Below are 56514 nucleotides of genomic sequence, written 5' to 3' on the forward strand. Positions count from 1 at the left end.
GGCGGCCCCCGCTGCCGCCGCCCCCAAGGCCGTCGCGGCGCCCACCACCCCGGCTCCCGCGCTGGCCCACCTGCGGGGCACCACCCAGAAAGCCAGCCGGATCCGTCAGATCACCGCGAACAAGACCCGCGAATCCCTGCAGGTGACAGCCCAACTCACCCAGACCCACGAGGTCGACATGACCAGGCTGGTCGGGTTGCGGGCCAGGGCCAAGGCGGCGTTCGCCGAGCGCGAGGGGGTGAACCTGACCTTCCTGCCGTTCATCGCCCGCGCGGTGATCGACGCGCTGAAGATCCACCCCAACGTCAACGCGAGCTACAACGAGGACACCAAGGAGATCACCTACTACGACGCCGAGCACCTCGGCTTCGCGGTCGACACCGAACAGGGCCTGCTCTCCCCCGTCGTGCACAACGCGGGCGACCTGTCCGTGGCCGGGCTGGCCAGGGCGATCGCCGACATCGCCGCGCGCGCCCGGTCGGGCAACCTGAAACCCGACGAGTTGTCCGGCGGCACCTTCACGATCACCAACATCGGCAGCCAGGGTGCGCTGTTCGACACCCCGATCCTGGTTCCGCCGCAGGCCGCCATGCTGGGCACCGGCGCGATCGTCAAGCGGCCGCGGGTCGTGGTCGACGACAGCGGCAACGAATCGATCGGCGTCCGGTCGATCTGCTATCTGCCGCTGACCTACGACCACCGGCTGATCGACGGCGCGGACGCCGGCCGCTTCCTGACCACCATCAAGCACCGGCTGGAAGAGGCAGCCTTCGAGGCCGACCTCGGCCTGTAAAGAAGGACATGCGAACGTGGCTCGCGCTGGTCAGAACTCCATCGTCGCGATTGCGGGTTCGTCCGGACTGATCGGTTCCGCCCTGGCCGCGGCCCTGCGCGCCGCCGATCACCGGGTGTTGCGCATCGTGCGCCGGGCCCCGGCGAACGCCGATGAGCTGCACTGGAATCCCGAGACCGGCGATCTCGATCCCGACACGCTCGTCGACGTCGACGCCGTAGTCAACCTGTGCGGCGTCAACATCGGCAAGCGGCGGTGGTCGGGCGCCTTCAAGCAGAGCCTGCGGGACAGCCGCATCGCCCCCACCGAGGTCCTGGCGCATGCCGTCGCCGATGCCGGTGTGGCGACCCTGGTCAACGCCAGCGCGGTGGGCTTCTACGGCAACACCAAGGACCGCGTGGTCGATGAAAACGACCGCGCGGGAAAGGGTTTCCTGGCCCGGCTGTGCGAAGACTGGGAGGCCGCCACGCTGCCCGCCCAGTACGCGGGCGCGCGGGTGGTACTGGCCCGCACCGGGCTGGTGTTCTCCCCCGCCGGCGGCGCGCTGGGCGGGTTGCGGCCGTTGTTCCGCGCCGGGCTCGGCGCCCGGCTGGGCGGCGGGCGGCAATACATGTCGTGGATCACGCTGGAAGACGAAGTGCGCGCGCTGCTGTTCGCGATTTTCGACCCCGAGCTGTCCGGCCCGGTGAACATGACCGGGCCCGCGCCGGTCACCAACGCCGAATTCACCACGGCTTTCGGGCGGGCGGTCAACCGACCGACGCCATTGATGGTGCCGGGTTTCGCCATCCGTGCCGCGCTGGGCGAGTTCGCCGACGAGGGCCTGCTGATGGGGCAACGCGCCATCCCGTCCGCGCTCGAGCGCGCCGGTTTCGTCTTCCACCACAACACCATTGGCGAGGCGCTCGCCTATGCCACGGCCCGACGCGACCACGACTAGCGCCGCCGCGTCGCCCGGGCTGTGCCCGGCCGGCCCGGGCCGAGTACCGTCGCGGACGTGATCGATTCCATCCGGTCCAGCCAGGCCTTGATCGATGTGCGCCGTCTCGGCATCGTCGACTACCGCGTGGCCTGGCAGCAGCAACGCGATCTCGCCGACGCCCGGGCGGCCGGTGGCAGCGACACGCTGCTGCTGCTGGAGCACCCCGCGGTCTACACGGCGGGCCGGCGCACCGAGCCGCACGAACGACCGGTAAGCGACGCGCGCGTCGCAGATGTCATAGACACCGACCGCGGCGGCAAGATCACCTGGCACGGTCCCGGCCAGTTGGTCGGGTATCCGATCATCGGCCTGGCCGAACCGCTCGACGTGGTCAACTACGTGCGACGCCTGGAAGAGGCGCTGATCAAGGTCTGCGCCGACCTGGGCGTGGACGCGGTCCGGGTGCCGGGCCGCTCCGGGGTGTGGGTGCCTGGCGGCGAGGGCCGACCCGACCGCAAGGTCGCCGCGATCGGCGTCCGGGTGTCGCGGGCGACCACCCTGCACGGATTCGCCCTCAACTGCGACTGCGACCTGGACGCCTTCAACGCGATCGTGCCGTGCGGCATCAGCGACGCCGGGGTGACGTCGCTGTCGGCCGAACTGCGCCGCGCGGTGTCGGTCGAGGACGTCCAGACTTCGGTCGGCGACGCCGTCTGCGATGCCCTCGACGGCGTCCTGCCGGTCCGTGAACACCCCGCCGCCCGAGTAGCATCAGCGATGTGACTGTCGCACCCGAAGGACGCAAGCTGTTGCGCCTGGAAGTGCGCAACGCCGAGACCCCGATCGAGCGCAAACCGCCGTGGATCAGGGTGCGGGCCCGGATGGGCCCGGAGTACACCCAGCTCAAGAGCTTGGTCCGGCGCGAGGGGCTGCACACGGTCTGCGAGGAGGCCGGCTGCCCCAACATCTTCGAATGCTGGGAGGACCGCGAGGCCACCTTCCTGATCGGCGGCGACCAGTGCACCCGCCGCTGCGACTTCTGCCAGATCGACACCGGGAAGCCCGCCGAACTGGATCGCGACGAGCCCCGGCGAGTCGCCGACAGCGTGCGCACGATGGGACTGCGCTACGCCACGGTCACCGGCGTGGCCCGCGACGATCTGCCCGACGGCGGTGCCTGGCTGTACGCCGAGACGGTGCGGGCCATCAAGGAACTCAACCCGTCGACCGGCGTCGAGCTGTTGATCCCCGACTTCAACGGCGAGCCCACCCGGCTGGCCGAGGTGTTCGAGTCGCGCCCGGAAGTGCTGGCGCACAACGTCGAAACCGTGCCGCGCATCTTCAAGCGGATCCGGCCCGCCTTCACCTACCGGCGGAGCCTGGACGTGCTGACCGCGGCGCGCGACTTCGGGCTGGTCACCAAGAGCAACCTCATCCTCGGCATGGGCGAGACGCCCGACGAGGTGCGGACCGCCCTGGCCGACCTGCACGACGCCGGCTGCGACATCATCACCATCACCCAGTACCTGCGCCCGTCGGCGCGTCACCACCCCGTCGAGCGCTGGGTGAAGCCGGAGGAATTCGTCGAGTTCGCGCAGCACGCCGAACAGCTGGGTTTCGCCGGGGTGCTGGCCGGACCGCTGGTGCGCTCGTCCTATCGCGCAGGACGGCTCTACGAGCAGGCCGCCCGCAGCCGCGCCTGACGACGCCGCGGCACGGTGGCGGCGCCTGCCCGTCGCGGCCCTACGTATTCTTTGACTATGGCTAAACCCCGCACCGCCGCTGAGAACAAGGCCGCCCGAGCGCAGGCGCAGGCCGCCCGCAAGGCCGCCGCGCGGGAGCGGCGCACCCAGTTGTGGCAGGCGTTCAACATTCAACGCCAGGAGGACAAGCGCCTCCTGCCGTACATGATCGGCTCCTTCCTGCTGATCGTGGGCATCTCGGTGGGGGTCGGCATCTGGGCCGGCGGGCTGACGATGATCACCCTGATCCCGCTTGGGGTGGTGCTGGGCGGGCTGGTCGCCTTCATCGTGTTCGGCCGCCGCGCCCAGAAGTCGGTGTACCGCAAGGCCGAAGGCCAAACCGGTGCCGCCGCATGGGCTTTGGACAACCTGCGGGGCAAGTGGCGGGTGACCCCGGGGGTGGCCGCGACCGGCCATTTCGACGCCGTGCACCGGGTGATCGGCCGGCCCGGCGTGATCCTGGTCGGCGAGGGGGCGGCGACCCGGGTCCGACCGCTGCTGGCACAGGAGAAGAAGCGCACCGCGCGGCTGATCGGGGACGTGCCGATCTACGACATCATCGTCGGCAACGGCGAGGACGAGGTGTCTTTGGCCAAGCTGGAGCGCCATCTGACCAAGCTGCCGGCCAACATCACCGTCAAGCAGATGGACACCCTGGAGTCGCGGCTGGCCGCGCTGGGGTCTCGGGCCGGAGCCGCCATCATGCCCAAGGGGCCGCTGCCCAACTCCGGCAAGATGCGCGGTGTGCAGCGCACCGTACGCCGCAAGTAGCGCAGGGCTTCAGCGGCCTGGCCGCCATGAATTCAGCGGCGCACGACGGCCGTCGCGGTCAGCCGGTCCTGGATCCCGCGGCCGTCGAAGTCGGTGAACAACGCCGGCACCACCGTCCCGACCAGCACGCCGCGCACCACCGCCCGGCCCAGCCCGACCGACCCGCGACCGTCCACCGTCACCACCTGGAGGCGCAGCGCCAGCTGGCCGGGCGTGAACCCGAACAACCGCAAAAACACCACACCCAGCACGAACCAGATCACCAGGACCGCGGTGGCCAGCGCCGGCTGGGACAACCAGCCGAATCGCATGGCCAGCGCGGCCAGGCCGTACGAGATCAGCCAGTCGATCATCAGCGCGCCCAACCGGCGCCCCATCGGCGCCAGCGATCCCGGCCCGCTCTGCGGAAATCCGAGCTTCTCCCCGGGGTATGCGGATCGTGATTCCGCCATCATCGGCGCGGACCGCGGTCCGAATAACCGGCCAGAACGGCCTGGCAAGGAGGGCGGACGGTGCGCCCGGCCACCAGAAAAGATACGATCTTGCGATCCATGGCCCCACAATAGAACCCGCCGCCGACGCGGCCACTTTTAGCGTGTGGCATGGTCACGTAACGTGCGCGCAACATCGGGTTGACTGACGGGCAACATCTGGTCCATAGCGTCAGGCCGCGGATCTCACCAAGTAAAGGAGCATTCTGTGACGGAAACGACGCCCGACGACGTCTTCAAACTCGCTAAGGACGAAAACGTCGAATTTGTCGACGTCCGGTTCTGTGACCTGCCCGGCATCATGCAGCACTTCACAATTCCGATTTCGTTCTTCGACGAGAGCGTTTTTGAGGACGGCTTAGCCTTCGACGGCTCGTCGATTCGCGGATTCCAGTCCATTCACGAATCCGACATGCTGCTCCTCCCCGATCCCGCGACCGCGCAGATCGACCTGTTCCGCGCAGCCAAGACGCTGAACCTCAACTTCTTCGTGCACGACCCATTCACCCTCGAGCCGTACTCGCGCGACCCGCGCAACATCGCCCGCAAGGCCGAGAACTACCTGATCAGCACCGGCGTGGCCGACACCGCCTACTTCGGCGCCGAGGCGGAGTTCTACATCTTCGACTCGGTGAGCTTCGACTCGCGCACCAACGGCTCGTTCTACGAGATCGACGCGATCGCGGGCTGGTGGAACACCGGTTCGCCGAACGAGCTCGACGGCAGCCCGAACCGCGGCTACAAGGTGCGGCCCAAGGGCGGCTACTTCCCCGTCGCCCCCGTCGACCACTACGTCGACCTGCGCGACAAGATGCTGCACAACCTGATCACGGCCGGCTTCAGCCTGGAGAAGGGCCACCACGAGGTGGGCACCGGCGGCCAGGCCGAGATCAACTACAAGTTCAACACGCTGCTGCACGCGGCCGATGACATGATGCTCTACAAGTACATCGTCAAGAACACGGCCTGGCAGAACGGCAAGACCGTCACGTTCATGCCCAAGCCGCTGTTCGGCGACAACGGCTCCGGCATGCACTGCCACCAGTCGCTGTGGAAGGACGGCAGCCCGCTGATGTACGACGAGACCGGGTATGCCGGCCTGTCGGACACCGCCCGTCACTACATCGGCGGCCTGCTGCACCATGCGCCGTCGCTGCTGGCGTTCACCAACCCCACCGTGAACTCCTACAAGCGCCTGGTGCCCGGCTACGAGGCGCCGATCAACCTGGTCTACAGCCAGCGCAACCGGTCGGCGTGTGTCCGCATCCCGATCACCGGCACCAACCCGAAGGCCAAGCGGCTCGAGTTCCGTTGCCCCGACTCGTCGGGCAACCCGTACCTGGCGTTCTCGGCCATGCTGATGGCCGGCCTGGACGGCATCAAGAACAAGATCGAGCCGCAGGCGCCGGTCGACAAGGACCTCTACGAGCTCCCGCCGGAGGAGGCCGCCAACATCCCGCAGGCGCCCACGCAGCTGTCGGCGGTGATCGACCGGCTCGAAGAAGACCACGAATACCTCACCGAAGGCGGCGTTTTCACGCCCGACCTCATCGAGACGTGGATCAACTTCAAGCGCGAAAACGAGATCCTGCCGGTCCAGATCCGACCGCACCCTTACGAATTCGCGCTGTACTACGACGTCTAGGTCGGTTGACGAAAACACCCGCGTGGCACATCGCCACGCGGGTGTTTTCATCTTGGGCGTCGGCCATGCTGAAACGGGCCTAGACGAACTTCTCGTCATGCTCGATGTCAACCACTCCTGAACGAGACTCAACTCGACGCATCGGTGAAATGGCACGGCCACGACGGTTTTCGGTGTTCTGAACCCGAGCCGCGGCCAGCGTCGAGCTCGCCGAGACATGTGTCCAAGCTCGACGACGATAAGAACGCCGAATTCTTCTACTGGCTAAGGCGTTACAGGCTGGCCCGGCGCGCCTGGCACGTTAGGTGCCGCCGGCGCGTTAGGTGCCGCCGGCGCGGTGGGTGCGGCCGGCGCGTTGGGTGCGGCCGGCGCGGCCGGAACGCCATTTTGCGTATCCGAAACGCCGGGGGCGTCCGGAACGCCAGGAGCGCCCGGAACGGGCGGCGGTGCGGGTACCGGTGGCGGAGACGGCGGATCTGCAATCGCCGTTCCAATACCAAGTCCGACGGCGGCTAAGCCCAATCCGCCGACGAGGGTTGCTTTTGCCGTGAATTGTTTGAGGTTCATAACCACATCTCCTCGTCCCGTTGACGTCGCATGTTTTGCTTGGCCAACTCGGGATCCAGTCAAAAGTACCACTGCCCGCCGTGTCTGTAACCACACTGACCAGTGCCTATTGAAAATCTCAGCAAGCGACCCCTGCGGACACGTCAGCGGCTACGCCAATCGCCCACGAAAACCGCGGCCTCACATGTGAGATTGAAATCTGTTCAACGAAAAACACTGGCATCCCTCGACCGCACGTAACGCCCTCCCGAAATATGAGCACCCTCAACAAAATCGAGAACAAACGATGGCAAGCTGCCGGGCGTGACTACCAGCGCATCACCAACAGCGTCAACGCGGGCCTCCGGTCGACCTGACTCTGCGGTCTGAATGTGGTTGACTGCGTGCCGAACTCGACGCTGCGTCGGTTGCTACCGCGCGCAGCGTCCACCGCCCAGTCGGGTCAGAATGAAAGCCAAACCATTCGGCTGAACCGGGTAGTTCGCGCCGCACTACCACGTCCGAGTCGGGTTGACGAAACCACCCGCGTGGAGATTGCCGCGCGGGTGGTTTCGCATTTTGCTGCCTCGGCTGTTATCCGCGGCGCGCACAGTCCTTGTCGGCGGGCGCTGACGGCCACGCGCAGGCGTCGATGTCCGTCGTGCTGCCGAAGCCCCCTCCGGTGAAGACCCCGAAGGCGTTGCCATTTCTGGCGGTATACGTCGCCCCGCCGCCGCCCGGTCCGTTACCTGCGCTGTCGACGATCAGCGTCCAGTTCATGCTCAACAGCGCGGCCTTGTACGCGGTCATCACGTCGGCCGGCGGCCCGTTGACGAAGAAGTGCGAACGGATGCCGCCGTCATGAATGGGATCGGGGCCGTCGGTTCTGTTCGTGGTCGCCGGCGTCGGGATCAGCGACCGCAGATACGCGACGGCGGCGGCGGTCGTGGCCTGCGACACGATGGTCGTGACGGTGTTGGTGTGGTTCCCACCCGTGGTCGTCGAGAAGCCCACATACGGTGAACCACCGCACGCCGCCGTCACCACTGCGACGGCCGCTGCCGCGATGCAAACAGTGGGGCGCATCTGGACTCCGTTCGGGGCAGGGATTCCCGAAACATAGGTGATGGGGCGCCGCGCGAGCGTGCCTTCGCCGCCGTTTAGGTGCCCGGAGGCGTCGAATTAGGTGTCCTCTAGCCGTCGAGCGCGAGGTCTTTGCGGAAGCGCTGCATGCCGTCGATCTTGTCGTCCAGGCTGGCATCGGGCCCGGCGTAGAACATCCATGGCATGGTGATGATGCCGGTGATCCCGGCGTCCTCGACGCGCTGATAGTCGGCGGTGGTGAACGCGTCGGTCAGCGGCGTCAGAATGGTGAAATCGTCCATGTTCAAACCGTTTTCGGCGCGCATCTCCCGCAGCCGGCCGACCGCCTCGATGGCCCGCTCGGACTTGATCAGGTCGCCGATCCAACCGTCGTTGCGGGCGGCGCGGCGCAGCGCGATGTCGCTGAGCCCCCCGACATACACCGGTATCGGTGGCGGAGTGGGCTGCATCTCCAGCCGCGGGGCTTGGTAGAACTGGCCGTCGAACTCGGTCCAGCCCGGCGACCACAGCGCCCGCATCAAGTCGATGATTTCGTCGGTGCGCTTGCCGCGGGCCTCGAACTGCTCACCCATCAAAGCGAATTCCTCGCGGCACCACCCCACACCGATGCCCAGCTCCACCCGGCCGGACGCCAGAACCGCCGCGGTGCCAATGGCTTTGGCCGCCGAGTACGGGTTGCGCATCGCGGGGATGTAGACGGTGTTGACGAACCGCAGCCGCGTGGTGACCTGAGCCAGCGCACCGACGAGCACCCAGGGATCGGGCCAGTCGGTGAAGGGCTGCCAGCGTCGTTCCCCGTCTTTGGTGTACGGGTACGGGGTGTCCAGGGTCTCCAGGTTGACGACGTGGTCGGGGATGCCGATCCCGTCGTAGCCGAGCTCGTCTGCCGCCTTGGCGAGCTCGATGATCTCGCGGGTGTTCAGGAAGGCGCTGCTGATGTAGAACTTCACTGCGCCTCCTGCGCCCAGGCCGGCTCGATGAAGACCCCGTCGGCCTCGACGGTGACGCCGGCGGCATCCGAAATAATGCCGCGCGCAAAGACTTTGCGGCCCTCCTTGCCGTCGACCCACGCCTCGCAGCGAAGCGGGCCCAGCGGGGTGCCGCGCAGGTACTTGACGGTGATGGTGCCGGTGAAGCGCGCCTTGGACAGCCCCTCGCTGGCCGCCTCGCCGAGCATGTGGTCGAGCACCAGGGCGCTGACGCCGCCGTGCACCAGCTTGGGCGGACCCTCGTAGGCCGAGCCGAGGGTGAACTCGCTCCAGCAGCGCCCGTCGCCATCGTGGTGCACGACGATCGGCGGGGCGATGGGGTTGCACACGCCGATCGCGGCGTTGCCCAGCGGCAGCGGGCGGCCGTTGACCCGGTAGCTCACCCCGAGCGGGCGGGTGCGTTGCCGCAGCGACGCGGTGACGGCCTCGATCGCCCGCTTGGCCTCGGCGACGACGTCGTCGTCGGCCTCGGTCCGGATGGTGGCGTCGACGAGCTCGCGGACCGCGTCGGCCAGCGGAGCGTACAGCGCGGTCACGCGATCGGCCTCCGCCGCGCTGAGCACCTCGAATATGGCGTCCAACGCGCCAGCCTCCTGACTCAACTTCCAAACACCTTGCGCACCACCGCTTTTGCCCGTCGCGTCACCCGCAGATAGTTGTCCAGGAACTCCCCGCCCTCATCGGTCGGCCAGCCCGCGGCCACGGCGACCGCGTTGAGCTGGCGTCCGGGCCCGGGCAACTGGTCGGTGGGCTTACCGCGGACCAGCACCAGCGCATTGCGCGCCCGGGTGGCGGTCAGCCAGGCCTGTCGCAACAGCTCCACCTCGTCGGCGGGCACCAGGTCGGCCGCGGCGATCGCGTCCAGGCACTGCAGCGTCGAGGTGTTGTGCAGCGCGGGAATCTCGTGCGCGTGCCGCAGTTGCAGCATTTGCACGGTCCATTCGACGTCGGCCAGCCCCCCGCGGCCCAGCTTGGTGTGCGTGTTGGGGTCAGCGCCGCGCGGCAACCGCTCCGAATCGACACGGGCCTTGATCCGCCGGATCTCCTGCATCGCCTCGGCGGACACCCCGTGGGCCGGATACCGCGTCTTGTCGGCCATCAGCAGGAACCGCTGCCCCAGCTCCGCGTCGCCGGCGACCGAGTGCGCGCGCAGCAGCGCCTGGATCTCCCACGGCTGCGCCCACTGCTCGTAGTAGGCGGCGTAGGACGCGAGGGTGCGCACCAGTGGACCACTGCGGCCCTCGGGCCGCAGGTTGGCGTCGACCTCCAGCGGCGGATCGACGCTGGGCGTCCCCAGCAGCGCCCGAATCTGTTCGGCGACACCTGTCGCCCAGCGCACCGCCGCGGTATCCTCGACGCCGGGCGCGGGTTCGCAGACGAACATCACGTCGGCGTCGGACCCGTAACCCAACTCGGCGCCGCCCAGCCGGCCCATCCCGATGACCGCGATCGCGGCCGGCGCCTTACCGTCTGCGGGCAGGTTGACCCGGATCATCGCGTCCAGCGCGGCCTGCAACACCGCCACCCACACCGAGGTCAGCGCCCCGCACACGTCGGTGACCTCGAGCATGCCGAGCAGGTCGGCGGACGCGATGCGGGCCAGCTCGCGCCGTCGCAGCGTGCGCGCCCCGGCGATCGCGCGCACCGGGTCGGAGTAGCGGCTGGCCGCGGCGACCAGCGCGCGGGCCACCGAGGCGGGGTCGGTGTCGAGCAGTCTGGGGCCCGACGGCCCGTCGCTGTAGTCCTGAATCACCCTCGGCGCGCGCATCAGCAGGTCCGGCACGTACGCCGAGGTGCCCAGCACGTGCATCAGCCGGCGGGCCACGGCGGGCTTGTCGCGCAGCGTGGCCAGGTACCAGCTTTCGCCGGACAGCGCCTCGGAGAGCCGCCGGTAGGCCAGCAGCCCGCCGTCGGGGTCCGGCGTGTAGGACATCCAGTTCAGCAGCCTGGGCAGCAGCACCGACTGCACCCGGCCGCGCCGCCCGCTCAGGTTGACCAGGGCCGACATGTGCTTCAGCGCGGTCTGCGGACCCTCGTAGCCCAGCGCCGCCAGCTGGCGCTCGGCGGCTTCGGAGGTCATGCCGCGGGCGATCTCCAGCCCGGGCGGGCCGATCGATTCCAGCAGCGGCTGATAGAAGAGCTTGGCGTGCAGCTGGGACACCCGCAGGTTCTGGTGCCGCAACTCCTCGCGCAACACCCCGGCCGCGTCGTGGCGCCCGTCCGGCCGGATGTGGGCGGCCCGCGCCAGCCAGCGCACCGCCTCCTCGTCGTCGGCCTCGGGCAGCAGGTGGGTGCGCTTGAGCCGCTGCAGCTGCAGCCGGTGCTCGAGCAGCCGGAGGAATTCGTAGGAGGCGGTCAGGTTGGCCGCGTCCTCGCGGCCAATGTAGCCGCCCTGGCCCAGCGCGGCCAGCGCGTCGACCGTCGACGCCACGTGCAGCGAGTCATCGCCTCGGCCGTGCACCAGCTGCAGGAGCTGCACGGCGAATTCCACGTCACGCAATCCGCCGCTGCCGAGCTTGATCTCGCGGCCGCGGACCTCGGCGGGCACCAGCTGCTCGACCCGGCGGCGCATGGCCTGCACCTCGACCACGAAATCCTCACGCTCGCAGGCGACCCAGACCATCGGCATCAGCGCGTCCAGGTAGCGCTGCCCGAGCTCCGCGTCGCCCACCGCCGCACGGGCTTTCAGCAGCGCCTGGAACTCCCAAGTCTTCGCCCAGCGCTGGTAGTAGGCGACGTGCGACTCGACGGTGCGGACCAGTTCCCCGCTGCGCCCCTCCGGCCGCAGCCCGGCATCGACCTGGAAGAAGGCCTCGGAGGCCAGCCGCATCATCTCGCCGGCCACCCGGGTGGTGATCGGGTCGGCCTGCTCGCCGACGAAGATGACGTCGACGTCGCTGACGTAGTTCAGTTCGCGGGCACCGCATTTGCCCATCGCGATGACCGCCAGCCGCGGCGGCGTCCGGTCGCCGCACACGCTGTTCTCGGCTACCCGCAGCGCGGCGGCCAGCGCGGCGTCCGCCAGGTTCGACAGGTGGGCCGCCACCATGGTGAACGGCAGCACCGGTTCGTCCTCGACCGTCGCGGCCAGATCCAGCGCGGCCAGCACCAGCAGCTGGTCGCGGTACAGCGTGCGAAGGCGCACCATCGCCGAACCCGGCGCCTTCAGCGCTTCGTCGACGCATTCGGTGAACATGTCGCACAGCCGGTCGTGGGTGGGCAGCGTGACGTTGCCGCGCAAGAGTTTCCAGGACTCGGGCTGCGCGATCAGGTGATCACCCAGGGCCAGCGACGAGCCGAGCACGCCGAACAGCCGGCCGCGTAGCGGACGTTCGGCCAGCAGGGCGGCGTTGAGCTGATCCCATCCGGCGTCGGGGTTCTCCGACAGCCGGACCAGGGCGAGCAGCGCGGCGTCGGGATCGGGCGCGCGCGACAACGACCAGAGCAGGTCGACGTGGGCCTGGTCGTCGTGGTCGTACCAACCCAGCTGCGCCATGCGTTCGGCCGCTTGCGGATCGACCAACCCGAGCCGGCCGACGCTGGGCAGCCTGGGGCGCTGCGTCGCGGGTTTGGTCACGCCCACGACCGTAGCGCAAGCCGCCGGCGTTCAGCCTGATCGGCGCCCGATCCGGGTCAGAGCGACAGGTAGGTGCTCAGCTCGTACGGGGTGACGTGGCTACGGTAGTTGGCCCACTCCGTGCGCTTATTGCGCAGGAAGAAGTCAAAGACGTGCTCCCCCAAGGTTTCCGCGACCAGCTCGGAAGACTCCATGGCGCGCAGCGCGCTGTCCAGGCTCGTCGGCAGCTCGCGATAGCCCATCGCGATGCGTTCCTCGGCGGTCAGGTCCCACACGTTGTCCTCGGCCTGCGGTCCCAGCACGTAGCCCTTCTCCACTCCGCGCAGCCCGGCGGCCAGCAGCACCGCGAAGGCCAGGTACGGGTTGCACGCCGAATCGGGGCTGCGGACCTCGACGCGCCGCGACGACGTCTTGTGCGGCGTGTACATGGGCACCCGCACCAGGGCGGACCGGTTGGCCGCACCCCACGACGCTGCGGTGGGCGCCTCGCCGCCGCCGACCAGTCGCTTGTAGGAGTTGACCCATTGGTTGGTGACGGCGCTGATCTCCGAGGCGTGCTCGAGGATCCCGGCGATGAAGGACTTGCCCACGTCGGAGAGCTGCAACGGGTCGTCGGGGCTGTGGAACGCGTTGACGTCACCCTCGAACAGGCTCATGTGGGTGTGCATGGCTGAGCCGGGGTGCTGGCCGAACGGCTTGGGCATGAAGGTTGCGCGGGCGCCGTTCTCGATGGCGACCTCCTTGATGACGTAGCGGAACGTCATCACGTTGTCGGCCATCGACAGCGCGTCGGCGAAGCGCAGATCGATCTCCTGCTGGCCGGGCGCGCCCTCGTGGTGGCTGAACTCCACCGAGATGCCCATGAATTCCAGGGATTCGATCGCGTGGCGGCGGAAGTTGGAGGCTGAGTCGTGGACGGCCTGATCGAAGTAGCCGGCGTTGTCGACGGGGACTGGCGGCGTGCCGTCGTCGGGGCCCGGCTTCAGCAGGAAGAATTCGATCTCGGGGTGCACGTAGCAGGAGAAGCCCAGGTCGTTGGCCTTCTGCAGCTGGCGGCGCAGCACGTGCCGCGGGTCCGCCCACGACGGCGATCCGTCCGGCATGGTGATGTCGCAGAACATCCGCGCCGAGTGGTGGTGGCCGTTGGGCGAGGCCCACGGCAGCACCTGGAAGGTGGACGGGTCGGGGTTGGCCACGGTGTCGGATTCCGAGACCCGCGAGAAGCCCTCGATCGAGGAGCCGTCGAAGCCGATGCCCTCCTCGAAGGCGCCCTCGAGTTCGGCCGGGGCGATGGCGACCGACTTGAGGAAACCGAGCACATCGGTAAACCACAGCCGAACGAAGCGGATGTCTCGTTCCTCGAGGGTGCGGAGGACGAATTCCTTCTGTCGATCCATAACTCGAACAGTATGCAACGGCTGTTAACTCTGTGTTACACCGACGCTAGTGCTGTGCGCTGACCTGTGAATACGTGGTCGTCTGCGAGCGCTGTGCGGGGGATTATCCTACAGTCCGCTACGTCCCTCGCCGGTCGAAAAAGGAGGGCCACATTTATGCCAACCGTGCTCATTATCGACGGACCAGTGCCACTATGACCAACGTGAACGAGTTCGGCCCCAGACTCAACATTCGGGTGCCCGCCGACGCGACTCGCGTCGGAGAATGGTTACCCGGCAAGGACGGGCGGCTGGTGCGGTTGTTCGGCGGCACCCGCCGCACCGCGGGCGGCTGCAGCGTCGATATCGTCGGCCAGCAATGCGCCGACGGGACGGTACCCCACCGGTGGGTAACCGTGGCGCCCCTCGACGACATGTCTGAGAGCACCGACTTCGGCGCGGCGGCGGTAAGGCAACACGCCTACAGCTTGCTCAACACGGCCGAGATAGACGGCATCACAGACCCGGAGTTGGCCGCGGAAGGATTCGCGTTTGCCGAGGCGCTCCAGGCCGCCGCCGATGAGATCGACTGCTGGTCGCGCTGCACCGACACCTTCATCTGAAACACGCCGCACAACACTCAGGTGTCCAAAGCGGGCACCTGAGCTTTTCGGCCGGCGTCATGCCCCCGCCAGTACCACGATCAGACCGTGAAGCCCAGGTCCTTGAGCAGCTTTTCCGTCGTGATTACTGTGAGTCCACGCGCGCGAGCACGATTCGTAAGCCGACGCTCATTGGTCACGAGTTCACACTGCTCGTACTGGGCCGTGGCAGCGATCAGAGCATCACGGGTGTGATCAATGTTGCCGGATCGAAATTCCTCAAGGGCCTCCCGGTCATCTCCGAAGCGAGCCCAGTTAAGGCGGGAGAAGTCCAGGACGCGCGCGCCGGTTGGGACGAGATTCCCCAACGCGGCGAGCGCTAAAAGGAGGCGTGCTCGGCGGTCCTCGTCGGGAACCACGGCGAGTTCGTCGATGTTGACGTGGGTGTACAGCACCTCAAGTTGCCCCTGTTCGATCGATGAACGCATGGCCTCGTAGGCGCCAGGAATGTCGATGAGGGGGTCAATCGCGTTGGAATCCACGACCACGCGTCGCATAGCGCGGCAGTGTAGTCGCCGCGGCGCTCAACTAATTGCGCTGGGAACCGGACCGGCGACGCACGCGTCGAACCAAATAGGTTGCCCCCGGACTCTTTCCACCGGGGGCAACCTCTAGTCCTGGGGTGGCTCGTCCAGAAATCGTTGATGCTGATGGTCGAGTTCTTGACTGCGCGGATGCGGAACCGCATCTCCAGGAGGTGTGTGATTTGCCGAAGCAGGTCAAAAGGGTCGATTCCGTTGTGGATTTGAATGTCGACCGCTTTAACATGCGATAGGTCCGATGGCGGGCTTTGACCCCACTCCGACCTCGGCACCGCGATGACATGAACGTTATGCGGACCCGACTCACCGGCTCCGAAGTCGAGACCAATGATCTGCCACTCGTCGATGTCGATGCCGGTGAGCGTGTAGACATCGACGTCTCCGGTCTTTTTCTCGTCGAGCTGTGCAGTGCCACTCCAGTCGGGGAAACTCACCGAAGCGTCACCCCACCCGTATTCGTCCACGTGCAATTACTCGTCCCCTCCCTCGTCGGGTTTATGCGTGGTGCCGTACCGCTGCTCCGCGGCCTGGCGGCTAATCCCTAGTGCTAGGCCGATAATCGCCCAGCTGTCGCCGACGTCGCGGGCCGCCGCCACCGCCGCCTGTAGCTCGGCCGGGGCGGCGTCGCCGGTCACCGCGGCACGGATACGCCGGAAGTGGGTGGCGTCGCGCACGTCGGCGGGGGTGATCTCCTCGGAGTCCAGCCAGGCGTCAATCTCGTAGGCGCTCGGATCTGAGCTGCGGGCGAACACTTCCAACGGGCCGTTCACTGTGTACTCGCCGGCCTCCACCGCGCGGCTCATCTCCGCATACTCCTCCGGGCTGCGCTTCGCCATGTAGAGGAGGATAAATCTCTTGGGAACCCGAACGCGATGGGCTGCGTCGGAACAATGTAGATCGGAATCAACGATCAGGTTGCCCGACAACTCATGCGGATTGGCCGAAACGAGGCGCTATCAAATTCCGCAAGCCTGCGGAATTTACCAAACTCCATCATCGCCCTCTACGAACTCTCCCGGCTCCTCGCCGAAGACATCGAGCAAGGCATCGCCGAAGGCGAGATCACGTCGGATATGGTGGACACCCGCACATCCCCAAGGCCTTTGGCGAACGATGCGCCGGAAGCGTCTGTAGCCATGGCGTTACAGACTCACCGCGATTGTCAACTTTGACATTGTACAAGATGACAATCCACCTGCTTCTTTCGTTGTCTCCATTGCGCTTTAGCCGTTCTGCGGGGCGTGGTTCACGGGTACGCCGCCATCATCGCGGCCGCGGTGGTCGTCGCGTAGAGGTTGGGGGCGGTCCTGGGTCGTGCCCGCCGTCGTGAACACGTGCGCCTGACTCAGCCCCTTGCTGAATGACGCGAAACTAGTTCGGGCGATTCCTATTTCGTCGCCTACTAACAGGCAGGTGTTGCCCATTCAACACCTCCAAGTTGTTAGCTGCCTAGAAATTATGGAAGCTTTGTGTGGTTGAGAGATCTGGCCGCGGGTATACGCGCAGGCCGGACCTCCGGTCGAAGGGGCTTCAGAGTAGAAGTCCAGCGGTTTGCATATTGCGGGCCCGCCGTCGCGGTGAGGGTAGTACCGCGCACCCATGTGCGCAGGGGCGCAGGGGTCCGGCCCCTCTTCTTTAAGCGCGTCTTTAGAAGAGGGCAAAGTGAACCAACTCGTCGCAATCATTTTCGTAATCGCCTTCCTGGTCATCGTTCTCCACGAAGTCGCGATCTTCGTTGCCGGGATTTGGATCGGTCGCCGCTGGCAAAACGAAATCGCCAGGAGGCGGGCTGATCGGGTTCTAGAGCAAACCGTTGCGAACGCTCACCGGTCGGGCTACCTCGCCGGTTACGACCGTGGCTACCGCAGGCTCTAACCGGGACGGGAGCGCGCGGGCCGGGAACATTTACCAAAATCCCGGTCCGCGCCGCAGCTCGCAAGGCGCCTGCACAACAGGCGGCAGAGTCGAGGGGTGAACTGCGCCGTTGCGTGTTGATCCTTAGCTGCACCGGACCGCCTTCATCCGCGTCGATTACAACCGCGGCAGCAGTACTCGTGCGGTTATTGCAAGCGGGATGCCGGTGCGGGCGGCTCGACAGCCATCGCGATCTCGGCCGCGCACGCCGCGGGTGCCCGACTATCCCTCGACGGCACAGCCGTGGTGTGCGGTGCCTGCCTCAAACGCCCCCTCGAAGACTTTCTTCCGCCTGCGGCTAGCGAAGGGGGTGCCGAGTGAGTGTCGAATTGATTGAGCCGCAGCCTGAGACGCGCATCGACCTTGTCAAATTCCGCAGGCTTGCGGAATTTGATAGCGCCTCGTTTCCGCCAATCCGCATCAGGCGCCGTTGCCGGGCAACGGCGCCTGGCTGCGGTTAGGTCTCTTGGTTGGGAGACGTTGGCAGCGGTCGTGATTCACACGTTGGCCGATGCGCGGGACCGGCTGCTGGCTGAGCGCGACGAGAACACCTGCCGCAACGACTCCACAGCCTCGAGCAGACGCGGCAGCCAGGCGCGACGATGATGTCGTCGTTGGCTTGAATGTTTCTGGCAGACCAAGTTCATCTCCAACATTCGTTGGACGGGATCAGGTTGTGGCGTGATGCTTAAAGCAACCGGAATACACGGGCCGACAAATCGCCCGCAAGCCCACCGGTGTGAAGGCACTCATGACGCAAAGGCGCATTAGAGAGGAGGTAGGAAGCTATGTCAGAAGTGAAGCTGCTCAATATCGGTGAGGTTGAGCCACATGTATTCACCAGGTGGGACATCACCGGCCACCAGGTCAACCGCCACCTGCTCAGCAAGGCGCTCACCGGCACGGATGACGTGGTCCTCGACCAAATCACGTTCCCGCCCGGTTTCGTCCACCACATGCACCGGCACCCCTACGCTGACATGGTCATCGTCCCGTTGAGCGGTGTAGTGCAGTTCCTCGGCGCGCCGGGATCCCGCGTCGAGGTGTCGCCCGGACAGGTCCTTGTCATCCCGCGCGGAAACTGGCATGAGATCAGCAACGTGAGCACCGTGGACAGCCAGGTCCTGCACTTCTTCTCCGGGGTGGGTGCGCTCGACGATATCGGCTACGAGGCCTACAAGGGTGAGGCGACCGCATCGGTTGGAGGCGGACAATGAAAACGAAGCAGTCCATGCGGATAGCGGTCATCGGGCTGGGCAGGATGGGGCGCGCGCTGGCAGAGCGGTTGCTCGAGGTGGGTCACCAGGTCAGCGTGTGGAATCGGACCGCTGGCCGGGCTGGTGCACTCCAGGAACAAGGAGCCACGGTCATGGACTCTGCGGATGACCTCGGTGACGACTGTGATGCCGTGTTCCTGTGCCTGGCCGACGACCGGAGCACCCTCGACGTGGCGACTCCCCAAGGTGAGGCGCGAGCGAGCTGGGCACAGACCCTGGTGGTCAACACCGGCACGGTGGCTCCCGATGTCATCACTGCTCTCGCGCACGCCTACGGTGAGCGGTTTGTCAACGCGCCGATCCTCGGGGCGCCGCAGGCCCTGCGCTCGGGTGCGGCCAAGTTCATCGTCGGCGGCCCGGCCGTAGCCCGTCAGGCGCTGCTACCGCTGTGGCAGGCGTTCGCCGGGGCACTCGATGTCGGCGAGAACCCGCAGACCGCGGCGGTCATCAAGCTATTAAACAACCAGATGCTGCTGGTGCAGCTGGCGGTAATCGCCGAGACCATACGCGCGGGCCGCGCCGCGGGTGTCGACGACGCGACCTTGGCGGCCATCTTGCGCGAGTCGCCGATGATGCCCGCGGGTCTGCGCAACCGCATCGACGTCTTCTTCGACCCCAATCACGCCGGTTGGTTCAGCACCGTGCAGGGCGCCAAGGATGTGACGCTCTTCTTAGACCTCGCCAAGGGCAGCGGGGCACCGCTGCCGGTCACCGAGGCCGCGCGCGACGCCTACCGCCGAGTGGCTCAGGATGGGTGGGAGACGCACGACGTCACCGCCCTGGTCGAGTACGGCCGGCGTTCGCCGTGACTGGCGCCAAAGCGAGATCGGCGGATCCGGTTCAGCCCCTTGAGTTTCGGCGTCCTCAACGTCGCGGTGACCCTTCAAGCAAACAGGAAAATCCGGGTTTTTTCGCTGCCAGGCGCCCCGCGACCCACGCCAATTGGAGCCACGGCCGCGAAACGCGGTCGAGTGTTGGTTGGTAAATGTGGTGGGATGGCCGTCCCTCTGTGGTGGTCGGGCGGCCCCTTCCCCTCCCGGCGGCCCCATTGAGTTTGAGGTGGTCATTCGCCGACGCCAATCAGTTTGGCGATACGGGCCTCTTCAACAGCCTTGCGGTGCTCGCTGCGTCGGCGACGGGCCTGAACCGACTTCAACACGAGATTGGCGTAGTAAGCCTTGCGTAGCGCCTTAGCGCGCTTAGGGTCGCCATCGGCTTCACGAAGGAACTTCGCTTAAGCGCTGCGCGCGCCGGGGCTGTTCGCTTCGTGCGATCTACTATGTTCGCCCAGGAACGGTGCGCGTTGACACGATGCTGCTGGGACTTCTCAAATTCTGATGCGGGTATGGCTGCCGCTCCCCCTTCGGGTCGCGGCTCGCTGCCCAACCAATGCGAGCGTTCACGGTCTCAGCCGTATGACGAAACCATAGCCTAGCAGCGCTGTGCCTATTCTCCGTTCAAGACACGCAATATGTCGTCCCTGAGTTGCTTGACCCCGCGGTAGATTTCGCCGGCGTTTGGGATGGCTGCGATGTCTTCAACGTGGTCGGCGAGCCACCCGGCCATCTGTTGCTCTAGCGTCCTGGGCCGCTTATCGAGCGTGGGTTGGTCAATGGCGTGGCTCTTTTTGCCCTCCTTTAGCCACTGTTCGATGTCTCCGCCGGAAATGCTGCGGTTGGACGAGTTGGCACTCACGATGTGAAAGCGCTGAGGGGATCGCCTGTGAGGGGGGCGACGATCAAATCGTCCTGGCTGGCACCTTGCCTGAAGAATGGGGCGTTGCCGACCAGCGAGACCCGCCCGTAAGAACGGTGGACCACTACCGTGCCGAACCGGATGTGAAATACCTCGGCGAGTAATTCTCCGGTCGTCTTTTCGTACAGTTCTAGATCACGAAATCGCCTACGGCTTTTAGGGTTAAGCAGAAGTGCATCAAGAGCATCGAGGATGTCCTGTTTGTTCTTGTCGAACTCCTCACGGCTCAGGTGCACCGGATTGCTCACACTTCCCCCAGCCCGAGGTTGAGGCGGTCGAACTCGGCGGCGGCTCGCTGTTCGACGGCGGCCTTCGCGTAGCGACCGACCATAGTGTTGTCGGTCCAGCCCGCGTGCGCCATCAGCCCGGTCTCAGTGCCCCCGTTTTTCAGCCAGCGCACCGCGGCCGTATGACGCAGCCTATGAACATGAAAGTTGTTGACTTTGGCCTGCGTTGCGCGGCTTTTGAGTGTGCTTACCAGGCCGGTGTAGGAGAGCCTCTTGCCCCTGGCGCTCACCCACAGCGGCCCGCTGTCTGCGGGCTGCCCGGCGCGGCGTCGGGTACGGCAGTAACTATCGAGGACTGCGGCGCAGCCCGGCGAGAAGCGGACACGGCGCCCCCGGCCGCCCTTGCCTCTCACCACGTGCAGCGTGCACAGCTCCACATCTACGTCGGAGATGTCGAGCGCCAACAGTTCGGCGGCCCGGACCCCGGTCTCCGCCAGGAGCACAAGCATCGCTTTATCCCGCCGATCCCGAATCTCGGTGCCCTCGCACACTTTGATGAGCTTGCGCACCTCGTCCTCGCTGAGGTCGGGCACCGAGCGGTCGTCGAGTTTCGGTGGCTTGAGGGAGAGGATCGGATCGGGGTCGAACCCCTCCTCGGTGGCGAGCCACCTGGCGAACAGCTTCACGGCGGTCAGCCGCAGCCGCACCGTCGCGGCCTCACTGCTCGCCAGGGATGCCAGCCAGCCGGTGACGGCCGCCTTGGTCAGCTCCGGCGGGATGTCCTGTTGGCGGCAGTAGTCGAGGAACGCCTCGACGCCGAGCCGGTAGCTCCGCAACGTCTGCGGCGACTTGCGTTGGGCGCGTAGCACGATTTGCCACGACGCCAACAGCTCCCGCAAGTCCAGCAAACTCGATTTCATATCGTTATCCTACACTTGAATGCTATGCGGGCGTGTTATCTGACACTTGATCGGCATTCCTGCAGGTAGAACCGTTAGTCTGCAGATTTGCTAACCATCGATAGCTCTGTGTTACCGATGCCCGCTCAGAAGCATTGCGAAGCTTGCCGGGCGCTGGTCAGGACTGGCAGCGGTAGGCGCAAACGAACGCAGTCGGCGCTACGGGAGCTCGCCTTGATGGCTCGGGCAGTAGACGTCCACCGATGCGGTGACGAATTTGACCGCGGTGCGGCTGACGCGATCGGAGACTATGCGTAGGGACGGATTTTCCGAGTACGCCCTGTTCACTTCCTCGTCCACGGCGTCCTGGACCGAGGACCCGTGATCGAGTTCGCCACAAATCTCACGGGCTCGATAGACGAGCCCCGGCACGTTATCGGTGGCCGGAATCTGTTGCTGGGCGAGCAACGCCACGAATTGCGCGTCCTGACTCGGGTCGGCCCCCGCGCCGCCGGCGCAGATAACTGGGGCGGCAAGCAGCACCGAAGTGTTGACCAGAGCCTCTGCGAGGCGGGCGATTCGGACGCGCACGGCAGAATTTTCGTTTCTTTGTGTCACCAGCTCGGCAGATCTCATCTATTGGATACCGAACGGTAACAGCGGAGGTGGCTGGCGCCTGCAATGATCGACATCATAACCGGTTGTCATCATCGATCACCACAGCGCTTTCGCCCGAACCCGCAGCTGAGCGGCATGGCGCGACGGCAGCATCGGAGCGCGCCCCTTCAGGCGACGGCGTGTGCGGTGATCGCGGCGTTGCTAAGCATGCCCCCGATCGTGGCCGGCACGCCACAGCTGCCGGCGGCTCGGGCATTCAGCGCACACGGCATCGTGCTCACCGCGTTAATCAAGCCGGCTCCGGTAGGCGAGCTCACGCCCGATCCGCCCCAGATCCCGCCACCACCAACGGTTAAGCCGCTCGAGCCGCCCGTCGCGGCGGCCCCACCCCGGGCGGAGCAACCGCTGTCCCCGCCGCGGCAACAAGGACCCGCACCGCAACAGGACGCACCACCGCCGCCTGCACCGCCTCCTGCACCGCCGCCTCCGCCCCAGCCTCCACCGCGGGGCCATGTCCAGCTCTCACCGTGATCCAAAAGCCGTGTGAAAAAGCTATGACATGCATCGCTGCGCTCGGCGGGACGCATCATTTCGTCCCCCGAGCGGCGGGCGGGGGCCGGTGCTGGTCAGGACTGGCAGCGATAGGCGGCCGGCGGTGGTGTGCCTGCGACCAGATAGCGGACGACGGCGTTGTCCACGCATTGGTGGCCGTTGAACACCGCGGTGTGCTGCGTGCCGTCGTAGGTGATCAGCGGGCCGCCCAGCTGGCGGGCCAGGTTCACGCCGGCCTGATACGGCGTGGCCGGATCGTGGGTGGTGGAGACGACGACGACCTTGCCGGCGGCCATGGGCGGTGCGGCGTGCGGCGCCGACGTCGCGGGCACCGGCCATAGCGCGCATAAATCGCGGGGAGCGTTTCCGGTGAATTGGCCGTAGCTGAGGAACGGCGCGGCCTGACGGATGCGCCGATCGGCGCTCACCCAGCTGGCCTGGTCGGTCGGATTCGGCGCGTCGACGCAGCGGATCGCGTTGAAGGCATCCTGGTCGTTGGCGTAGTGCCCGTTCTTGTCGCGCCCGTCATAGTCGTCGGCGAGCAACAACAGGTCACCGGCGTCGGTGCCGCGCGCCAGGCCGAGCAGGCCGCTGGTCAGGTATTTCCAGTGCGCCGGCGTGTAGAGCGCGTTGATGGTGCCGGTGGTCGCGTCGGCGTAGCTCAGGCCGCGCGGGTCCGCGGTGCGGCCCGGCTTGGTCGCCAGCGGGTCGACCAGCGCGTGGTACCGGTTGACGAATTGGGTCGGGTCGGTGCCCAGCGGACAGCCCGCCGAGCGGGCGCAGTCGGTGGCGTAGTCGTTGAAAGCGGTTTGGAATCCCGCCATTTGGTTGACGTTCTCGTCGATCGGCCCGACGGTCGGGTCGATGGCGCCGTCGAGCACCATCGTGCGCACGTGGTTGCTGAACTTCTCCAGGTAGGCGGTGCCCAACTCGGTGCCGTAGCTGTAGCCCAGGTAGTTGATCTGGTCGTCGCCCAGCGCCTGGCGGACGGCATCCATGTCGCGGGCGACCGAGGCGGTGCCGGTGTGGGCCAGGAACGCCGCGCCCATCCGGCTGACACACTGCTGGGCCAGCTGCCGGTAGAGCTGCTCGATATGCGCGACCCCGCCGGGGCTGTAGTCGACCATCGGCTCACGCCGGTACGCGTCGAACTCGGCGTCGGTCCGGCAGCGCAGCGCAGGCGTCGAGTGACCGACTCCCCTCGGATCGAAGCCGACCAGATCGAAGTTGCGCCGGACCGGAGAGTCCTCCAGGTTCGAGGCCATCGCGGCCACCATGTCGACCGCCGAACCGCCGGGACCGCCGGGATTGACCAGAAGCGATCCAACCCGTTGGCCCGTCGCGGGTACCCGGATCACCGCCAGCTTGGCCTGCCCGCCGCCGGGGTTGCTGTAGTCGATCGGCACCGACACGGTGGTGCACTGTGCGGTGGGGACTTCGCTTGTGTCATCGACGAATTGGCCGCAACTTCCCCAGCCCTGCGGCACCGCGGCCGACGGCGGATTCGGGCCCGGCGTCTGCCCGGCGCCGGGTTCCGGCGTGGCGACGGCCCCGGGCGGCGCGAGGACGCAGGGACCACCGAGCAGCAACCCGAATGAAAACAGCGCCGAGCTCAGGGATCTCAGGCGCGACATGGCTGTCATCGTTGCAGCCCCGGGTACCCGTGACAGCGCGAAACGGTTACGCCTTGGTCTCAGAGCCCTACGGGCACAGCTTGATTGCCGCCCTGCCGCGTCAGCACTTGGCGCCGTCGGGCGGGATGGACCCGCTGACCAGATACGCCGTGATGTAGTTGTCGATGCAGCCGTCGCCCTGGAAGACCACGGTGTGCTGGGTGCCGTCGTAGGTGAGCAGGGAGCTGCGCAGCTCGTTGGCCAGATCGACGCCGGCCTTGTACGGGGTGGCCGGATCGTGGGTCGTCGACACCACCACCGTGGGCGCCAGGCCGGGCGCGGAAATGGTGTGCGGCTTGCTCGTTGGCGGCACCGGCCAGAACGCACAGGTGCCCAGCGGGGCGTTGCCGGTGAACTGCCCGTAGCTCATGAACGGCGCGACCTCGCGGGAGCGGCGGTCCTCGTCAACCACCTTGGCGCGGTCGGTGATCGGCGGCTGGTCCACGCAGTTGACCGCCACCCGCGCGTCGGTGGCGTTGCTGTAATGACCGTGCGAGTCGCGGCGCATGTACATGTCGGCCAGGGCGAGCAGGGTGTCACCGTGGTGGTCGACGAGTTCGGACAGGCCGTCGGTCAGGTGATGCCACAGGTTCGGCGAGTAGAGCGCCATGATGGTGCCGATGATCGCGTCGGAGTAGCCCAGCCCGCGTGGGTCGTTCGTCGGGACCGGCCGGCCGACCATGGGGTTGTTGGGGTCGACCAACGGGTCGACCAGGCTGTGGTAGACGTCCACCGCTTTGGCCGGGTCGGTGCCCAGCGGGCAGGTCGGTTGCTTCGCGCATTCGGCGGCATAGTCGTTGAACGCATCCTGGAATCCCTTGGCCTGCCGAAGATCGGCTTCGATCTGATCGGCGTTGGGGTCCACCGCGCCGTCGAGGATCATCGCCCGCACGTTGTGCGGGAACGCCTCGGCATACGCGGAGCCGATCCGGGTGCCATAGGAGTAGCCGAGGTAGGTCAGCTTCTCGTCACCGAGCGCCGCGCGGATGGCATCGAGATCCCGTGCGACGTTGACGGTCCCGACGTTGGCCAGGAAGTCCTTGCCCATCTTGTCGACGCAGCGGCCGACGAACTGCTTGGTTTCGTCTTCCATGTGGGCCACGCCCGCCGGGCTGTAGTCGACGTTGGGCTCCGTGCGCAGCCGGTCGTTGTCGGCGTCGGAGTTGCACCAGACCGCCGGGCGCGACGCCCCGACCCCGCGGGGGTCGAAGCCGACGAGGTCGAATCGCTCGCGCACCTTCTTGGGCAACGACTGGACGACGCCCAGCGCCGCCTCGATGCCGGACTCCCCCGGCCCGCCGGGGTTGATCACCAGCGAGCCGACCTTGTCTCCGGTCGCGGGGAAACGAATCATGGCCAGCGTCGCCACGTCGCCGTCGAGGTGGTCGTAGTCGACCGGCACGGCCAGTTTGCCGCACAGTGCGCCGGCCGGGAGTTTGACCTTCGGGTTCGCGGCCCGGCACGGCGTCCACTCCACCGCCTGGCCCAGCTTCGGCCCGGACATGACGGCGCGTCCGACCACGACGCGCACGCAGCCCGCCAGAAGCAGCGCGATGGCAGCCATCGACGTCCAGATCAGCAGCGTGCGCGCGATCTTGGCGCGACGAGACAGGCCCATGCCAACCTATGCTGCCAGAGGAAACCTGAGATCGGCGATTGGCGGCACCGACGCCCGGCTACCGCGCGGCCGCGAGCAGCTCCTCCATGCCCACCGCGAACTCGTCGGCCATCTCCCATAAGTCCGGCAGCAGATCCGGGCAGGCGACGAGCCCGATGTCGAGTTTGCCGTGCAGCGACATCGCGGTGATGTTGAGTCCCGAGCCGTGGAATATCGGCCCCAACGGATACATTGATTTGACCTCGCAGCCCAGCATGTACAGCGGAACCTGCGGTCCAGGCACGTTGGAGACCACCAAATTGTGCACGGGCATGCTATCGGTGAATCGGGTTCTCGAGTAGATCCGCATCGCGATGCCGAAAACCGCCGGGGCGGCGAATTGCGACCAATCCTGCAGCAGTGACGCACCGATGGCTGAACTGTGTTCCTTGGCAACCGAATTCGCCTTGGCGATGGCTTTCAGCCGTTCCACCGGATCGGTGATCTGGGTGTGCAAACTGGAAAACATCGCCGATACCTGATTACGGCCGGGCCGGTCGGATTTGCCGTGCACCGAAACGGGGACGGATGCCACCAGCGACGAATCCGGCAATTCGTTTCGGTCCGTCAGGTATTGGCGAAGCACACCCGAAACCAATGCCATCACAACGTCGTTGACTTTGACGCCAAAATGGTTCTTCACCCCTTTGATGTCGTCGAGATCCAATTCGGCATAAGCAACGTTGCGGCGGTCACTGATCCTGGCGTTGAACGCGGTTCGGGGCGCCGCGAAAGGACGGGCCATCGCGAGGCCTTCGCGCGCCCGTCGCACGGTGGCGAGCACCGACGAGACTGTGTCGGGCACCACGTTGGCGAGGTGCAGCGGTCGGGCCGCGAAGCGGACCAGCCCACCGGCCGCGATCTGCCAACCGTGGGCCCCGCCGACGCCCTCGGCCGGCTCCGGGGCGGGAGCGTCGGCTTCGGTCGCGCACAACTGCGACATCAGGTTGGCACCGGTCACCCCGTCGACGCCGGCGTGGTGCACCTTGGTCATCACCGCCAGCCGCCCGTCGCGGTGGCAGTCCGTGCCGGCCACGCCTTCGATGACCCACATCTCCCAGAGCGGCCGGCCGCGGTCCAACGGCCGCTCGGCGATGTGGCCGCAGATCTCGGAGAGCTCGGCCCGCCCTCCCGGCGCGGGGACCGCAATGCGGTGCAGGTGGCGATCGATGTTGAACTTGTCGTCGTCCACCCAGACCGGGTGGTCGAGATTCAGCGGACTGTTCGCGAGCTTTTCGCGGAACGCCGGGATCGCCTTGATGCGTAGCGCAAGGGCGTCGCGCAGCCGGTCGAAGCTGTAGCCGCCCGGAGCCGTCGACGTGTCCAGCTCGACGATCGAGCACACGTGCATGGGCTGTGACGAGGTCTCCAGGTACAGGAAGCTGGCATCCAGTCCACTCAGCCGCTGCATGCGCGCATGGTATGTCTCACACCGTCGCGGCGATGCAACTGCGCGAAAGAAATGGCAGAATCGAGTAGTCCGACGAACCCGGGGACCCGTAGCGGCCACGAGGATCGAACCGACCACCATTAGGGACAATGATGTCTGAGCACAACGTTTACGGTGCCAACTCGCCTGCGCAGCCCGAAAAGCCGCGGACCAAGATTCGCACCCACCACCTGCAGAAGATGAAGGCGGAAGGCCACAAGTGGGCCATGCTCACGGCCTACGACTACTCGACCGCCCGCATTTTCGACGAGGCCGGCATCCCGGTGCTGCTGGTCGGTGACTCGGCGGCCAACGTGGTGTACGGCTACGACACCACAGTGCCCGTCTCGATCGACGAGTTGATTCCGCTGGTGCGCGGCGTGGTGCGGGGTGCCCCGCACGCGCTGGTCGTCGCCGACCTGCCGTTCGGCAGCTACGAGGCCGGGCCGGCCGCCGCACTGGCCGCCGCCACCCGATTCATGAAGGAGGGCGGCGCGCACGCGGTCAAGCTCGAGGGCGGTGAGCGGGTGGCCGAGCAGATCGCCTGCCTGACCGCCGCGGGCATCCCGGTGATGGCGCACATCGGGTTCACCCCGCAGAGCGTCAACGGCCTGGGCGGCTTCCGGGTGCAGGGCCGCGGTGACGCCGCGGAGCAGACGGTGCACGACGCGATCGCCGTCGCCGAGGCCGGCGCGTTCTCCGTCGTCATGGAGATGGTGCCGGCCGAACTGGCCACCCAGATCACCGGCAAGCTGACCATCCCGACCGTCGGCATCGGCGCCGGACCCAACTGCGACGGCCAGGTCCTGGTTTGGCAGGACATGGCCGGTATGAGCAGCGGCAAGGCCGCCCGCTTCGTCAAGCGGTTCGCCGACATCGGTGGGGAATTGCGCCGGGCCGCAACGCAATATGCGCAAGAGGTGGCCGGCGGGGTCTTTCCCGCCGACGAGCACTGCTTCTGATCCGTCGGTAACGGAGCCGTCTCGATGGGTGGCGGTGTTTTGCCCGGTCACGTCGCCGGTCTGAGGTACACGCCTGGTCGACGCGTTATCCCTGTCGCTGTGAAACCGCTGAAAAGCGTTGCGGTACAGGGATGTACGATGGCTCGCAGAGACGAACCGAACTCTGACGAGCAGAGGTGGACCACATCGACCGGGGGAATCGCGGTGCCTTCGTGCACCGTCGAACGGTGTTGGCTTTGTCGCTGTTGGCGACGGGAGGCATGGCTTTGGCCCAGACACCACGCGCTTCGGCGCAACCGCCCAACACCTCGCCGCAGGCAAGCCGCTGGTCGCCCGAACGGGCCAACCGCTGGTATCAGGCGCAGGGCTGGCCGGTCGGCGCGAACTACATCACCTCCAACGCCATCAATCAGCTGGAGATGTTCCAGCGCGAAACCTTCGACCCCCGGCGCATCGATACCGAACTGGGCTGGGCGCGGACCAACGGGTTCAACGCGATACGGGTCTTCCTGCACGACCAGCTCTGGGCGCAGGACTCCCGCGGGTTTCAGGGCCGGCTCGCCCAATTCGTCGACATCGCCGCCCGCCTCGGCATCAAACCGCTGTTCGTCTTGTTCGATTCGTGCTGGGACCCGTTCCCCCAGGCCGGTCCGCAGCGCGCGCCGCGGCCGGGCATCCACAACTCCGGCTGGGTGCAGAGTCCAGGGGCGGCGCGCCTCGACGATCACGGCTACCTGCGCACCATGCGCGGCTACGTCACCGGGGTGCTAACGCAGTTCCGCAGTGACGACCGCATCCTGGGCTGGGACCTGTGGAACGAGCCGGACAACCCGGCGAACGCCTACGCCTCGGTCGAGCGCAAAGACAAGGTGGACCTGGTCGCCCAGCTGCTGCCCCAGGTGTTCGAGTGGGCGCGGTTGGTCGATCCCTGCCAGCCGCTGACCAGTGGCGTCTGGCACGGCGAGTGGGCCGACCCGGGACGCCGCAGTGTCATCAGCAGCATCCAGCTCGACAACTCCGACGTCATCACGTTCCACTGCTACGCCGGCCCGGAGGAGTTCGAGAGACGCATCGGCGAGCTCGTCCCGCTGGGCCGGCCCATCCTGTGCACCGAGTACATGGCCCGGCCGTTGGGCAGCACGGTGCAGTCCATCCTGCCGATCGCGAAGCGGGCCGGCGTCGGCGCGTTCAATTGGGGATTCGTCGCCGGCAAAACGCAGACCTTTTTCCCGTGGGATTCCTGGGACCACCCGAACCCGGATCCCGCGATGCCGCAGGAGTGGTTTCACGACCTGCTGGCCCCCGATGGACGGCCATTCCGCGACACCGAGATCCAGACGATTTTGGAGCTGGGCGACCTGGCGATGCACCTGCAACAACCGCCACCACGACCGGCCGGCTGACGGCGATCGCTCAGCGGCACCGATTCTGGAAGTCGGTCAACGGCTGGCGAATGCCCTCGAGGTCGGCGTGGGTCTGCGGGTTGGCGTCCATGTACTGCTTCAGCTGCGCACGCATGTCGTCGCGCGGCTGCCCCTTCAAGCTGGTGAAGTACGCGTTGACGTCGGGGTGGGTGAACAAATACGCCGACGTCGCCGCGGCCACGCCCGACGAGACCTGGGCAAGATCGGCCGCCGTGCAATTCGGTTGCGACGAGGGCGCCGGTTCCGGATCGTCCATCGGCCAGTCCGCGGCGGCCGAACCCGCCGTCGCGAACAGCACTGCCACACTGACCGCACCGGCCGCCATTGCCCCGGCCACAACTCGGGCCGCCAGGTGAACAAAAGACACCATGGAAACGCTCCTTCGTCTTCGCATCCGCAACCGCGGCGGTTATCGGTACCGCAAACCATAAGGGGTTTTCTCGCCGCGCATGCGCTAATCACCGGCAAAGGAATACGGAGCGATTCTTCGATCTGGGCCCGTCGGCCGGGCCGCGAGGGCAGAATGCTTTACGGGTGGCAGGAAGGAGACCGCAGATGATTCGGCGCCGCTGGTTTGCCGCAGTGCTGGTGTTCTCGGGCATGGCCACAACTCCCGCAATTGTCGTTGCCAGCCATTCCGCCGATCGGGCGGAGGCGACCGTGTGTGTGAACGCGGGCCGGCGTATCTCGGTCAGCGGGTGCAGCAACATCGCCGACAACATCGAACGCTATGTCCCGCCGCCGGCCGCGTATGCGCCGCTGCCCGAGGACGACGCGCCGCCTCCTCCCCCGCCGCCCTAAGGGCCGCCGCGACGGGCGCTCCACTCGCCGGCCGATCTCCGCCGGCCTCGTCGTTTCGGTGTGGCAGGCTATGGGTGCTCATTTCCCATCCGATCTGTTCGCCGCCGCGGCGACGCGCCCAACGCGCCCTCAATGGAGCCGAAGATGCCTGCAAAAGCGCCGCAACCCTCGCGTCATCTCGAGGTCGAGCGCAAGTTCGACGTGGTCGAATCCACCGTGTCACCCTCGTTCGAGGGGATCGCCGCGGTCGCCCACGTCGAGAAGTCACCGGCGCAAACCCTGGATGCGACGTACTTCGATACGCCCATACACGATTTGGCGCGCAACAAGATCACCCTGCGCCGCCGCACCGGTGGCTCCGACGCGGGATGGCACCTGAAGCTGCCGTCCGGTCCCGACGCCCGCACCGAGGTCCGGCTACCGCTGGACGCATCGGACGGAAACGACTCCGTGCCCAACGAGTTGACGGACGTGGTGCTGGCGATCGTCCGCGACCGCCCGCTGCAGCCCGTCGCGCGCATCACCACCCGGCGCGAAAGCCAGGTGCTGTACGACTCCGCGGGCACCGCGCTGGCCGAGTTCAGCAACGACCATGTCACCGCGTGGTCGACGCGGGGATCCGAGGACACCGACTCGCCCACCGAACAGGAGTGGCGCGAGTGGGAATTGGAGCTACTCGAAGCGAGCGGGCTCTCCAACGGGACGGCCGGCGTCGAGCTGCTGAACCGGTTGAGCAACCGGCTGCTGGACGCCGGTGCCGCGCCCGCGGGTCACGGCTCCAAGCTGGCGCGGGTGCTCGGCACGCCGCCCACCGGCGCCACGTCGTCCGAAGACCCGCTGCAGCGCGCGATCGCCGAGCAGATCCGCGAGCTGGTGGTGTGGGATCGCGCGGTACGCGCCGACGCCTACGACTCCATCCACCAGATGCGGGTGACCACCCGCAAGCTGCGCAGCCTGCTGCGGGATTACCAGGAGTCGTTCGGGCTGCCCGAGGAGGGCTGGGTCCTGGACGAGTTGCGTGAGCTCGCCGGAATCCTGGGCGTGGCGCGCGACGCCGAGGTGCTCGCCGAGCGATACGAACGCGACTTGGACGGGCTCGCACCGGAATTGGTGCGCGGACCGGTGCGCGAACGCCTGGTCGGGGGCGCCCGGCGGCGCTACCAGACCGGGCTGCGCCGGTCATTGATCGCCATGCGCTCGCAGCGGTACTTCCGCCTGCTGGACTCCCTCGACCTGATAGCGGCCGAGACCCCGGGCGCCGCCACGGCCGAGGAACAGCCGCCGGTGACCATCGAGGCCGCCTACAAGAAGGTCCGCAAGGCCCAGAAGGCCGCCGCCCAGGTCGACCGCGAGCACCCGGACCACCAACACCAACGCGACGAGGCGATCCACCGGATCCGCAAGCGCGCCAAGCGACTTCGCTACACGGCCTCCGCCACCGGCGCGGCGAAGGTGTCCGAACAGGCCAAGGCGGTCCAGTCGCTGCTCGGTGACCATCAAGACAGCGTCGTCAGCCGCGAGCATCTGCGTCAGGAAGCCGAGATCGCGCACGCCGCAGGCGAGGACACCTTCACCTACGGCCTGTTGTATCAGCGGGAGGCCGACCTGGCCGACCGCTGCCGCGACGAACTCGACGACACCCTGCGCGAACTCGCCAAGGCGGTCCGCAAAGCGGGCCATTAGAAGGCGGACGAGTTGGCCTGTAAGCCGGATTCTGTTCCCCGCCGCCGCGCATAAGCAACGGCGACGCGGCGGCGACCATCCATCTGGACACACCGTCACCGGGTGCCTCGAGCGGCCTACCCGCAGGCTCGGGCGAGCAGCCCTCGAACGCCTGCGCGGCCGCACCAGAGGTGCGGCCTTCTTGGCCTTGCTTCGGGTGGGGTTTGCCTAGCCACCCCGGTCACCCGGGATGCTGGTGCGCTCTTACCGCACCGTTTCACCCTTACCACCGCGAGGGTGGCGGTCTGTTTTCTGTGGCACTTTCCCGCGAGTCACCTCGGATTGCCGTTAGCAATCACCCTGCTCTGTGAAGTCCGGACTTTCCTCGAACCGCTTGTGACGGTCCGCGGCCGCCCGGCCAACTCGTCCGCGACGAACTACGGTACTACCTGCGGCATGCTGGGGCCAGCAACTATGGCTCGCGCGGTTCTATCGTGGACCTGATGGACCGATGGAAAAAGCGTGTCGACATCGGCGATTGGGGCGCCATCGCCACCGCGGTCGGCGAGTACGGCGGCGCGCTGCTGCCACGGCTGGTCACGTCGGGTGAAGCGGCCCGGCTGCGCAAGCTCTACGCCGACGACGACCTGTTCCGGTCGACCATCGACATGGCGCCCAAACGCTATGGCGCCGGCCAATACCGCTACTTTCACGCGCCCTACCCCGAACCGATCGAAGAGCTCAAGCAGGCCCTCTATCCCCGGCTGCTGCCGATAGCGCGCGATTGGTGGGGCAAGCTCGGTCGGGACGCACCCTGGCCGGACCGCCTCGACGATTGGCTAGCGGCCTGTCACGCCGCAGGTCAGAGCAGGTCGACCGCCCTGATGCTGAAATACGGTGCGGGCGACTGGAATGCGTTGCACCGGGATCTGTACGGTGACTTGGTTTTCCCGCTCCAGGTCGTCATCAACCTGAGCAACCCCGAGACCGACTACACCGGCGGCGAGTTCCTGCTCGTCGAACAACGGCTGCGGGCCCAATCCCGAGGCATGGCAACGCACCTGCCGCAGGGACACGGGTATGTCTTCACCACCCGGGAGCGCCCGGTGCCGTCGGCCCGGGGGTGGTCCGCGGCGCCGGTGCGCCACGGCGTCTCGGTCGTTCGCTCCGGTGAGCGCTACGCGATGGGGTTGATCTTTCACGACGCGGCATAGGCGGCGGACTATCCCGTTCGCCGCAACACCATGATGTTGTCGGCCATCGTCCCGACTTCCCCGTTCGGGCCGACCATTTCGCGGTCGACGGCCTCGGTCCGCAGCCGCGTCCACCGCGGCGCGTCCAGGTTCAGCGACCCCAGGACCTCCTCGAAACCGGCGAAGTGGTGATCGTGATGCTCCGCCCATGGCGGGGGCGCCCCGTGGTCGACGATCAACAGCACCCCACCACGATCCACCCGTTCGGCCGCCCGCTGCAGCACCCCGTCGCGTTCCAGTCGCGCCGGCGAGTGCAGATACTGCGCGGACACCAGGTCGAAGCTCCCGTCGGGCAAGCTCTCGTTGAGGTTGTGTCGCTGAAAGTCGATGTGTGCGAGCAAGTTCCGTGCCGACGCGGCCTCGGTGGCGCGCTGCAGCGCGGTGGCGGAGATATCGACGGCCACCACCTGCCAGCCGCGCTCGGCCAGCCACAGCGCGTCGGCCCCCTCGCCGCAGCCCAGGTCGAGCGCCCGGCCCGCCGGCAGGCCGGCGGCCACCTCGGCCAGGCGCGGATTAACCCGTCCGCTCCACGCTCGCTCCACCGAGCGGTAGCGCTCCTCCCAGAACCGCTGGGCGTCATCAGGTTTGCACGAATTGTCCACACCGCGAGCTTGCCTACCCGGCGCGGCTTTGCCAAGCTGAATTGCCATGCAGGCAAAATCCACCCCAGACATCGATCTTCTGGTGCGCCGGCGGCTGCGCGAACTGCGGGTGCAGCGAGGCTTGACGCTGCAGGAGGTCGGCCAGCGCGCCGGCATCGACGTCTCGACGCTCAGTCGCCTCGAGTCCGGGAAACGCCGGCTGGCACTGGATCACCTGCCCCGGCTGGCCCGGGCCCTGTCAGTCAGCACCGACGAACTGCTGCAGACGCCGCCCACTCCCGACCCGCGGGTGCGCGGTTCCGCGCACACCCACCACGGCGTCACCTATTGGCCGCTGACCCGCCAGGGCCCCGCCGGTGGCCTGCACGCGTTCAAGGTCCGGGTCAGCGCGCGTCGCCGCACCCCGCCCACCGACCTGCCGGTGCACGAGGGCCAGGACTGGATGTATGTGCTTTCCGGCCGGATGCGGCTCATCCTGGGCGAGCGCGACTTCACCATCGACCCTGGCCAAGCCGTCGAGTTCTCGACGTGGACGCCGCACTGGTTCGGCGTGGTGGACGGGCCGGTGGAGGCCATCGTGATCTTCGGAGCGCACGGCGAGCGGCTCCACCTGCATAGTTGATCCGCCCTGGACCATTGCCCAACAGGCACGCCGGTGCCAGGCTGACCGCATGACAGAAGCCGAAAGTTTCGTCGACCAAACGGTCACGGGGCTCGCGGAGCCGCAACCGATGTATAAGGCGCTGCGCGAAACCACCCCAGTGTTCCGGTCGCCGCAGGCGGTCGTTCTCAGCCGCCTGGCCGACATTGAAATGGCGCTCAAACACACTGAGCTGTTCTCGTCGAACATGGATGCGGTCGACCTAGGTAACGTGCGTCCGCTGATCCCGCTGCAGATCGACCCGCCCGAGCACGCGAAGTACCGGCGGATCCTCGATCCGCTGTTCACTCCGCGGGAGATGGCCCGGCGCGAACCACGCGTCACCGAACTGGTCAACGAGATGATCGACCGCTTCGCCGACCGCGGCGAGTGCGACTTCCATACGGAGTTCGCGGTGCCGCTGCCCTGCACCGTCTTTCTGCAGCTGCTCGGCCTGCCGCTGGACGACCTCGACCAGTTCCTGGTGTGGAAGGACGGCGTTATCCGCCCCGAGGGCGACTCGGGTTACGACCGTCGCCACGAGAGCGCCGCCGGCGTGGCCCAACAGATCTACGAGTACTTCGACCGCGCGATCGACGACCACATCGCCAGCCCGCGCGACGACGTGCTGTCCGCGATGATCGCGGCCAACTTCAAAGACGAGGCCGGCCAACCACTGTCGCGCGAGGAGCTGCTCGACATCTGCTTCCTGTTCCTCATCGCCGGACTGGACACGGTCACCGACTCGCTCGACTGCTTCTTCGTGTATCTGGCGCGTCACCCCGATCACCGTCATCAACTCGTCGAGCAGCCCGACGTCTTGCCCAGCGCGGTCGAGGAGTTGTTGCGTTGGGAGACACCGGTGCCCGGCGTCGCCCGGGTGGCCATCCAGGACGTCGAGGTGGGCGGGTGTCCGATCAGCAAGGGCGAGCGGGTCAGCCCGTTACTGGGGGCGGCCAACACCGACCCGGCCGAGTTCCCCGACCCGGAGCTGGTGGACTTCACCCGCAACCCCAACCGGCACCGGGCTTTCGGCGGCGGGCCGCACCGCTGCCTCGGCTCGCACCTGGCCCGCATGGAGCTTCGGGTGGCGTTGCGCGAATTCCACCGTCGCATCCCGGATTACCAGATCAAGCCCGGCACCGAGCTGACGTACACCGCCGCGCTGCGCTCGGTGGAGTCGTTGCCGCTGGTCTTTCCGGTGTCATGAGTCGCGCCGGGGACGATGCAGAGCGAAGCGACGAGGTGGGGGCACCGCCCGCTTGCGGGGGAGAACGGCGCCGATGACTAACGTCGCCGTCGATCCCGACCGGTGCACCGGGCACGGACGCTGCTACACCCTGGCGCCCGACGTCTTCGACGCCGACGAGGCCGGGCACTGCCTGGTGCTCGTCGCAAAGGTGTCCGGCGAGCTCGAAACGCAGGCCGCCACGGCCGAGCAGAATTGTCCGGAAAGCGCCATCACTGTGGCCCGTTGAACACCGGTCCGGCGACGAACGCCGGGCATCGAACCGTGCTAGAACACGCCGTACCGGGGTAATTCAGGGTATGGCCATGACCGTCGCTCACAAGCTGATCAGCTCGCATCTGGAGTCCGGGGAGATGTCCCCGGGAGAAGAGATCGCGATCCACATCGATCAGACGCTGACCCAGGATGCGACCGGCACGCTGGTGATGCAGGAACTCGAGGCGCTCGGGCTCGATCGCGCCCGCACCGAGGTGAGCGTGCAGTACGTCGACCACAACCTGTTGCAGGGCGACGAGAAGAACGCCGAGGATCACGAGTACCTGCGCACCGCGGCGCAACGCTTCGGGCTGTGGTTCTCCAAACCGGGCAACGGTGTCTCGCACCCAACTCACATGCAGCGCTTCGGCATCCCCGGCAAGACGATGGTGGGCTCCGACTCCCACACTCCGGCGGCGGGATCGCTGGGCATGCTCGCGATCGGTGTCGGCGGTCTCGAGGTGGCGCTCGCGATAACGGGGCGGCCACTGCACATTCGGATGCCCGAGGTGTGGGGTGTGCGGCTCGACGGTGAGCTGCCCCCGTGGTGTTCGGCCAAAGACGTGATCCTGGAGATGTTGCGGCGCCACGACGTCAAGGGCGGGGTGAACCGGATCATCGAGTACCACGGTCCCGGCCTGAGGACGCTGACGGCAATGGACCGCCACGTCATCGCCAACATGGGAGCCGAACTCGGCGCCACGACGACGGTGTTTCCCAGCGACGAAGCCGTGCGCGAATTCCTGCGCGCCGAAGAGCGCGAGGACGACTGGACAGAGTTGCTGGCCGACGAAGACGCCGAATATGACGTCGAGGACACCATCGACCTGTCGCAGATCGAGCCGCTGATCGCCAAACCGTCTTCGCCGGGCAACGTGGTGCCGGTTCGCGAGGTGGCCGGCGAGGAGATCGCCCAAGCCGTGATCGGGTCCAGCGCCAATCCCGGACTGCGTGATTTCGCGATCGCGGCCGCGATGGTGGCGGGACGCCAGACCGCCCCGCAGGTCAGCTTCGACATCAACCCGACGTCACGCGAGATCCTGGCCGACCTGACCAAGATGGGCGCGACGCTGGATCTGGTGGTGGCTGGCGCGCGTATCCACCAGGCAGGGTGCATGGGATGCATCGGCATGGGTCAGGCTCCCGCGGTCGGTCGCAACTCGCTGCGCACGATGCCGCGCAACTTCCCCGGCCGCTCCGGCACCAAGGAGGATGCGGTCTGGCTGTGCTCGCCCGAGACCGCTGCGGCATCGGCGCTGACGGGAGTGATCACCGATCCGCGGGACTGGGCCAAACGGGAGCGGATGGACTATCCGAAGCTCGATCTGCCCGAACGCAACTCCGTCAACACGGCGATGCTGGTCCCTCCGCTGGACGCGGAGGAGGCACAACGCGTCGAACCCGTGAAGGGACCCAACATCTCCAGCCTGCCCGAGTTGTCGCCGCTGCCAGACGAACTCGAGGCGCCGGTGCTGCTCAAGGTCGGCGACAACATCTCCACCGACGAAATCTCGCCGGCCGGCGTGCAGGCTCTTCCGCTTCGGTCCAATATCCCCAAGCTCGCGATGTTCAGCTTCACCCGGGTCGACGACTCCTACCCCGAGCGGGCTCAACAGGCCGGCGACTGCGGGCACATCATTGTCGCCGGGGACAACTACGGCCAAGGCTCCTCGCGTGAGCACGCCGCCATCGCACCGCGCTACCTCGGGTTGCGCGTCGTCATCGCGAAGTCCTTCGCACGCATCCACTGGCAAAACCTGGCCAACTACGGGATTTTGGCGCTCGAGTTCGAAAATCCCGACGACTACGATTCGGTCGGCCAGGACGATACCCTCCGCATCCAGCATCTGAACGCGATCGACGGTGAGGATGTCCTACAGGTCGACAATGTCGGCAAGGAAGCGTCATTCGCCGTGCGGCACCGACTCTCGCCACGACAAGTCAAGGATGTGTTGGCCGGCGGCTTGATTCCACGACTCAACCAAGAGCAGGAGTGACGTTACAGATACGCCGTCTGATTGACCAAGCGCACCGAAGACGCTCCGTCGGAATAGAACTCGGCGATGCTCAGCGACGCCAGGTCGAGGTGCAGGCGGTACAGGATGCCGGGCCCGGCGTCCAGCGCCTCGCGCAGCAGCATCTTGATGGGTGTCACGTGCGACACCAACAGCACCGTGGCGCCCTGGTGTCCGGCGACGATCCGGTCACGAACATTCGACACCCGATCGGCCACAGCGTCGAAACTCTCCCCGCCCGGCGGGGCGGTGCTGGTGTCGCGCAGCCAGCGGCCGTGCAGCTCGGGGTCACGCTCGGCGGCCTCGGCGAACGTCAGCCCCTCCCATGCGCCGAAATCGGTTTCGATCAAGTTCTCGTCGACGGTGACGTCCAGGCCCAGCGCCTTGGCGGCGGTCGCCGCGGTGTCGTAAGCCCGTTGCAGCGGGGAGGCAAAGACCGCCGAAATGCCGCCGCGCTGCGCCAGATAACGCGCCGCCGCGTCGGCCTGTCGCCGCCCCACCTCGGTGAGCGCCGGGTTGCCACGGCCCGAATAGCGGCGGTGGACCGACAACTCGGTCTGGCCGTGGCGTAGCAGCAGCAGCCGGGTCGGGGTGCCGCGTGCGCCGGTCCAGCCGGGCGCCGACGGGGACGGCGTAAGTTCGGGTTTTTCCACCGGGGCGGATTGTTGCGCCGGTTCCGGCTTTTCGATCACGCCGTTGGCCTCGGCCGCGGCGTCCATCGCCTCGTTGGCCAACCGATCGGCGTGGGTGTTGCGCTCCCGCGGAATCCACGAATAGCTGATGCGCTCGAAGCGTCGTGCCCGGTTTCGGGCTTCGGCGTGCAGTTCGATCAGGTCGGGGTGCTTGACCTTCCATCGTCCGGACATCTGCTCCACCAGCAGCTTGGAGTCCAGGTACACCGCCGCCTCGGTGGCGCCCAGGTTCAGGGCGTCGTCCAAACCGGCTATCAGGCCCCGATATTCGGCAACGTTGTTGGTTGCCCGGCCGATGGCCTGCTTGGCCTCCGCCAGCACGGTCGCGCGGTCCTCGGTCCACACCACCGCGCCGTATCCGGCCGGGCCGGGGTTGCCGCGCGATCCGCCGTCGGCCTCGATGACGACCTTCACTGATCGAACCCCTTGACCCGCAATAGGATCGCGCCGCATTCCGGGCAGCGCACCACATCGTCTTCGGCGGCCGCCGAGATGCGGGACAGCTCGCCGCGGTCGATCTCGAGCCGGCAGGCCCCACACCGGCGCCCCAGCAGCTGCCCGGCACCGGCGCCTCCCCCGGCCCGCTGCCGTTCGTAGAGGGCGGCGAGTGCCGGGTCCAGTGCGGCGCTCAGCGACTCACGCCGCGAGGACTGCAACTCGCGGGCCTCGCTGATCTCGGCGACGGCGGCGTCGAGCGCCTCACGCGCGGCGGCCATCTCGGCCTCCAGCGACGTGAGCGTCTGCTGCTCGCCGTCCAGCTGCGATTGCAGCTCCTCGCGACGCTCCATCACCTCGAGCAGGGAATCCTCCAGGCTGGTCTGACGACGCTGGAGGGTCTCCAGCTCGTGCTGGAGATCCGACAGCTGCTTGGCGTCGGTCGCCCCCGACTGCAGCAGCGAGCGGTCGCGGTCCTCGCGCTGGCGCACCGCGTCGATCTCCGCCTCGAGCCGCGCCACCTGGGCGTCGATGTCCTCGACCGCGATGCGCACCGTGGCCAGCCGGTCACCGGCGGCCTCGAATTCCACCTGCAGCCGCTCGCAGGCGTCCTGCTCGGGCAGGTGCGTCGCCCGGTGCGTGATGCGGGACAGCTCGGCGTCCAATTTCGACAATTCGAGCAGAGAACGCTGCTGTGCCACTTCGGCTTTCATGACCCGTCACCCCCGGACTCGTTGCCAACCCGCTCGACATTCCAAGGGTCGGTGCGTATCGAGCTCACCCGCACCGGGAGCTCCGCACCGAAACGCGACCGCAGCACGCCGGCGGCCTGTTCACACCAAGGGAATTCACTTGCCCAATGTGCCACATCGATCAGAGCCACATCGGAGGCGCGGCAATGTTCGTCAACCGGGTGGTGGCGCAGGTCGGCCGTCACGTAGGCCTGCACGCCGGCGCCGGCCGCGGCGGCCAGCAGCGAATCCCCGGCGCCGCCGCACACGGCGACCCGCGACACCGGCATGTCGGGATCGCCCGCCGCCCGCACTCCCCAGGACGTGCGCGGCAACGCCGCGCTGACGCGGGAGACGAAGTCGCGCAACGGTTCCGGACGTTCCAACGTCGCGACGCGGCCCAATCCGGCGTCGCCGGGCGGGGGCACCATCGCGAAGATGTCGAACGCGGGCTCCTCGTAGGGATGGGCGGCGCGCATCGCCGCCAGCACCGCGGCCCGGGAACGCGCGGGCGCGACGACCTCGAACCGGTCTTCGGCCACCCGCTCGACATTCCCGACGCTGCCCACCGCGGGCGAGGCGCCTTCGTGCGGCAGGAACTGCCCGATGCCGCCGACGGTCCAACTGCAGTGCGAATAGTCCCCGATATGGCCGGCCCCGGCCGCGAACACCGCCGCCTGCACCGCTTCGGCGTTCTCGGCGGGCACGTAGACGACCCACTTGTCGATGTCGGGTGCGTCCGATGCCGGTTCGAGCACGGCCTCGACGCTGAGGCCCAGCGCTTCGGCCAGCGCATCGGAGACACCCGGGCGGGCCGAGTCGGCATTGGTGTGCGCGGTGAACAGCGAGCGCCCGCTCTGGATCAACCGGTGCACCAGCGCGCCCTTGGGGGTGCTGGCCGCCACGGTGTCCACCCCGCGCAACAGCAGGGGGTGATGGGCCAGCAGCAGGCTCGCCCGTGGAACCTCGTCGACGACCGCCGGCGTCGCGTCGACCGCGATGGTCACCGACTCGAGCTCGTCGTCGGGGTCACCGCACACCAGGCCCACCGAATCCCAGGATTCGGCGAGCCGCGGCGGGTAGGCCTCATCGAGCACCGCGATGACGTCGGCCAGCTTCACGCTCACCGCTGCCCCCCGATGCTCTCCGGCGTGACCGCCTCCGAAATCGCCTGCACCAACTGCGGCCACTCGCGGCGCACCGCGGCCCGCAGATACCGCTCGTCCAAGCCGACGAACGTATCACAGCGGCGAATGGCAATTCCCCTGTCATGCAGAGTCTTTCGGATCCGGACCGCGTCGGGCGTGCGGAACAGCACGAACGGAGCCCGGCCGTCGACCACCTCGGCGCCCGCGGATGCCAGGCCGGCCACCATCTCGGCGCGCAGCCGGGCCAATCGCGCCGCCCCGTCCGCCGCGTCGGCGACGGCCCGGCGGCCGCAGCAATCGGCGATGGCCGTCAGTTGCAACGTCCCCACCGGCCAGTGCGCCCGCTGCGCGGTCAGCCGCGCCAGCACCTCCGGGGAACCCAGCGCATAGCCCACCCGCAACCCGGCCAGCGCCCACGTCTTGGTCAGGCTGCGCAGCACCAGCACGTCGGGCAGCGCGTCACCGGCCAGCGACTGCGGCTCACCGGGGATCGAGTCGGCGAACGCCTCGTCGACCACCAGGATCCGTCCGGGCCGGCGCAACGCGAGCAGTTGTTCGCGGGTGTGCAGCACCGAGGTGGGGTTGGTGGGGTTACCCACCACGACAAGGTCGGCGTCGTCGGGGACGGCTGCACCGGCCAGGCCGAACGGCGGCTCCAGCACGACGTGGTGCACCGGCACCCCGGCCGCGGCCAGCGCGACGGCCGGCTCGGTGAACGCCGGCGCGATGATCGCCGCCCGCCGCGGACGCAGGCTGCCCAGCAGGGCGAACGCCTCGGCCACCCCGGCCAGCGGCAGCACCTCGTCGCGGGTCCGGCCGTGTCGCTCGGCGGCCGCGTCCTGCGCCCGGCGGACGTCGTCGAGGCTCGGGTAGCGCGCCAGATCGGGCAGCCGTTCGGCCAGCCGTCGCAGCAGCCACTCCGGCGGTTGGCCGTGCCGGACGTTGACGGCGAAATCCAGCATCCCGGGCGCGACGGCCTGATCACCGTGGTAACGCGCCGCAGGCGGGCTCAGGTTCAGACTCGCCATCAGGGAAACACTAGTGGGCCGTGCGGGCCGGGCGGAGCAACACCGTCACACCCGGCTACACCCATCGAGGACAATGGTGAGGTGACAGGCACAACGTCAGCCGATCGCCGGGCCCCCGGCGACGCCACCGCCCCGGGTGGGGCGCAGTTGGTGATCTTCGATCTGGACGGCACGCTGACCGACTCCGCGGAGGGGATCGTCGCCAGCTTCCTGCACGCGCTCGCGCACATCGGCGCCCCGGTGCCGCCCGGCGACCTCGTCGCGCAGATCGTGGGCCCGCCGATGGACGACACCTTCCGGGCCATGGAGCTCGGCGACGACGCCGAGGAGGCGATCGCGGCCTTTCGCGCCGAGTACGGGGCCCGGGGCTGGGCGATGAACGCGCTCTTCGACGGGATCGAGGCGCTGCTGGTGGACCTGCGCGCCGCTGGTGTGCGGCTGGCGGTGGCCACCTCCAAGCTGGAGCCGACGGCCCGGCGCATCCTCGCCCACTTCGGGCTCGACCAGCACTTCGAGGTCATCGCCGGCGCGAGCCCCGACGGTTCACGCAAGGCCAAGGTCGAGGTGCTGGCCCACGCCCTGTCACAGCTGGAACCGCTGCCCGACCGGGTGCTGATGGTCGGTGACCGCAGCCACGACGTGCACGGCGCGGCCGCCCACGGCATCGACACCGTGGTGGTCGGCTGGGGTTACGGCAAGGCCGACTTTCCCGACCGCGCGGCCGCATCCGGCGTGACGCACGCCGCGACCATCGACGAATTACGGAGGGCGCTGGGTGTCTGACGCCGCGACGAGCGAACCGCTGCACGTCACGTTCGTGTGCACCGGCAACATCTGCCGTTCGGTGATGGCCGAGAAGATGTTCGCCGACCAGCTGCGCCGGCGCGGCCTGGCCGACGCGGTGCGAGTGAGCAGTGCCGGCACCGGCAACTGGCACGTCGGTGAGTGCGCCGACGAGCGGGCCGCCGGCGTGCTGCGCGCCCACGGCTACGCATGCGAGCACCGCGCCACCCAGGTCGACGCCGAACACCTGGGCGCCGACCTGGTGGTGGCCCTGGACCGCAACCACGCCCGAATGCTGCGGCACCTGGGCGCCGACGAGGACCGCGTCCGGATGCTGCGGTCTTTCGATCCGCGCACCGGCGCGCACACCCCCGACGTCGACGACCCGTACTACGGCGACGTTGGGGACTTCGAGCGCGTGTACACGGTCATCGAGGCCGCGCTGCCGGGCCTGCATGACTGGGTCGACGAGCGGCTCGCGCAGAACGGATCCACGTGATGCGCCGCCTGCCCTTTCCGCTGCGCCCGGGCTGGATCGTGCTGGCCCTGGTGGTGGTCGCCTTCGCCTATCTGTGCTTCACGGTGCTCGCACCGTGGCAGCTGGGCAAGCACAGCAGGACGTCGCAGGAGAACCGCCAGATCGAATCCTCGCTGAACACCCCGCCCGTCCCGCTGAAAACACTACTGCCGCAGCAGAATTCAGCGGCTCCCGGCGCCCAGTGGCGCCAGGTCACCGCCACCGGGCACTACCTGCCCGACGTGCAGGTGCTGGCCCGGTTGCGGGTGATCGATTCGAAGCCGGCGTTCGAGGTGCTGGCGCCGTTCGTCGTCGACGGCGGACCGACCGTCCTGGTCGACCGCGGCTACGTGCGGCCCCTGGAGGGGTCCCATGTCCCGCCCATCCCCCGCCCCCCGACGCAGACGGTGACCATCACGGCGCGGCTGCGCAACTCCGAGACCGCCGCGGTGAACAAGGATCCCTTCGTGGGAGACGGTGTGCAGCAGGTGTATTCGATCGACACCGAACAGGTGGCGGTGCTGACCAAGGTCCCGCTGGCCGGGCCCTACCTGCAACTGATCGACGGTCAGCCCGGCGGCCTCGGCGTGGTCGGCGTGCCGCAGCTGGACGCCGGTCCGTTCCTGTCCTATGGCATCCAGTGGATCGCGTTCGGCATCCTCGCCCCGATCGGATTGGGCTACTTCGCCTACTCGGAGATCCGTGCCCGCCGCCAGGAGAAGCAACACCGGCCGTCGCCCGAGGTGGCACCCACGCCCGATGTGCCCGACGTACCGCAGTCCGTGGAGGCCAAACTCGCCGATCGCTACGGCCGGCGGCGGTAACCCGACAGGTACACCACTAGCCCCGCCGACACCGCAGCGCCGGTTTGCACCAGCGACGACAGGGCCACCGCGCGCCGCAGGTCGGTCACCGCCGGGGCCCGGCCGTCGCCGAGGGTGGGCCGGATCTGCAGCTCGTGGCGGTACTGCGTGGGCCCGCCCAGGCGCACGCCCAGCGCCCCGGCGAAGGCCGCCTCGACGACGCCGGCGTTGGGGCTGGGATGGCGGGCGGCATCGCGGCGCCAGGCCCGCGCCGCGCCCGACGGCGATCCGCCGACGAGCGGCGCCAGCAGCACCGCCAGCGACGCGGTCACCCGCGCGGCGGCGTAGTTGGCGACGTCATCCAATCTCGCTGCGGCCCAACCGAATCGGAGATAGCGCGGCGAGCGGTAACCCACCATCGAGTCCAGGGTGTTGATGCCGCGATACACCAGCACGGCGGGCACGCCACCGGCCGCCGCGCACAGCAGCGGCGCCACCTGGGCGTCGGAGGTGTTCTCGGCGATCGATTCCAGTGCCGCGCGGGCCAGGCCGGCTTCGTCCAGTGACGCCGGATCGCGCCCACACAGCGACGGCAGCAGCCGGCGTGCGGCGTCGACGTCGCCGCGTTCCAACAGCTCCGACATGTCCAGGCCGGTGCGCGCCAACGAGGTTCCGCCCAACGCGACCCAGGTGGCCGCGCCGGCCGCCGCGAGCGACCACACCCGGCCGCGCCGCGCCGCGGCCCGTTCCACCGCCAGGCCCAGCAGGCCCAGCGCCCCGATCAGCACGCCCACGTGGGCCACCCCGGCGACCCGGCTGTCGCGGTAGGTCACATTCTCCAGCGCCGCCGCGGCCCGGCCGAACTGCGCGACCGGATGGCCGCGGCGCGGGTCGCCCAGCGCGCGGTCGGCCAGATAGCCGATCGCCACGCCCGCGATCCGGGTCCGCCTCGCAACCACCTCGGCAGCGTCTCACACCCCCGCGTCCCCGCCGACTAGGCGACCGCCACGATCACGACGACGATGACCAGCACGATCAGGACGTTCAGCGTCCACCACAGCCCCCAGCCGTGTCTGAACTTGCCGGCGGTGCGCGTCATCTGGGGGCTGGCCGACGGGACGACGCCCGATTTCCCGCCTGGCGACAGGTTCGGCGGGTCGGGGGGTGGAGGACTTTCATTGCCAGGTTCAGTGCTCATCCGGCCATGCGTGCCCATTCTCGGGTGGATATAACGCGGAGATCATTGATCGTGCCGATCCGGCGATGGTCTACTCGAAGGCATGAGTCCCGGCAGGCATGGTGCGCGGTGAAGCGTCCCGCGACCCGGGTCGCCGACCTGCTGAACCCGGCGGCGGCGTTGCTGCCGGCCGCGAACGTCATCATGCAGTTGTCGTTGCCCGGCGTCGGCTATGGAGTGCTGGAAAGCCCGGTGGACAGCGGCAACGTCTACAAGCATCCGTTCAAGCGGGCCCGCACCACCGGCACTTATCTGGCGGCGGCGACCATCGGGACCGAGTACGACCGTGCGTTGATCTGCGCGGCAGTCGACGTCGCCCACCGGCAGGTCCGGTCGACGTCGTCGAGCCCGATGTCCTACAACGCTTTTGACCCCAAGTTGCAGCTGTGGGTGGCGGCGTGCCTGTACCGGTACTTCATCGACCAGCACGAGTTCCTGCACGGCCCGCTGGATGACGCGACGGCCGACGCGGTCTACCGAGACGCCAGCAAGTTGGGCACGACACTGCAAGTGCCCGAGCGGATGTGGCCGCCGGACCGGGCCGCGTTCGACGAGTACTGGAAACGCTCCCTCGACGAGCTGCGCATCGACCCTCCGGTGCGCGAGCATCTGCATGGCGTGGCTGCGTTGGCGTTCCTGCCGTGGCCTCTGCGGGTGCTGGCGGGGCCGTTCAACCTGTTCGCGACGACGGGGTTTCTGGCTCCTGAGTTCCGGGAGTTGATGGGGCTGGACTGGTCGCCGGGCCGGCAGCGCCGCTTCGACTGGCTGCTGGCGGCCCTGCGGCTGGCCGACCGGCTGATCCCGCACCGGGCCTGGATCTTCGGTTACCGGCTCTACCTGCGGGACATGCGATCCCGCGCGCGCCAGGGCCGGCGGATCGTCTAGATGGCGCAGGATCGTCTCGCTGGCAAGGTCGCCATCATCACCGGCGCAGGCTCTGGTATCGGGTGGGCCGCGGCCCGTTGGTTCGCCGACGAGGGAGCCCGGGTCGTCTGCGCCGACGTCAGCGGGCAGGAGCGCGAGATCGCCGCCGGCTCGGCGACGTCGCGCTGCCGGTGCACGTTGACGTCACCGACGCCGACGACGTCCAACGCATGGTCGCCGCCGCCGTCGACCGCTTCGGCCGGGTGGATGTGCTGCTGAACAACGCGGATTCGGTGGGCCGCACGCGGCCCTGGCCGACACCGACGAAGAAATGTTCGACAAGATCCTGGCCGTCAATCTCAAAGGCGTGTTCCTCGGCATGAAATTCGCGATCCCAGCGATGCTCGAGGCGGGCGGCGGCTCCATCGTCAACACCGCGTCGGCGTCCGGGCTGGTCGGCTGGAAAGGCTTGTCCTGCTATGCCGCAGCCAACGCCGCGGTGGTGCAGACGACCAAATCCGCCGCGCTGGATTACGCCAGGACGAACGTGCGCATCAACGCGATCTGCCCCGGGATGACCTACACCGGCCTGGCCGGGGCCAAACCCGACGACGACGTGCCGCCCGGTGGTTACCTGCCGATGCCGACGGCACGGTAGGGCGAACCCGCCGAATTGACCGCCGCCGCATTGTTTCTCGCCAGCGACGAGGCATCCTTCGTCACCGCCGCCGCGCTGGCCGTGGACGGTGGGTACTCGGCCAGCGGCCCGATGGTCGGCAAACCGCGCAAAGCGGACTAGCGTGGCACGGCATGACGTTTCCAGCGCTCAGCCACGTCGCGGTCACGGTGCGCGACCTCGAAGTCAGCGGGCGGTGGTACCGCAACCTGCTCGGCGCCGACCCGATCCTCGATGAGCACACCGACGCCGGCTTCCACCACCAGGTGTGGATGCTTGACGGCGGCACCGTATTCGGCATTCATCAGCACGACCACCCGGCACCCGACGAACGGTTCAGCGAACATCGTGTCGGCCTCGACCACGTCGGCTTCGGCTGCGCCAACCGCGGCGAGCTGGAGAAGTGGGTCACCCGGCTGGGCGAACTGGGCATCGAGCACGGCGGCATCGTGGATGCACCGTACGGTTCGGGGCTGAGTTTCCGCGACCCCGACGGCATCGCGCTGGAGTTCTTCGCCCCGCCCGGCTGATCGCTCAGCGCACCGTCGCGAAGAACGCGCGCAGATCCTCGACGAACAGCTCCGGTTGTTCGAACGCCGCGAAATGGCCGCCCCGGGGCATGTCCGTCCAGTGGGTGATGTTGTAGACCGGCTCGCACCAGCTGCGCGGCGCCTTGAGCAGCTCCTCGGGGAAAGCCGCTACGCCCGTGGGCAATTCGACGCGGTCCCCGCCGCCCCACACCGCAAAGCTCTCCCAGTACAGGCGGCCCGAGGACGCGGCGGTGTTGGTGACCCAGTAGACCATCACGTTGTCGAGCAGCTCGTCGCGACTGACCGCGTTCTCGGGGTGCCCGTCACAATCGGCCCAGTCCCAGAACTTTTCGACGATCCAGGCCAGCTGTCCCGTGGGCGAATCGGCTAGGCCGTAGCCCAGTGTTTGCGGCCGGGTGGACTGCTGCTTGGAATAGCCGGTGCCCCACTTGCGGTGGTTGGCCAACCCGGCCAACGCTCGTTGCTCCTCCTCGGTCGGGTTCGCCAGCGAGTCCTTGGTGGGCCGGCCGACCGGCATGTTCAGGTGGATGCCCACGCAGTGGCCGACATTGCGGCCGATCTGGGTCGTGACCGCGGCACCCCAATCGCCGCCCTGGGCGCCGTAGCGGTCGTAGCCCAGGCGCAGCATGAGCGTTTCCCATGCCTCGGCGATCTTTTCCACGCCCCAGCCGGTGTGGGTGGGCTTGCCCGAGAACCCGTAGCCCGGCAGCGACGGACAAACGACGTGGAAGGCGTCCTCGGCGCGGCCCGAGGCAGGGTTGGTCAACGGCTCAATCACCTTGTGGAACTCCACGATTGAGCCCGGCCAGCCGTGCGTGATCACCAGCGGGAAGGCGTCGGCGTGCGGGGACCGCTGGTGGATGAAATGGATGTCCAGCCCGTCGATTTCGGTGGTGAATTGATCGAAGCGGTTGAGCGCGGCCTCTCGCGAACGCCAGTCGTAGCCGCTGGCCCAGTAGTCGGCCAGTTCGCGGGTGTAGGCAAACGGCACGCCTTGGCTCCAGTCGTCCACGCATTCGGCCTCGGGCCAACGCGTGCGGGCGAGCCGCGATCGCAGATCGTCGAGAACGTCGTCGGGAACGTCGATGCGGAAGGGTTTCACGCGTTCATAGTGCTCCCGAGTACAATCGGCGCCGCACACGCCCCCGCTGTCGCATGCGTGAACACGAACGCCCCTGCGGGCCGCCGAGCGTAGTCACTCTCTCAGGGTGCGAGCCTGACAAAGCCCGGCGCCATGGGCGGCGGGGGCGGCGCTGGTGGCACCGGCGGCACGGGTGGTGCCGGCGGCGGGGGCGCCTCGGGCGGTGCCGGCGGCGGCGCCGCTGGAAGATCACCGCCCGTGCTTCCACCGCCGCCATTGCCGGGTGCGGCCCCCGGCTGCGGAGCAACCCTGGGAACAGGCGGCGACTGTGGCGGCGGCGGCACCCGTTGCGGCCGAGGCGGTGCCGCGATCGGCTGGGGTGGTGCCAGGTGCGCCAACGGCGGTGGTGGCGCCGGAAGCTGCGGCGGGTTCGGCTGGGTGACCTCTCCGGCAGGAACCGCTCCAGTCGACGAGACAAGCGCCGCGGCATTCACATTGAAGTCCAACGGCTCGCCGGCGGAGGGCCCCGTCGCGAGGGCGCCACTGGGCGACACATGCGGCTCCCGCCGGTCGTCGCGCGAGTTGACCGCGTTGCGGATGTTGTCCGACATCCGATGCGCCGGATCGTTCCATCGCGATGTCGGATCGGTGACCAGGAAGGTGATTTTGCTCCGGTCGTATGGACAGTAGGCACCCACCGACGCGGTGATGAACCGTGCTTCGGTGCGCGCGAGGCGGCCGGGGGCGTAGAAGCGCTCGGGCGGATCGTTGCTTCCCGCATACTCGACCATCGCGTCCAGTACCCGGTCCGCGGGAATGCCGGCATCCAGTGCGCGACAGACTTTATGAGCGACGTCGACGAGGCTTGGCACGCCTTCGAGGGCGGGGATGCCTTCTTGAGCGAGCAGCGCCAGGAATTGGTCGTCTTCGTTTGAGTCAGCCGTTGCTGCACCGCCGCGCAGAATTGCGGCGCCGCTTAGCAATACAAGGGTGGTAACCAGCACGCCGGCATGGCTGGTGACGCCGGCGCACCTGGTGGTGGCGGTGAACATGACAGGATTTCCGTTCTGCGAGAGCCCGTCCCGCGCGGACTTTGGATAATCACTTATGCCGCAGGTGTGATCGCCTGCGCGCCAGCGCGTCCCCAACGCAATTTTCACGATGGGGATGTCGCCGGCGGATGTGGAGCGCACGGTCGTTGACGCGCACCACGTAAGACGTCCTGGCGCGGTCGCCGGATCCGTCTGTGTCACCAGACGGTGGACGTCGTCCGCGCAGACGCCGGTGCTCAGCATTTTGAGCGGTTTACCGCGGGCCAAACGGGGACACCGGGTGAAGTAGACCTCGCCCATCCCGAAACATCCCAACAACCGCAGGATGGCATACCCAGCAAACGTATTGCCGTTAGCCGACGGCATGAAAAAAATCGTACTTTCAGGGTTTTTTAGGCGACAGAGACATTATCTGGGCGTGTACTGCGGGTTAACTGTTATCCGCCTAGCGAATCCCTATCCAGATTACGAAACACGTGTATAACAACTCCGAGGCGGCATCAGCCCTCGGCGCCCGACCCCTCAGAGTGCTCGTAGGCCGCGCAGGGTCTGCTGATCAGTTCACGTGCGCGCCAAGGCTTTAGTCGGGATACCGGACCGCCACCAGCTCGACCTGCTGTCGTCCCTGCGGCGTCTCGAATGTCACGACGTCCCCTGGCTGGTGGCCTGCCAGGGCGAGCCCCATCGGGCTGTCCGGCGCCAACGTGTGCTCGTCCACGACCGGCACGTCTCCGACGATCGCGACCACCCGCAGGTGAACGAGCTCCCCATCCGGGAAGCGCAGCGTCACCTCGGTGCCGTCCGGAAGCGCGCCCGGCACCTCGGACTCGGGCCGCCCACCGCGCAGATGCCAGTTGATTTCGGCGATCCGGTCGTCGATCGAGGTCAGTTCGTCGGCGAGGCCAATCTGGTCCGCCGCATCGGCGTCGACGAGGTCGCCGGCCGTATCCCGGATGCTGTCGAGGTCGGCCGCCACGCGCTCGCGCCGCCGCTTCAGTTTTTCCAGCTCGGCCTCGAGAAGGGCGAGCTCGTCCGGCGTCAGCGTCGCCGGCCGGCTGTCCTTGCTCACGACCCCGCGCCCGCGCTCGACCCGGGGTGGCGGATGGTGTCGCGCCGCAGCCGACGGTTGCTCTTGGGTTCACGCTCCGTCTTGTGCCGATCGATCTGAGTGATCAGGTCCCGCTTGGCTTCGGCGAGAGACCGCATGAGATCCCGGTCGTATCCAACCGCCACGAGCGGCGGGCAGCCCGGCAGAAACGCGCGGAGCGTTACGCGCTGCTCTTTACCGCCGCGCTCGCGCACGGACACGTCGACTTCGACCTCGCTCGGATCCCACCTGGCCAGGTGCGGACCCAGCGCGGACAGCTCTTCGAGGACCTGGTCGCGTTCCTGTTCCTTGAACCCGGCGCCCAGACGAAACGAGCGCTGATCGAGACGGTCCCGCCGCGCGTTGTCGGTGCTACTCATGCCTATGAGCATTAGGCACAAACGACGTAGACCGCTTCCCCTACTCAGGCCCGATTCCAGGGTGGATCGTGGGCCTGCGAGGACATGGCATGACAGCGTGCCGCAACGCTGCGCTGGTCGGCGTGTTCGCGGTCCCCCGTCAACATTTCAGCCGGCCATCCTGCGGGGACGAGCGAGGTGTGCGATTTTCGTCCTGACGGGTGCACGCGGTGGACGCGTCAGCCGAGAAGACTGCTGTTCGAAACTCAATGACCCCGATCTAGGGGGAGGTTCTCGTGACTTCTGCTGTGGGGCAGCCGGAAGCACCGGTCGTCGACCCCTCGAAACTCCTGCCGCACAAGTGGAGAGTATTGCTGGGGTCCGGGGTGCTGGCGATCATCCTCGGCGTGCTGATGCTGGTGTGGCCAGGCAAGACCGTCCTCGTCGCCACGGTGCTGTTCGGTTTATCTTTGCTCGTCTTCGGCGGCGCACAATTGTTTATTGCGATGGCGGCGGAGCTAGCGGAGCTATCGGGTGGTGGTCGCGCACTGCTCTTCATTAGCGGCGCCGTGTCGGTGATTCTCGCGGTGCTGACCTTTCGGTACTTCGGCCAACCGTTCGCGATCCTGCTGTTTGCCATCTACATCGGTATCAGCTTCATCATCAGAGGGATTGCGACGACGGTCGCGGCGATCAGCGGCACTGAAACGTCCGGGCGTGGCTGGGATATCTTCTTCGGAATCGTGTCCGTGCTGGCTGGCATCGTCATGCTGCTGCTGCCGCTCACGTCGATCGTCACGCTCGCCGTGGTGACGGGCGCGTCCCTTGTTGTCCTCGGCGTGTTCGAGGTCGTGTCCGCGTTCTATGCTCGACGCGACCGCGGCGTGGTACCTGTGAAGGTGCGCCCGCAAAGGGCCGCGTAGCGCTTCTGTCACCGCACCGCCGTCGAGCACTGCGTTCGGTGGCGGTGATTTCGGTGCAGACCGACTGATTGGGGCCGCCACAAGCGCATCGATCTGATTTGTTTTGCACTTCGACGGCACGTTCAATCCCGACCGCACCACCATGGTGCTCCGGTTAGCGGCCAAAGTTCGCGAGGCCGCCGCCCGTGACAGCACCCGCCGCAGCATCGCGGACCGGCTGTTGAAGAACAATTGCGGGGTGCCGGCCTGAAAGAACACGCCGTGATTCGAGCAAGCGTGCGAACCCCGTTGGCACACTCTTGGCACAACGAATGTTTGCGCGCCGGGACCGGCGCAGTCCCGGTAGGCCTCTGACCTCGATTAATATCAGTGGGCGCGGACGGTATCGAACCGCCGACCGCTGGTGTGTAAAACCAGAGCTCTACCACTGAGCTACGCGCCCGTGCCCGGGCAGGCTACCTGCCCGAAGGCCAACTTCCCAAAATTTTCAGTCCCCTCAGGCCCGCAAGGCCGCCAGGGCGTCCGTCCAGAGCCGCTGGTCGCGGGACTCGCCGGGCTGCTTCATCTCGGCGAAGCGAATGATGCCGGACCGATCGACGACGAACGTCCCACGGTTGGAGTAGCCGGCGTCCTCGTTGAACACGCCGTAGCTCTGGCTGACCGCGCCGTGCGGCCAGAAGTCCGACAGCACCGGGAAGGTGAAGCCGCTGTCCAGCGACCAGACCCGGTGCGTGGGCGGCGGTCCCACCGAGATGGCCAGCGCCGCGCTCTCGTCGTTTTCGAACTCGGGCAGGTGGTCACGCAACAGGTCCAGCTCGCCCTGGCAGATCCCGGTGAAGGCCAGCGGAAAAAACACCAGCAGAACGTTCTTGGCGTCCCGATAGGAACTCAGCGTGACGCGCTGTTGGTTCTGGTCGCGCAAAGTGAAATCCGGGGCGGCTGTGCCGACGGGCAGCATCAACGCTTCCCGGCACGGGATTTGGGCTGCACCAGCCGACTGGCGCTCCAGTCCCCCAGGTTGACCGACGAGGTCGGCATCAAGCCGGCGGTGGGGGCGGCCTCGGCGATTTCGGCCGGCAGTACGTGGCCCGGCTTGCCGGTCTTGGGCGTCAGCACCCAGATCACGCCGTCTTCGGCGAGCGGGCCGATCGCGTCCATCAGGGTGTCCACCAGGTCGCCGTCACCGTCGCGCCACCACAGCAGTACGACGTCGACCACCTCGTCGGTGTCTTCGTCGAGCAACTCACTGCCGCAGGCTTCCTCGACCGCGGCGCGGATCTCGTCATCGGTGTCTTCGTCCCAGCCCCACTCCTGGACAACTTCGTCCCGTTGGATGCCCAACTTGCGGGCGTAGCTCGGGGCGTGATCCGCCGCGACCACCGTGGAGCCTCCTTAACGTCCGCGCGCTATGCGATTGGGGATTATCGTCGCACAGCCAGAACCTGGTCCATACTTCCGCATCATCACGTTGCCAGGCACAGTTTCACCGCGTTCTTTTTCGTGTCGTTGAGTTGATCGACCCGCTTGTTGAATTCCCCGGTCCCCGCGTGGGTGCCGATGGCGTTTGCCACCGCGCGAGCGGCGTCGATGTAGGCGTTGAAGGCGTCCTTGATCTGCTGCGACATCGCATCACTGAAACTGTTGCCCACCGTGGTGGCGCTGTCGTTGAGGGCGTCTATGGCCGGGCCCTCGGTCGGGCCGGTGCCGCTTCCCGCGTTGAACGCCTTGACAAATTCGTTGGTCTTGTCGATCGCGTTCTTGCTGGTGGTGATCAGCGTGGCGCAGGCGGTGCGCACCGCCTTGGTGGTCAGCGACTGTTGCCGCTGAGATTCCCGGACGCTCGAAGTCACCGACGACGCGGACACCGACGCCGACACCGACTGCCGGTAGGCCGGCGCCACTTTGGTGTCCGGCGTTGCCGTGCCGTTGGTGACGGAGGTGCACCCGACGATGCCCATCAGCGTCACGGCGACACACCCGAGGGCCAATGCCCCGCGCCGGGGTACAGCCTTCACCTGCGTCTGAGCGACGGCACCCCACCGGATGAGCACGAACCTGACGTTACCGGGTGGGTTGCCCACCTGCCCCATACACGCCGAGTTGGCGTTCGCCAGGCGAAGCTCCGGCGGCTATCCGACGTCGGCTACCCGCGCGAAAGACCCGTGCGGCACGATGGTGGGCAGGGTGTGACCCACCCATTACGGCACACATTCCGCCACACAACAGGAGTAGTGCGTTGACAACCGAGTTCGTGCGCCACGATCTGGCCACAAACCCCACCGGCGCAACCGAACCCGACCGCGTTCGGGTGATCCGCGAGGGGGTGGCCTCCTACCTACCCGACATCGATCCGGAAGAGACGTCGGAGTGGCTGGAGTCCTTCGACGAATTGCTGGAGCGTTCCGGCCCGTCGCGGGCGCGCTATCTGATGCTGCGATTGCTGGAACGAGCCGGCGAGCAGCGAGTCGCCCTCCCGTCGCTGACGTCAACCGATTACGTCAACACCATCCCGACCGAACTCGAGCCGTGGTTCCCCGGCGACGAGGACGTCGAACGGCGCTACCGGGCGTGGATCCGGTGGAACGCCGCGATCATGGTGCACCGCGCCCAGCGCCCGGGAGTCGGTGTGGGCGGCCACATTTCGACCTACGCCTCGTCGGCGGCGCTGTACGAGGTGGGCTTCAACCACTTCTTCCGCGGCAAGTCGCACCCCGGCGGCGGGGACCAGGTGTTCATCCAGGGCCACGCGTCGCCGGGCATCTATGCGCGCGCGTTCCTGGAAGGCCGCCTGAGCGCCGACCGGATGGACGGCTTCCGGCAGGAGCACAGCCATGCCGGCGGCGGGCTGCCCTCCTACCCGCACCCGCGACTGATGCCCGACTTCTGGGAATTCCCCACGGTCTCGATGGGCCTGGGCCCGCTCGACGCCATCTACCAGGCGCGGTTCAACCACTACCTGCACGACCGCGGCATCAAGGACACGTCCGACCAGCATGTGTGGTGCTTCCTGGGCGACGGCGAGATGGACGAGCCGGAGAGCCGCGGCCTGGCGCACGTCGCCGCGCTGGAGGGTCTGGACAACCTGACGTTCGTCGTCAACTGCAACCTGCAGCGCCTGGACGGCCCGGTGCGCGGCAACGGCAAGATCATCCAGGAGCTGGAGTCGTACTTCCGTGGCGCCGGCTGGAACGTCATCAAGGTGGTCTGGGGCCGCGAGTGGGACGCCCTGCTGCACGCCGACCGCGACGGTGCGTTGGTGAACCTGATGAACACCACGCCCGACGGCGACTACCAGACGTACAAGGCCAACGACGGCGCCTACGTGCGCGACCACTTCTTCGGCCGCGACCCGCGCACCAAGGCGCTCGTCGAGAACATGACCGACGCCGAGATCTGGAACCTCAAGCGCGGCGGCCACGACTACCGCAAGGTGTACGCCGCCTACCGGGCCGCCCTCGACCACAAGGGCCAGCCGACGGTCATCCTGGCCAAGACCATCAAGGGCTACTCGCTGGGCGCACACTTCCAGGGACGCAACGCCACCCACCAGATGAAAAAGCTTGCGCTGGAAGACCTTAAGCACTTCCGGGACTCCATGCGGATCCCGATCAGCGATGCCCAGCTGGACGAGAATCCCTACCTGCCGCCCTACTACCACCCCGGGTCGGACGCCCCGGAGATCCGCTACATGCTCGACCGCCGGCGCACCCTCGGCGGCTTCCTGCCCGAGCGGCGGACCAAGGCGAAGGCGCTGCGGCTGCCCGGCCGCGACATCTACGCCGCGCTGAAAAAGGGATCGGGCACCCAGGAGGTCGCCACCACCATGGCGACCGTGCGCACCTTTAAGGAAGTGTTGCGGGACAAGGAAGTTGGGCCGCGCATCGTGCCGATCATTCCCGACGAGGCGCGGACGTTCGGGATGGATTCGTGGTTCCCGTCGCTGAAGATCTACAACCGCCTCGGCCAGCTCTACACCGCCGTCGACGCCGAGCTGATGCTGGCGTACAAGGAGAGCGAAGTCGGGCAGATTCTGCACGAGGGCATCAACGAGGCGGGGTCGGTGGGCTCGTTCATCGCGGCCGGCACGTCGTATGCGACGCACAACGAGCCGATGATCCCGATCTACATCTTCTATTCGATGTTCGGTTTCCAGCGCACCGGTGACGGGCTGTGGGCCGCCGCGGACCAGATGGCCCGCGGCTTCCTGCTCGGGGCCACCGCCGGGCGCACCACGTTGACCGGCGAAGGCCTGCAGCACGCCGACGGCCACTCGCTGCTGCTGGCCAGCACCAACCCGGCGGTGGTCGCGTACGACCCGGCTTTCGCCTACGAGATCGCCTACATCGTGGAAAGCGGGCTGGCGCGGATGTTCGGGGAGAACCCCGAGGACGTGTACTTCTACATGACCATCTACAACGAGCCGTACGTGCAGCCGCCGGAGCCGGAGAACTTCGACCCCGAGGGCGTGCTGCGGGGCCTGTACCGGTATCACGTCGCCACCGAACAGCGGGCCAACAAGGCGC

At 67.5% G+C, this 56514-nt stretch carries 59 protein-coding genes, 1 tRNA gene, 1 other RNA gene and 1 pseudogene (1 of these 62 only partly in view); 30 read left to right on the forward strand and 32 right to left on the reverse strand.

Annotation, left to right across the window (positions count from 1 at the left end; translation table 11 throughout):
* The 5 genes from sucB to B8W69_RS20835 form a co-directional block, all read left to right on the forward strand.
* Positions 1–793 (forward strand): 2-oxoglutarate dehydrogenase, E2 component, dihydrolipoamide succinyltransferase (sucB, locus tag B8W69_RS20815; RefSeq protein WP_085291674.1); only part of this gene is annotated, 793 nt, incomplete at its 5' end.
* Between the two features lie 16 nt (positions 794–809).
* A complete protein-coding gene (locus tag B8W69_RS20820) occupies positions 810–1733 on the forward strand; it encodes a TIGR01777 family oxidoreductase (RefSeq protein ID WP_085291675.1) in 924 nt (307 codons plus the stop codon).
* A gap of 57 nt (positions 1734–1790) precedes the next feature.
* Positions 1791–2498, forward strand: coding sequence for a lipoyl(octanoyl) transferase LipB (gene lipB / locus B8W69_RS20825; protein ID WP_085291752.1), 708 nt, complete (start codon positions 1791–1793; stop codon positions 2496–2498).
* Positions 2495–3418: a lipoyl synthase gene (gene lipA / locus B8W69_RS20830; RefSeq protein WP_085291676.1), complete on the forward strand. Its 924-nt coding sequence runs from the start codon at positions 2495–2497 to the stop codon at positions 3416–3418. The genes lipB and lipA overlap by 4 nt, the downstream gene beginning before the upstream one ends.
* 57 nt (positions 3419–3475) lie before the next feature.
* Positions 3476–4228 carry a DUF4191 domain-containing protein gene (locus B8W69_RS20835; protein ID WP_085291677.1) on the forward strand — a complete coding sequence of 251 codons (753 nt, stop codon included), beginning with the start codon at positions 3476–3478 and terminating at the stop codon, positions 4226–4228.
* A 32-nt stretch (positions 4229–4260) separates the two neighbouring features.
* Here the strand turns inward: B8W69_RS20835 and B8W69_RS20840 are convergent, their stop codons facing one another.
* Complete coding sequence (locus B8W69_RS20840) at positions 4261–4683, reverse strand: RDD family protein (protein WP_085291678.1); 423 nt, start codon at positions 4681–4683, stop codon at positions 4261–4263.
* Between the two features lie 244 nt (positions 4684–4927).
* Between B8W69_RS20840 and glnA (B8W69_RS20845) the strand changes: the two genes are divergently transcribed.
* On the forward strand, positions 4928–6364 hold the full coding sequence (glnA, locus tag B8W69_RS20845) for a type I glutamate--ammonia ligase (RefSeq protein WP_085291679.1): 1437 nt from the start codon (positions 4928–4930) through the stop codon (positions 6362–6364).
* 1140 nt (positions 6365–7504) lie between these two features.
* On the opposite strand, the gene B8W69_RS20855 is transcribed toward glnA (B8W69_RS20845), so the two are convergent.
* From B8W69_RS20855 to glnA (B8W69_RS20875), 5 genes are all read right to left on the reverse strand, one after another.
* The gene (locus B8W69_RS20855; RefSeq protein ID WP_085291681.1) at positions 7505–7996 is read right to left on the reverse strand and encodes a hypothetical protein; all 492 of its coding nucleotides are present in this window, start codon (positions 7994–7996) and stop codon (positions 7505–7507) included.
* Between the two features lie 107 nt (positions 7997–8103).
* Positions 8104–8964 carry a TIGR03619 family F420-dependent LLM class oxidoreductase gene (locus B8W69_RS20860; protein WP_085291682.1) on the reverse strand — a complete coding sequence of 287 codons (861 nt, stop codon included), beginning with the start codon at positions 8962–8964 and terminating at the stop codon, positions 8104–8106.
* Positions 8961–9605: a PaaI family thioesterase gene (locus B8W69_RS20865; RefSeq protein ID WP_085291683.1), complete on the reverse strand. Its 645-nt coding sequence runs from the start codon at positions 9603–9605 to the stop codon at positions 8961–8963. The genes B8W69_RS20860 and B8W69_RS20865 overlap by 4 nt, the downstream gene beginning before the upstream one ends.
* Positions 9602–12586 carry a bifunctional [glutamine synthetase] adenylyltransferase/[glutamine synthetase]-adenylyl-L-tyrosine phosphorylase gene (locus tag B8W69_RS20870; protein WP_085291684.1) on the reverse strand — a complete coding sequence of 995 codons (2985 nt, stop codon included), beginning with the start codon at positions 12584–12586 and terminating at the stop codon, positions 9602–9604. Before B8W69_RS20870 ends, B8W69_RS20865 begins: the two co-directional genes overlap by 4 nt.
* Positions 12587–12636: 50 nt before the next feature.
* Entirely contained in the window at positions 12637–13977 is a 1341-nt protein-coding gene (gene glnA, locus B8W69_RS20875) for a type I glutamate--ammonia ligase (protein WP_065030618.1), read from the reverse strand.
* A gap of 203 nt (positions 13978–14180) precedes the next feature.
* Here glnA (B8W69_RS20875) and B8W69_RS20880 point away from each other — a divergent pair, with 203 nt between their 5' ends.
* The gene (locus tag B8W69_RS20880) at positions 14181–14579 is read left to right on the forward strand and encodes a hypothetical protein (protein ID WP_133058016.1); all 399 of its coding nucleotides are present in this window, start codon (positions 14181–14183) and stop codon (positions 14577–14579) included.
* 80 nt (positions 14580–14659) lie between these two features.
* Here B8W69_RS20880 and B8W69_RS20885 read toward each other — a convergent pair whose 3' ends face one another.
* Positions 14660–15115, reverse strand: a complete 456-nt coding sequence (locus tag B8W69_RS20885) for a PIN domain-containing protein (protein ID WP_110882009.1) — start codon at positions 15113–15115, stop codon at positions 14660–14662.
* Between the two features lie 515 nt (positions 15116–15630).
* The gene (locus B8W69_RS20890; protein ID WP_085291753.1) at positions 15631–15912 is read right to left on the reverse strand and encodes a hypothetical protein; all 282 of its coding nucleotides are present in this window, start codon (positions 15910–15912) and stop codon (positions 15631–15633) included.
* A 177-nt stretch (positions 15913–16089) separates the two neighbouring features.
* Here B8W69_RS20890 and B8W69_RS30360 point away from each other — a divergent pair, with 177 nt between their 5' ends.
* The 4 genes from B8W69_RS30360 to B8W69_RS20905 all read left to right on the forward strand — a co-directional run bounded on the left by B8W69_RS30360 (position 16090) and on the right by B8W69_RS20905 (position 19160).
* Positions 16090–16332 carry a hypothetical protein gene (locus B8W69_RS30360; protein ID WP_133058017.1) on the forward strand — a complete coding sequence of 81 codons (243 nt, stop codon included), beginning with the start codon at positions 16090–16092 and terminating at the stop codon, positions 16330–16332.
* A 490-nt stretch (positions 16333–16822) separates the two neighbouring features.
* Positions 16823–17035, forward strand: a complete 213-nt coding sequence (locus B8W69_RS20895; RefSeq protein ID WP_085291686.1) for a hypothetical protein — start codon at positions 16823–16825, stop codon at positions 17033–17035.
* A gap of 827 nt (positions 17036–17862) precedes the next feature.
* On the forward strand, positions 17863–18291 hold the full coding sequence (locus B8W69_RS20900) for a cupin domain-containing protein (protein ID WP_085291687.1): 429 nt from the start codon (positions 17863–17865) through the stop codon (positions 18289–18291).
* The gene (locus B8W69_RS20905) at positions 18288–19160 is read left to right on the forward strand and encodes an NAD(P)-dependent oxidoreductase (RefSeq protein WP_220084566.1); all 873 of its coding nucleotides are present in this window, start codon (positions 18288–18290) and stop codon (positions 19158–19160) included. Before B8W69_RS20900 ends, B8W69_RS20905 begins: the two co-directional genes overlap by 4 nt.
* Positions 19161–19797: 637 nt before the next feature.
* Here B8W69_RS20905 and B8W69_RS20915 read toward each other — a convergent pair.
* From B8W69_RS20915 to B8W69_RS20950, 7 genes are all read right to left on the reverse strand, one after another.
* The gene (locus B8W69_RS20915) at positions 19798–20046 is read right to left on the reverse strand and encodes a hypothetical protein (protein WP_085291688.1); all 249 of its coding nucleotides are present in this window, start codon (positions 20044–20046) and stop codon (positions 19798–19800) included.
* Positions 20043–20354 (reverse strand): hypothetical protein, encoded by a 312-nt coding sequence (locus B8W69_RS20920; RefSeq protein ID WP_085291689.1) that lies wholly within the window; start codon positions 20352–20354, stop codon positions 20043–20045. The genes B8W69_RS20915 and B8W69_RS20920 overlap by 4 nt, the downstream gene beginning before the upstream one ends.
* Positions 20351–21253, reverse strand: a complete 903-nt coding sequence (locus tag B8W69_RS20925) for a tyrosine-type recombinase/integrase (RefSeq protein WP_085291690.1) — start codon at positions 21251–21253, stop codon at positions 20351–20353. The genes B8W69_RS20920 and B8W69_RS20925 overlap by 4 nt, the downstream gene beginning before the upstream one ends.
* A 198-nt stretch (positions 21254–21451) precedes the next feature.
* Positions 21452–21823 carry a DUF732 domain-containing protein gene (locus tag B8W69_RS20930; protein ID WP_165762657.1) on the reverse strand — a complete coding sequence of 124 codons (372 nt, stop codon included), beginning with the start codon at positions 21821–21823 and terminating at the stop codon, positions 21452–21454.
* Between the two features lie 653 nt (positions 21824–22476).
* Positions 22477–24045, reverse strand: coding sequence for an alpha/beta hydrolase (locus B8W69_RS20940; RefSeq protein WP_110882010.1), 1569 nt, complete (start codon positions 24043–24045; stop codon positions 22477–22479).
* A gap of 91 nt (positions 24046–24136) precedes the next feature.
* Positions 24137–25693 (reverse strand): alpha/beta hydrolase, encoded by a 1557-nt coding sequence (locus B8W69_RS20945; protein WP_085291694.1) that lies wholly within the window; start codon positions 25691–25693, stop codon positions 24137–24139.
* 58 nt (positions 25694–25751) lie between these two features.
* The gene (locus B8W69_RS20950) at positions 25752–27143 is read right to left on the reverse strand and encodes a WS/DGAT/MGAT family O-acyltransferase (RefSeq protein ID WP_085291695.1); all 1392 of its coding nucleotides are present in this window, start codon (positions 27141–27143) and stop codon (positions 25752–25754) included.
* 131 nt (positions 27144–27274) lie between these two features.
* Here B8W69_RS20950 and panB point away from each other — a divergent pair, with 131 nt between their 5' ends.
* Together panB and B8W69_RS20960 are read left to right on the forward strand one after the other, a co-directional pair.
* A complete protein-coding gene (gene panB / locus B8W69_RS20955; protein ID WP_064949996.1) occupies positions 27275–28123 on the forward strand; it encodes a 3-methyl-2-oxobutanoate hydroxymethyltransferase in 849 nt (282 codons plus the stop codon).
* A gap of 212 nt (positions 28124–28335) precedes the next feature.
* Positions 28336–29526, forward strand: a complete 1191-nt coding sequence (locus B8W69_RS20960; RefSeq protein WP_085291755.1) for a glycoside hydrolase 5 family protein — start codon at positions 28336–28338, stop codon at positions 29524–29526.
* 10 nt (positions 29527–29536) lie between these two features.
* On the opposite strand, the gene B8W69_RS20965 is transcribed toward B8W69_RS20960, so the two are convergent.
* A complete protein-coding gene (locus B8W69_RS20965) occupies positions 29537–29917 on the reverse strand; it encodes a heme-binding protein (RefSeq protein ID WP_439330632.1) in 381 nt (126 codons plus the stop codon).
* Positions 29918–30102: 185 nt separating this feature from the next.
* Between B8W69_RS20965 and B8W69_RS20970 the strand changes: the two genes are divergently transcribed.
* Together B8W69_RS20970 and B8W69_RS20975 are read left to right on the forward strand one after the other, a co-directional pair.
* Positions 30103–30348 (forward strand): hypothetical protein, encoded by a 246-nt coding sequence (locus B8W69_RS20970; RefSeq protein WP_085291697.1) that lies wholly within the window; start codon positions 30103–30105, stop codon positions 30346–30348.
* Between the two features lie 144 nt (positions 30349–30492).
* A complete protein-coding gene (locus B8W69_RS20975) occupies positions 30493–32031 on the forward strand; it encodes a CYTH and CHAD domain-containing protein (RefSeq protein ID WP_085291756.1) in 1539 nt (512 codons plus the stop codon).
* Positions 32032–32035: 4 nt separating this feature from the next.
* Here B8W69_RS20975 and rnpB read toward each other — a convergent pair.
* Positions 32036–32436, reverse strand: an RNA gene (gene rnpB / locus B8W69_RS20980) — RNase P RNA component class A.
* 77 nt (positions 32437–32513) lie between these two features.
* Between rnpB and B8W69_RS20985 the strand changes: the two genes are divergently transcribed.
* The gene (locus B8W69_RS20985) at positions 32514–33224 is read left to right on the forward strand and encodes a 2OG-Fe(II) oxygenase (protein ID WP_085291758.1); all 711 of its coding nucleotides are present in this window, start codon (positions 32514–32516) and stop codon (positions 33222–33224) included.
* A gap of 8 nt (positions 33225–33232) precedes the next feature.
* Here B8W69_RS20985 and B8W69_RS20990 read toward each other — a convergent pair whose 3' ends face one another.
* Positions 33233–33865: a class I SAM-dependent methyltransferase gene (locus tag B8W69_RS20990; protein WP_085291757.1), complete on the reverse strand. Its 633-nt coding sequence runs from the start codon at positions 33863–33865 to the stop codon at positions 33233–33235.
* Between the two features lie 46 nt (positions 33866–33911).
* On the opposite strand from B8W69_RS20990, the gene B8W69_RS20995 reads away from it, so the two are divergent.
* From B8W69_RS20995 to B8W69_RS21010, 4 genes are all read left to right on the forward strand, one after another.
* The gene (locus tag B8W69_RS20995; RefSeq protein ID WP_085291698.1) at positions 33912–34487 is read left to right on the forward strand and encodes a type II toxin-antitoxin system RelB family anti-toxin; all 576 of its coding nucleotides are present in this window, start codon (positions 33912–33914) and stop codon (positions 34485–34487) included.
* A gap of 49 nt (positions 34488–34536) precedes the next feature.
* Positions 34537–35715 carry a cytochrome P450 gene (locus tag B8W69_RS21000; RefSeq protein WP_085291699.1) on the forward strand — a complete coding sequence of 393 codons (1179 nt, stop codon included), beginning with the start codon at positions 34537–34539 and terminating at the stop codon, positions 35713–35715.
* Between the two features lie 73 nt (positions 35716–35788).
* Entirely contained in the window at positions 35789–35983 is a 195-nt protein-coding gene (locus B8W69_RS21005) for a ferredoxin (protein WP_085291700.1), read from the forward strand.
* 70 nt (positions 35984–36053) lie between these two features.
* Complete coding sequence (locus B8W69_RS21010; protein WP_085291701.1) at positions 36054–38006, forward strand: aconitate hydratase; 1953 nt, start codon at positions 36054–36056, stop codon at positions 38004–38006.
* Positions 38007–38008: 2 nt separating this feature from the next.
* Here B8W69_RS21010 and B8W69_RS21015 read toward each other — a convergent pair whose 3' ends face one another.
* From B8W69_RS21015 to cobC, 4 genes are read right to left on the reverse strand one after another with little or no spacing between them, the layout of a single operon-like run.
* Complete coding sequence (locus tag B8W69_RS21015) at positions 38009–39130, reverse strand: bifunctional RNase H/acid phosphatase (RefSeq protein WP_085291702.1); 1122 nt, start codon at positions 39128–39130, stop codon at positions 38009–38011.
* Entirely contained in the window at positions 39127–39864 is a 738-nt protein-coding gene (locus B8W69_RS21020) for a zinc ribbon domain-containing protein (protein WP_085291703.1), read from the reverse strand. The genes B8W69_RS21015 and B8W69_RS21020 overlap by 4 nt, the downstream gene beginning before the upstream one ends.
* Positions 39861–41009 (reverse strand): Nif3-like dinuclear metal center hexameric protein, encoded by a 1149-nt coding sequence (locus B8W69_RS21025; protein ID WP_085291704.1) that lies wholly within the window; start codon positions 41007–41009, stop codon positions 39861–39863. Before B8W69_RS21025 ends, B8W69_RS21020 begins: the two co-directional genes overlap by 4 nt.
* Positions 41006–42058 (reverse strand): Rv2231c family histidinol phosphate aminotransferase CobC, encoded by a 1053-nt coding sequence (gene cobC / locus B8W69_RS21030; RefSeq protein ID WP_085291705.1) that lies wholly within the window; start codon positions 42056–42058, stop codon positions 41006–41008. Before cobC ends, B8W69_RS21025 begins: the two co-directional genes overlap by 4 nt.
* A gap of 81 nt (positions 42059–42139) precedes the next feature.
* Between cobC and B8W69_RS21035 the strand changes: the two genes are divergently transcribed.
* The 3 genes from B8W69_RS21035 to B8W69_RS21045 are packed head-to-tail and all read left to right on the forward strand — an operon-like array spanning position 42140 to position 44182.
* Positions 42140–42841: an HAD-IA family hydrolase gene (locus tag B8W69_RS21035; RefSeq protein ID WP_181447450.1), complete on the forward strand. Its 702-nt coding sequence runs from the start codon at positions 42140–42142 to the stop codon at positions 42839–42841.
* Positions 42834–43340: a low molecular weight protein-tyrosine-phosphatase gene (locus tag B8W69_RS21040; protein ID WP_085291706.1), complete on the forward strand. Its 507-nt coding sequence runs from the start codon at positions 42834–42836 to the stop codon at positions 43338–43340. Before B8W69_RS21035 ends, B8W69_RS21040 begins: the two co-directional genes overlap by 8 nt.
* Positions 43340–44182 (forward strand): SURF1 family cytochrome oxidase biogenesis protein, encoded by an 843-nt coding sequence (locus tag B8W69_RS21045; RefSeq protein ID WP_085291707.1) that lies wholly within the window; start codon positions 43340–43342, stop codon positions 44180–44182. Before B8W69_RS21040 ends, B8W69_RS21045 begins: the two co-directional genes overlap by 1 nt.
* Here B8W69_RS21045 and B8W69_RS21050 read toward each other — a convergent pair.
* Both B8W69_RS21050 and B8W69_RS30365 read right to left on the reverse strand, forming a co-directional pair.
* Positions 44164–45120: a cobalamin biosynthesis protein gene (locus B8W69_RS21050; RefSeq protein ID WP_085291708.1), complete on the reverse strand. Its 957-nt coding sequence runs from the start codon at positions 45118–45120 to the stop codon at positions 44164–44166. The two genes, B8W69_RS21045 and B8W69_RS21050, sit on opposite strands and share 19 nt — an antisense overlap.
* A 35-nt stretch (positions 45121–45155) precedes the next feature.
* A complete protein-coding gene (locus B8W69_RS30365; RefSeq protein WP_133058018.1) occupies positions 45156–45359 on the reverse strand; it encodes a hypothetical protein in 204 nt (67 codons plus the stop codon).
* A 108-nt stretch (positions 45360–45467) separates the two neighbouring features.
* On the opposite strand from B8W69_RS30365, the gene B8W69_RS21055 reads away from it, so the two are divergent.
* The 4 genes and pseudogenes from B8W69_RS21055 (at position 45468) to B8W69_RS21065 (ending at position 47468) form a co-directional block, all read left to right on the forward strand.
* Positions 45468–46283: an oxygenase MpaB family protein gene (locus B8W69_RS21055; RefSeq protein ID WP_085291709.1), complete on the forward strand. Its 816-nt coding sequence runs from the start codon at positions 45468–45470 to the stop codon at positions 46281–46283.
* Positions 46284–46920 (forward strand): annotated as a pseudogene (locus B8W69_RS21060) (SDR family NAD(P)-dependent oxidoreductase).
* Between the two features lie 15 nt (positions 46921–46935).
* Positions 46936–47061 (forward strand): SDR family oxidoreductase, encoded by a 126-nt coding sequence (locus tag B8W69_RS31840; RefSeq protein WP_281255245.1) that lies wholly within the window; start codon positions 46936–46938, stop codon positions 47059–47061.
* A gap of 11 nt (positions 47062–47072) precedes the next feature.
* Positions 47073–47468, forward strand: coding sequence for a VOC family protein (locus tag B8W69_RS21065; RefSeq protein WP_085291710.1), 396 nt, complete (start codon positions 47073–47075; stop codon positions 47466–47468).
* Between the two features lie 4 nt (positions 47469–47472).
* Here the strand turns inward: B8W69_RS21065 and B8W69_RS21070 are convergent, their stop codons facing one another.
* The 4 genes from B8W69_RS21070 to B8W69_RS21085 form a co-directional block, all read right to left on the reverse strand.
* Positions 47473–48591 (reverse strand): epoxide hydrolase family protein, encoded by a 1119-nt coding sequence (locus B8W69_RS21070; RefSeq protein WP_085291711.1) that lies wholly within the window; start codon positions 48589–48591, stop codon positions 47473–47475.
* 101 nt (positions 48592–48692) lie between these two features.
* Positions 48693–49622 (reverse strand): DUF732 domain-containing protein, encoded by a 930-nt coding sequence (locus B8W69_RS31845; protein WP_085291760.1) that lies wholly within the window; start codon positions 49620–49622, stop codon positions 48693–48695.
* Between the two features lie 580 nt (positions 49623–50202).
* Positions 50203–50691, reverse strand: coding sequence for a GreA/GreB family elongation factor (locus tag B8W69_RS21080; RefSeq protein WP_110882012.1), 489 nt, complete (start codon positions 50689–50691; stop codon positions 50203–50205).
* Positions 50688–51089: a hypothetical protein gene (locus B8W69_RS21085; RefSeq protein ID WP_245843322.1), complete on the reverse strand. Its 402-nt coding sequence runs from the start codon at positions 51087–51089 to the stop codon at positions 50688–50690. Before B8W69_RS21085 ends, B8W69_RS21080 begins: the two co-directional genes overlap by 4 nt.
* A gap of 275 nt (positions 51090–51364) precedes the next feature.
* Here B8W69_RS21085 and B8W69_RS21090 point away from each other — a divergent pair, with 275 nt between their 5' ends.
* Positions 51365–51991 carry an HdeD family acid-resistance protein gene (locus tag B8W69_RS21090; protein ID WP_085291712.1) on the forward strand — a complete coding sequence of 209 codons (627 nt, stop codon included), beginning with the start codon at positions 51365–51367 and terminating at the stop codon, positions 51989–51991.
* 103 nt (positions 51992–52094) lie between these two features.
* The gene (locus tag B8W69_RS30705) at positions 52095–52241 is read left to right on the forward strand and encodes a hypothetical protein (protein ID WP_165762658.1); all 147 of its coding nucleotides are present in this window, start codon (positions 52095–52097) and stop codon (positions 52239–52241) included.
* A gap of 120 nt (positions 52242–52361) precedes the next feature.
* On the opposite strand, the gene B8W69_RS21095 is transcribed toward B8W69_RS30705, so the two are convergent.
* From B8W69_RS21095 to B8W69_RS21110, 4 genes are all read right to left on the reverse strand, one after another.
* Positions 52362–52433, reverse strand: a tRNA-Val gene (locus tag B8W69_RS21095).
* 54 nt (positions 52434–52487) lie between these two features.
* On the reverse strand, positions 52488–52949 hold the full coding sequence (locus B8W69_RS21100) for a peroxiredoxin (RefSeq protein ID WP_064951637.1): 462 nt from the start codon (positions 52947–52949) through the stop codon (positions 52488–52490).
* Positions 52949–53371, reverse strand: a complete 423-nt coding sequence (locus tag B8W69_RS21105; RefSeq protein ID WP_085291713.1) for a DUF3052 domain-containing protein — start codon at positions 53369–53371, stop codon at positions 52949–52951. The genes B8W69_RS21100 and B8W69_RS21105 overlap by 1 nt, the downstream gene beginning before the upstream one ends.
* Positions 53372–53454: 83 nt before the next feature.
* On the reverse strand, positions 53455–54042 hold the full coding sequence (locus B8W69_RS21110) for an Rv2240c family protein (RefSeq protein WP_064951638.1): 588 nt from the start codon (positions 54040–54042) through the stop codon (positions 53455–53457).
* A 185-nt stretch (positions 54043–54227) separates the two neighbouring features.
* Between B8W69_RS21110 and aceE the strand changes: the two genes are divergently transcribed.
* On the forward strand, positions 54228–56514 hold the 5' portion of the coding sequence (gene aceE / locus B8W69_RS21115; protein WP_085291714.1) for a pyruvate dehydrogenase (acetyl-transferring), homodimeric type. 503 nt of this gene lie beyond the right edge of the window; 2287 of the gene's 2790 nt are visible here — the first part of the coding sequence; the start codon lies at positions 54228–54230; its stop codon lies beyond the right edge, outside the window.

The sequence above is a fragment of the Mycolicibacterium vulneris genome (genome assembly GCF_002104765.1).
Lineage (GTDB): Bacteria > Actinomycetota > Actinomycetes > Mycobacteriales > Mycobacteriaceae > Mycobacterium > Mycobacterium vulneris.

Bases quoted from the DNA above. Each gene is read 5' to 3' on its own strand.
- B8W69_RS21100 (WP_064951637.1), bottom strand. From the start codon at position 52,949: ATGCTGCCCGTCGGCACAGCCGCCCCGGATTTCACTTTGCGCGACCAG.
- B8W69_RS30365 (WP_133058018.1), bottom strand. From the start codon at position 45,359: ATGAGCACTGAACCTGGCAATGAAAGTCCTCCACCCCCCGACCCGCCG.
- B8W69_RS20900 (WP_085291687.1), top strand. From the start codon at position 17,863: ATGTCAGAAGTGAAGCTGCTCAATATCGGTGAGGTTGAGCCACATGTA.
- B8W69_RS21000 (WP_085291699.1), top strand. From the start codon at position 34,537: ATGACAGAAGCCGAAAGTTTCGTCGACCAAACGGTCACGGGGCTCGCG.
- B8W69_RS20925 (WP_085291690.1), bottom strand. From the start codon at position 21,253: ATGAAATCGAGTTTGCTGGACTTGCGGGAGCTGTTGGCGTCGTGGCAA.
- B8W69_RS20840 (WP_085291678.1), bottom strand. From the start codon at position 4,683: ATGATGGCGGAATCACGATCCGCATACCCCGGGGAGAAGCTCGGATTT.
- B8W69_RS21045 (WP_085291707.1), top strand. From the start codon at position 43,340: ATGCGCCGCCTGCCCTTTCCGCTGCGCCCGGGCTGGATCGTGCTGGCC.
- B8W69_RS30360 (WP_133058017.1), top strand. From the start codon at position 16,090: ATGCGGATTGGCCGAAACGAGGCGCTATCAAATTCCGCAAGCCTGCGG.
- B8W69_RS31845 (WP_085291760.1), bottom strand. From the start codon at position 49,622: ATGTTCACCGCCACCACCAGGTGCGCCGGCGTCACCAGCCATGCCGGC.
- B8W69_RS21005 (WP_085291700.1), top strand. From the start codon at position 35,789: ATGACTAACGTCGCCGTCGATCCCGACCGGTGCACCGGGCACGGACGC.
- B8W69_RS21010 (WP_085291701.1), top strand. From the start codon at position 36,054: ATGGCCATGACCGTCGCTCACAAGCTGATCAGCTCGCATCTGGAGTCC.
- B8W69_RS20945 (WP_085291694.1), bottom strand. From the start codon at position 25,693: ATGGGCCTGTCTCGTCGCGCCAAGATCGCGCGCACGCTGCTGATCTGG.
- B8W69_RS20965 (WP_439330632.1), bottom strand. From the start codon at position 29,917: ATGGTGTCTTTTGTTCACCTGGCGGCCCGAGTTGTGGCCGGGGCAATG.
- cobC (WP_085291705.1), bottom strand. From the start codon at position 42,058: ATGGCGAGTCTGAACCTGAGCCCGCCTGCGGCGCGTTACCACGGTGAT.
- B8W69_RS21065 (WP_085291710.1), top strand. From the start codon at position 47,073: ATGACGTTTCCAGCGCTCAGCCACGTCGCGGTCACGGTGCGCGACCTC.
- B8W69_RS20970 (WP_085291697.1), top strand. From the start codon at position 30,103: ATGATTCGGCGCCGCTGGTTTGCCGCAGTGCTGGTGTTCTCGGGCATG.
- B8W69_RS20985 (WP_085291758.1), top strand. From the start codon at position 32,514: ATGGACCGATGGAAAAAGCGTGTCGACATCGGCGATTGGGGCGCCATC.
- B8W69_RS20905 (WP_220084566.1), top strand. From the start codon at position 18,288: ATGAAAACGAAGCAGTCCATGCGGATAGCGGTCATCGGGCTGGGCAGG.
- B8W69_RS20885 (WP_110882009.1), bottom strand. From the start codon at position 15,115: ATGCGACGCGTGGTCGTGGATTCCAACGCGATTGACCCCCTCATCGAC.
- B8W69_RS21020 (WP_085291703.1), bottom strand. From the start codon at position 39,864: ATGAAAGCCGAAGTGGCACAGCAGCGTTCTCTGCTCGAATTGTCGAAA.
- B8W69_RS20835 (WP_085291677.1), top strand. From the start codon at position 3,476: ATGGCTAAACCCCGCACCGCCGCTGAGAACAAGGCCGCCCGAGCGCAG.
- B8W69_RS20855 (WP_085291681.1), bottom strand. From the start codon at position 7,996: ATGCGCCCCACTGTTTGCATCGCGGCAGCGGCCGTCGCAGTGGTGACG.
- panB (WP_064949996.1), top strand. From the start codon at position 27,275: ATGTCTGAGCACAACGTTTACGGTGCCAACTCGCCTGCGCAGCCCGAA.
- B8W69_RS20940 (WP_110882010.1), bottom strand. From the start codon at position 24,045: ATGACAGCCATGTCGCGCCTGAGATCCCTGAGCTCGGCGCTGTTTTCA.
- B8W69_RS20975 (WP_085291756.1), top strand. From the start codon at position 30,493: ATGCCTGCAAAAGCGCCGCAACCCTCGCGTCATCTCGAGGTCGAGCGC.
- B8W69_RS20950 (WP_085291695.1), bottom strand. From the start codon at position 27,143: ATGCAGCGGCTGAGTGGACTGGATGCCAGCTTCCTGTACCTGGAGACC.
- B8W69_RS21085 (WP_245843322.1), bottom strand. From the start codon at position 51,089: ATGAGTAGCACCGACAACGCGCGGCGGGACCGTCTCGATCAGCGCTCG.
- glnA (WP_065030618.1), bottom strand. From the start codon at position 13,977: ATGGATCGACAGAAGGAATTCGTCCTCCGCACCCTCGAGGAACGAGAC.
- B8W69_RS20995 (WP_085291698.1), top strand. From the start codon at position 33,912: ATGCAGGCAAAATCCACCCCAGACATCGATCTTCTGGTGCGCCGGCGG.